Origin of the sequence: Campylobacter sp. RM5063 (genome assembly GCF_024723655.1) — a bacterium.
Taxonomy (GTDB): domain Bacteria; phylum Campylobacterota; class Campylobacteria; order Campylobacterales; family Campylobacteraceae; genus Campylobacter_D; species Campylobacter_D lari_D.
In genome coordinates this window covers 1-57,671 of the sequence record NZ_JANQDA010000009.1, presented here as the reverse complement: position 1 = coordinate 57,671, position 57,671 = coordinate 1, and the positions used below count along the sequence as shown (strand labels likewise).

Below are 57,671 nucleotides of genomic sequence, written 5' to 3'. Positions count from 1 at the left end.
ATGTTTAACTTTGCACTTACAAAGACATCATACCTCATCATCACCGCCTAAAAGAGCGTTAAACTCAGCTTCATTGATGCACTTAACCCCTAAGTTTTGAGCCTTTTCAAGCTTTGAGCCTGCTTCACTTCCATATAATACAAAGTCAGTTTTCTTAGACACACTTGAACTTACCTTTGCTCCAAAGTTTTCAATTAGTTCTTTAAAATGATCGCGTGATTTGCTTAAAGTGCCTGTGATAACAAAGGTTTTATTAGAAATATTATCATTTATAATAAGCTCTTTTTTCTCATCTTCTAAATGTAAAATTTCATAAAAATGCTTAATGCGATTTGCATTGACATGGGTAAATTCTTCTAAGCTTTTAGCCATTTGCTCGCCAAAGCCTTCTAAATTTGCATAAGCTTCATAGCTTTGCATAAACCATTCAAAGCCAAAAGATTGAGCTAATTTTTTAGCTGCTACTTCACCAATATGCTCTATACCCAAAGCAGTGATAAACCTTGATAAGGGGCATTTTTTTGCATTCTCAATAGCACTTAGAAGATTGTTGATTTTTTTCTCTTTAAAGCCTTCTAAGCCTTCAAAATCACTATATTTTAAGAAAAATATACTTTCTATGTTAGTGATTTTTCCTTCTTTAAACAAAAGCTCGACGATATTTTCTCCAAGGCCGTCTATATTCAAACACTTTTTAGATACAAAATGTATGATAGAATTTACAAGTCTTGCTTTACAATCTAAGTTTTGACATTTTAAAAAAGCACCCTCATCTAAAAGTTCACTTAAACACTCAGGACAAAGAGTTGGTTTAGTGATCTTACTTTCTAAACCATCACGCCTTTGAGTAAAAACTTTAGTGATTTTAGGTATAACATCTCCACTTCTTATCACACTTACGCTATCGCCTATCATCACTCCAAGTCTAGCTATCTCATCAAAATTATGTAAGGTTGCAGACTTTACGATAACCCCATCTAAATTTACAGGCTCTAAAACCGCCACAGGGGTAATCACCCCACTTCTTCCAACTTGTAAATTAACCCCAAGTAATGTTGTAGTTTTTTCCAAAGCAGGAAATTTAAACGCAGCTATAAATTTTGGAAATTTCACGGTATAACCCAAAAGCTTACAATGAGCTAAATCATCTACCCTTACAACCATACCATCCATCATCATAGGCTTTTGATCTCTTTTTTCTAAAAGCTCGTGATATTTTTCTAAAACCTCATCTAAAGTCTTAACACAAAAAACAAAATCATCTTTTAAAAAACCAAGACTTCTTACAAACTCCATTACTTCAGAGTGCTTGCTAAATTCTAAAGAATTCTCCCCCACTCCCCAAGGATAAAATTTTAAATTTCTTTCTTTTGTAATGCTTGTATCAAGCTGTCTTAAAGAGCCACTTGCTGCGTTGCGTGGGTTTGCAAATAAGCTCAAGCCATCTTTAGCTCTTTTTTCATTGATTTTTTCAAAATCTTCTTTTAAAATCACCACTTCGCCACGAATTTCTATCTTGTCTTTATAAGGAATTTTTTGAGGTATGTTTGATATTTCTTTTACATTTAAAGTAATATCCTCGCCTACTTCTCCATCACCCCTTGTAGCACCGCTGATTAAAATACCATTTTCATAAGTAAGATTTAAACTCGCTCCATCAAATTTAGGTTCTATGAAAAAATCAAACTCACATTTAGCTCTTTTTGCCCAAGCTCTAAGCTCAGCTTCATCAAAAACATCTTCCATAGACCACATTTTTGCACTATGTGCAAGTTTGTGAAATTCACTTTGTATAATAGGAGCGATATTTTGCGTAGGAGAATCTTTAGAAATCTTTTCTTGATGAAGTGTTTCAAATGCTTTTAACTCTCTTATAAGTTTATCATATTCTTCATCGCTTGCTAAAGGCTCATCATCTTCATAATAAGCCCTCATCCATTCTTTTGCTAATTTTACCTTTTCTAAATACTCTTGATAAGTCATCACTACTCCAAAGAAAGTTCATCCATAGCTTTTGCAAGTTCAAACATTTGCTTATGCTCATACACATCATGTGCTCTTATAATGCTTGCACCATTTTTAAAAGCCTCTAAATGCAAATAAAGCGTACCCGCTAGTCTTTGCTTAACACTTGAGTTAAAATAAGCATTTATCATACTTTTCCTACTAGCTCCAATCAAAAGTTCTTTTTCAAAGCGTAAAAAATGCTCTAAGTGTTTGATTAACATCATATTATGCCAAGGACTTTTACCAAAACCAATACCAACATCTAAAATCACATCTTCTAAACCAAGCTCACTTAGTCTTTCTAGCTTTTGTGTAAAAAAATCATCAAGCTCGGCTAACACATCTTCATAATGTGGGTTATCTTGCATATTTTGTGGGGTATTTTGTATATGCATGAGTGTATAAGTGGCTTTGTATTTTAAAGCTAGTTTGGCTAAATTTTCATTTTTAAAACCGGTGATATCATTAATAAGCTTAAAGCCTTTATTTAAAGCATATTCTAAACAATACTCATCAAAACTATCTAAACTAAAAATACATTTTTCATAAAGTTTTTCTTTATAGATTAAATCTAAGGTATTTTTTAAACGCTTAAACTCTTCTTCTTTCCCACAATACACACTACCAGGTCTTGAAGAAACCCCGCCTATATCTATATAATCAGCCCCTTGAGAAATCATAAGTTCTATTTTTTCTAAAACTTCATTTTCTTTAACCCTACTTTGAGCGTTAAAACTATCTTCATTAATATTAATCACACCCATAATTTTTGCATATTTTGGTTTAGCGAAATTAGACTTTAAAAATAGTGCTAAATTTTTAAGCTTAAAATCTTGTAGTTTTTCTTTTTCTATAAGCTTTTTAGCTTGATCTTGTGTTACCATAAGTAAGGCATTAGTATGTTCTTTACCTAGTATAACTTCTTTATGTGTTACAAGTTCAGCTCCAACCCTTAGCGCATCTTGTTTAAGTATATTTGCAGCAGGTGCTCTTAGTTCTTTGATAAGAAAAAAATGAATTTGAGTTTTTTCACTCATAATTTTCTCACCTGCTTTATGTGGCTTTATATATTTAGAAATTTGCTCAAAGTCTGTGTTAGGATTGATTTTAATGATTTTCATTTTTTCTCTCGTGTAAAATTAAAGCTATGGTGCTTAGTAAAATAGTTGGCTTTGCATTTAATTTAGCAAGCTCATAAGCTTTATAAAAAAATTCAATTTCTTCATCGTTTAATTTTATATCTTGTTTAAAACACTCATAGCTTAAAGCACTAATTAAATCCAAACACTCATGCTTGTCTATATTTTCATATTGTTTTAATAATGAAGCAATTTGAGCTAGATCCATTTTTTTAAGATCTAAATTTAAAGACATCTTTTCTTTTTGAATTTTATGCTTTTCTATGACAAATCTTGAAAGTATAGTAGGTAAAAAAACATTTTTTGAAGGAGCTACGATAATAAAATATACATTTTTTGGTGGCTCTTCAAAAAGCTTTAATAAAAAATTTTGTGCTTCTTCACGAAAAGACTTAGCTAGTATAACAATAATTTTAGCTTGTGCTTCAGCCATATAACTTTCTTTCATAATAGCCCTTGCCGTTGCTTGAGCGTTTTTGTCATAAGTTAAGTCATTTAATCTTAATTCTAAATCAGGGTTTTTAGGTATGAAAAATCTAAGATTTTTTGTTCCATATTCTTCTGTGAGCTTTTCTTGCATTAGTTCAAAATCATTATGGATAATGATTTTATTTCTTAGATTCAAATTTCTACCTTAGAAAAAAGCACAGCCTCTAAGCTTTGCTCAAATACTTTATATAAAGAAATAAGTTTATAGTCTAATTCCTTATCGCGTGAGGAAAGATAAAAGCTATTTTGCAATTGCTCATCAAAAAGCCAAAGCATACTTTCTGCTTTAGAATTGGCGATTTTAAATTTAAATCCTGTATTAGTTCCTATATAAAAAAAAGCATAACCATTAGGAAAAGAAATACTTAAAAGATCATTTAGCAAATCTATATCTTCTTGGGTATTGCAAGCCTTATTATAAATTCCTTTTAAAGACACAAAAGGCACTAAAGGTCTTGTGGTGTTAGCATTGATTTGGCTTAAAAAATACTCTTCAAACCAAGCTCTTTGCTCATCAGTAATCACAATAAAAGTATAACCTTGTAAAAGCAAAGCTAATTTAGAAGCTATCAAAGGCGACCATTCAAGACGCCTTTCTTCTAACCAACTTGTATAAGTGCCATTTTCTCGGATTTGCTCTAGGGTAAATTTTAAAAAACTATTGCTCATTTATACATCTAGTTTATAAACTTCATGCAATACTCTTACAGCTAATTCGCCATATTTTTCATGCACGATGACTGAAATTTTAATTTCGCTTGTAGAAATCATTTGTATGTTAATATTTTCATTTGCCAATGCTTTAAAAGCTGCTGAAGCTACTCCAGAATGTGATTTCATACCCACACCCACAACTGAAACTTTTACCACTGCACTATCTGTTTCTATATTAGCATTAGCACCTAAAACTTTTTTCATAGCATTAGTTGCTAAATCAAGCTCGTTTTCAGGCACAGTAAAGCCCAAATTTGTAGCTCCATCTACACCTACATTTTGGATAATCATATCTACATTGATATTTTCATTTGCCAAAGTTCCAAAAATTTCAGCAGCAATTCCTGGCTTATCATCAATATTTCTTAAAGTAACCCTTGCTTGGTTTTTATCTAGTGCTATACCACTAACCAAAGCTTGTTCCATATTTTCCTCCTTAGTAATGATCGTCCCTTCATTTTCATTAAAGCTACTTCTAGTAACTAATTTTACATTTAATTTTTTAGCAAGCTCTACAGAGCGATTTTGTAAAACTTTAGCTCCCAAACTTGCAAGCTCTAGCATTTCTTCATAAGAAATTTTATCTAGCTTTTTAGCCTTTGGCTCAATTCTAGGATCGGTAGTATATACCCCATCTACATCAGTATAAATTTCACACAAATCAGCATTTAAAGCTCCTGCTAATGCAACTGCACTTAAGTCACTTCCACCACGACCCAAAGTAGTAACATTACCCATTTTGTCGATACCTTGAAAGCCAGCAACTACTACAATATACCCCTCATCTAAAGCTTTATTGATATTTGTAGTATCAATGTGTTCAATTCTTGCTTTAGTATAAACATCATCTGTAATAATCCCTGCATTGCGTCCGGAAAATGCAGTAGCTTTTAAACCCATTTCATTTAATGCAATAGCAAGTAAAGATGAAGTTACACGCTCACCACTACTTAAAAGCATATCCATCTCACGACCTGAAGGATTTTTACTAAAATGATGTGCAAAATCAATAAGCTCATTAGTAACTCCACTCATTGCAGAAACTACTACAACTAATTTATCGCAAGTTTTTTTACTTTTTGCCACTCTTTTAGCAACTTCATCAATACGCTCAAGCGTTCCTACACTCGTTCCCCCATATTTTTGTACGACCAGCATTAAATATACCCCCTTTCTTTAAAATATTTTAAAACCCTAATATATATAGGCTTTTTAAAATGATTAATCATATCATACACATCTTCTAATGAAGCAAATTTATAAGCATCAAATTCAGGATTTTTAGTATTTAGATTAACAATAGCTTTGTTTTTTAATCTAACTAAAAAATATTTTTGATTTTGACCATCATAAGGATACATTTTTTGTGCAACCTTAGGTGGAAAATCATAACTAATCCATTCAGGATGTTCGGCTAAAATTTCAATCTCATCTGTACCTATTTCTTCTTTTAATTCTCTAAATAACGCACTTTTAGCATCCTCTCCCTCATCTATTCCACCTTGAGGAAACTGCCATATATTTTCCATATCATTGCGTTTAGCGAGTAAAATTTTACATTCAAAAGGATAAGCTGATGATAGCACTATTGCGGCTACATTTGGCCTATATTTTTTTTCTTTTTCCATGATTTTCTTATCCTTGACTTTTTAATAATATAATTCTAACAAAAAAATACGAATTTATAATCACATTTTAAAGAAGTTTTATGCATTTATATATACATATACCATTTTGCGAAAGTAAATGTTTTTATTGTTCTTTTACTTCACTTAAAAAAAAAGATTTTGAAAAAGATTATCTAAACGCATTAATGCAAGATATAAAATATCAATTAGATTTTTTCAAGCTTGATAAAAATTCCATAAAAACTATTTTTATAGGTGGTGGTACTCCTAGTTTAATGGGTGTTAATTTTTATGAAAAAATTTTTATTTTTTTGCAAAGTTATTTACAAAAAAATAATGAAATAAGCATAGAAGCAAATCCTAACTCAAGCAATTTTTCTTGGCTTAAAGAGATAAAAAATTTAGGTTTTAACCGCATTTCTTTTGGGGTGCAAAGTTTTCATGAAAAAAAATTACAATTCCTTGGGCGTATTCATGATCAAAAAAGCATTTTTACAAGTATAGAAAATGCAAAAAAAGCAGGATTTAATAATATAAATTTAGACTTAATTTATGATACAAAACTCGATGATAGTAAAATGCTTGATTATGAAATTTCTAAACTCGCTTTAATTGATATTAATCATGTGAGTGCTTATAATTTAACTATAGAAGAAAAGACAAGATTTGCTAAAAAATTTCATTATAAAAAAAACGCTCCACGCCTTGCAAAACATTTTATCAAAGCAATTGAAAATCTTGGTTATAAACAATATGAAATCAGTAATTTTGGACAAATTTGCAAACATAATCTTGCTTATTGGCAAGGAAAAGACTATATAGGATGTGGTTTAAGTGCGGTAGGATTTTCAAAAAATCAAAGATTTTATACTAAAAAAAGTTTAAAAGATTATATAGCAAATCCTTGTTTTAGAGAGGTTGAAAATTTAAATTTACAAGATTTGTGTTTAGAGCATATTTTTCTAGGACTTAGAAGTATTATAGGAGTAGATGAAACAAAGCTAGAACCTTTAGAAAAAGAAAAGGCAATGTTTCTTAGCAAAAAAGGGAAATTAGTATATAAAAATGGAATTTTTTATAATACTAATTATCTTTTAAGCGATGAACTAGCTTTGTATATTAGCACTTAAGCTTTGCATTCACAAGAAATTCTTTTAAATTCAGGAAGCTTTATAGAAAGTTCATTGATATTTTTTAATATATCGCTGCAAAAATTATTTAAATTTTCTTTTACTCCATAATACGCCCAAACACCCTGTCTATCTACTTCTAAAAAATTAGCTTCTTTTAAAATTTTTAAATGTCTTGAAAGCCTTGATTGACTCATATTTAAAGAGCTTTGCAAATCACACACACAAAGTTTTCCATATTTTTGTAAAAAAGCTAGGATTAAAATCCTGCTTTCATCGTTAATTGCACTTGTTATTTTTAAAAATTCTTGCATAAAATTCCTTATATAAAAAACATTAAAAGTCCAAAACTAATTGCAATAAAAACAATCATACCTGCAAATAAAAACAAAAAGCTTGTTTTAAAAATTCTTTTAAGCAAAATAAGCTCAGGTAAAGAACACCCTGCTCCTGCTATTAAAAAACTCATCATTATACCAAGCGGAATTCCACTGGTAGTTAAAGCTAGTGCTACAGGAATCATAGCAGTGCAATTCATATAAAGCAAAACCCCTATAAATGCTGCTACAAATACACCCAATACCCCATAATCTTTCATATAATTTTGAAAAAAATCTTGTGGAAAAAAGCCGTGTATAAAAGCCCCGATACCCATACCAATAATAATATATGGCAGAATTTTTTTATATTCATTAAAGCTTTGCATAAATAATATTTTGATTTTATTTTCTTTTGTTTTAGTCTTAAATTTTAAAATTTTACTGCTAATTTTAGAATTTTTAACAAAAATAGAACTAGGTTTTTCACAGCATAAACTTTTAGAAGTATCATTAGAACAACACTTTGAAGTTTGCTCTAAATCATTTTTTAAAAAGTCTTCATTAAAAAATCTTTGAGTGTTTATTTTTGAAACACAAAAAGCAATAAATAAAATCACGCTAAATAAAAATCCCACATAAAGTAAAGAGATTTTTAAGCCAAAACTTACTACAAACATCACTACTATAATAGGATTAATTAAAGGCGAAGTTATCAAATAAGCTATACATACTCCAAGTGGTACTTTAGCTTTTAAAAATGCATTTAAAAGTGGTATGCTTGAACATGAACAAAAGGGAGTTAAGCTACCCAAAAGAATAGCCTTTATATAACTTACAAAAGAATCTTTCTTTAAATGTTCATTGAAAAATTTAGCATAACGCTCATTAAGATAAGCAATGAGCATACTAACTAATATAAATAAAATAGAAATTTCAACAAATAAAATCAAAAAATCTTTAAAAATAAAAAATAGCTTTTCCATAATCTTTCACTCCATTTCATTTTAAAATAAGCATAACAAAAATATATTAATATATCAATATATCTTTATATATTAATATTATAAAAGTAATAGTATTTTTAAGTATTTTTATGTAAAATGCAAACTATATATTTAAGCGAAAGAAGATAAAATAATGAGTTTTGGAGAAATTTTAGTTATTTTAGTTATAGCTATTTTAGTTCTTGGGCCTGAAAAACTACCTTCAACTATAGTTGAAATTGCAAAAATTTTAAAAGCCATTAAAAGTAATATTGATGAAGCAAAAGCAAGTATCAATAAAGAATTAAAAATAGCAGAGTTAAAAGATGAAGCACAAAAATACAAAGATGAATTTTCACAAACTAACGAAAATATCAGAAAAAAACTGAGTTTTGAAGAATTTGATCAACTCAAAGAAGATATTTTAAATAACACCAAAGAGTTAAAAAGTGAAATTAATGATTTAGAAAAAGATATACAAGAACTTTCGCGTGTAGAAGAAAAAACTCAAAAAGATGAAAAAAATACTCAAAAAATGGAAAGCTAAGAATGTTTGAAGAATTAAAACCACATTTAGTAGAACTTAGAAAAAGATTATTTATAAGCGTAGCTTGTGTTGTTGTAATGTTTTTTGTATGCTTTAGTTTTAATAGTTATATCATAGATATACTAAAAGCACCCGTTGAAGCAGCTTTACCTGAAATTTCAAAACAAATGACTTTCGTTGAATTACAAGAGCCTTTATTTACTGCAATGAAAGTTTCATTTTTTACAGCTTTTTTGATTTCTTTACCGGTTATTTTTTGGCAGTTTTGGAAATTCGTAGCACCAGGACTTTATGATAATGAAAAAAGATTAGTAGTGCCTTTTGTAAGCTTTGCTAGCATTATGTTTGCGCTTGGAGCTTTATTTTGTTATTATATAGTCATACCTTTGGCTTTTAAATTTTTAATTGATTTTGGGGTGCAAACTCAAGATTTTAAACCTTTAATCAGCATAGGCTTGTATGTGGGATTTTTTACTAAACTTGTAGTTGCCTTTGGCTTAGCGTTTGAAATGCCTGTGATAACCTTTTTCTTTGCCAAACTTGGACTTATTGATGATGCATTTTTAAAAAAACACTTTAGGGTTTCAGTTTTAGTGATTTTTGTTTTTTCAGCTATGATGACACCACCTGATATAATCTCACAATTTTTAATGGCCGTTCCTTTGTGCGGACTTTATGGAATTTCTATTTACATAGCCAAAAAAGTTAATCCTAGTCAAAAAGAAAATGATGAAAACGATTGATAAAGATCTTTTGCTTTCTAGTTATGATTATGATTTACCTAATGAACTTATAGCAAATTTTCCTATCTTACCCAAGGAGAATGCTAAACTTTTAGTTTATGAAAGATGTAAAGATCAAATTTTACATTTACATTTTAAGGACTTAGCTAAAATTTTACCACCTTGTGAAATTATCTTTAATGACACTAAAGTAATAAAAGCAAGAATTTATGGATTTAAAGAAAGTGGTAGCAAAATAGAACTTTTCATTAATCACCCTTTAAAAAATAATGATTTTTTAGTTCAAATTCGTGGCAAGGTTAAAGAAGGACAAATTTTATATTTTGAAAATTCTTTAAAAGCTAAAATCAAAAAATTACACGATGATGGCACAAGAGAAGTAGAATTTTTTAATGATGAAAAAAAATTCAATCATCATGAAGTTTTTGAAATTTTAGAAAAAATAGGCCATATACCTTTACCACCATATATTAAAAGAGCAGATGAAGCACAAGATAACATTAACTATCAAAGCATTTTTGCCAAAAATCAAGGTGCGGTTGCTGCACCCACTGCAAGCTTGCACTTTAACGAAGCAATGATAAAAGAACTTAAAAAAAATCATAATATCCATACTATCACACTTCATGTTGGTGCGGGAACTTTTAAAGGTGTAGAATGCGAAGATATACGCGAGCATAAAATGCATTCAGAATTTTTCTATGTTGATGATGAAACTTGTGCTTTGATTAATTCTTCTAAAAAAATACTTGGTGTAGGCACCACAGTTACTCGTTGTATAGAGTATTATCATAGAAAAAAATTAAAAGAAGGTTTTTGTGATTTGTTTTTACACCCACAAAATACCCCACAAAGACTTGATTTTTTACTCACTAATTTTCACTTACCAAAATCAACTCTTATTATGCTTGTGGCCTCTTTTATAGGTAGAGAAAAAACTTTAGAACTTTACCATGAAGCTATAAAAAACAAATATCGTTTTTATTCTTATGGCGATGGAATGCTAATCATTTAGCTTTTTTCTTAATATATTTTTTATCAATATAACCCAAATCTATAAGTTTTTGATAAATTTTAGCAAGTACAGGTCCGCCTGCGCTACTACCACTTTTTCCATGTTCGATTAAAACTACTACTACATATTGAGGTTTTTCATAAGGCGCATAAGAAGTAATCCAAGCATGAGATCTTAAAAAATACTCTAAATCCTCTTCTTTAATACGCTTTTTTTCACTTTGGGAAATTCCAACTACTTGAGCTGTTCCTGTCTTGGCTGCTATAGTAATAGGAGAATTTCTTAAAAATCTTGCTGTAGTTCCACCATCAACATTGGCCACCTCATACATCGCACGCCTTAAAAGTGGAAGTTTTGATAATTCAAAAGTCGTAAAAACACTTTCATTATTGTCAAAATTTACCTTAGTAACATTATCATCAATGCTATGTAAAAAATGCGGTGTGATATTTTTAGCCGTAGCAATCATAGCTGTAAATTTAGCCACTTGCATAGGAGTAGCAAGAAAATCACCTTGACCTATGCTTGTATTTAAAGTTTCACCTTGATACCAAGATTGATTGTATTTTTCTTTTTTCCAAATTCTATTAGGAACCGTTCCTATAAATTCATTAGGTAAATCCACTCCTGTTTTTGCACCAAAACCTATTCTTTCAAAAACAGAACTAATAATGTCAATACCAACCTCCAAAGCTCCTTTATAAAAATATACATCACAGCTTTCTCTAATAGCATCTGTCATATCTACATAACCATGACCTATAGCCTTCCAACATCTAAATTTTCTACCACCAAGTTCAAAGTTAGAATCACACAAATATTTATGATTTTCATTCACTTTTCCACTATCTAAAAATGCTAAAGCTGTTCCCATTTTTATAACTGAACCTGGAGGATAAAGACCATTAATGAGTTTATTAGTAAAAGGATGGTTTAAATCATTAGAAAGTTTATCCCATTCTTCTTGACTAATACCGGTAACAAAAGGATTGAGATTATATTCAGGAAAACTACCCGCTGCTAAAATAGCTCCACTTTTTACATCCATTACTATAGCAGCGCCTGCTAAATTTTCAAAAATACTAGCCAAGTATTCTTGCAAATCAAGATCAATGCTTAAAGTGATATTACTTGAAGTAGGTTTTTTATAAGAAAGTTCTTCTATTTCTTTATTTAACGCATTTACTTTGCTAACCTTTTCACCCTTTTGACCTTGCAAAATTTCATTATAAGAACGCTCTATACCGCTACGCCCTACATAGCTAGTTAATCTTGCAATTTCATTTTCATTCATATCGTTTAAATTTGCTTTTCCAACATAACCTATAACATGGCTAGCTAAAGCATCATAAGGATAAAATCTTTGAGTAGTAGATTTAACTTGCATATTTTCACGCAAATTAAGCTTAGTAAAATGCTTAATCATAGCATCATATTCTATAAATGGAACCACTTCTATATAATCTTGATTATAATAAGAATCTGCTTTTATATAATTTCGTTTTAATTTAGTTATGTTTAAATCAGGAAAAGCATCTACTATAACTTGCAATTCCTGCTCTAAAAGATTTCTGTTTTTCTTTTTTATATACAAATATGGCTTTATAGAGATTGAAAAACCTAATTTATTTACTGCTAAGGGCCTACCTTTAACATCTAAAATTTGCCCTCTTACAGGTGCTAAAAATTGCGTTTTAATGGCATTTTGTTTAGCTATTTCTTCATAATAAACATTAGATTTAATGCTTATATAATACACTCTAGCAAGTAAAAGTATAAAAAAACAAGCTATAAATCCCATCACCAAACGCATACGCATATTAGATTTTCCCTTTAAAAATAACAAAAGAAATCAAAGCTTCAACGACAAAAAACCACAGATATTCAATACCAAATTTTAAAATTTGACTATTATCTAAATACGCCAAAAATACATCAAAAAGATAGATAAAAATATAAGCACAAAAGGTAAATATAACGAGCAAATAATGGCCTAGTTTTAATTTACTTTTAAACCAATCAACAAAAAGATGATAAAAAACAAAAAAAGCTATCCAAGAACTAAAAAGATAAAATCCATGGATAATATCAATTAATAAAAGATAAAACAAAGAAAAATACCATCTAAAATCAAGCTTATTAAGAGTTCTTTCTTTTTCTTTTAAAAGCACTATCATATAACAAAAAAACACGCCAAACAAAGGAGGCATCCAATAATAAACAGAGCTTAGCACTTGATAAAAAATCAAAGATAAATAAAAAAATAAATAAGAAAAATCAAATCTATTTTTTACTAAATTTCTACTCCTCATTAAAACCTAAGCTCTCTAAAATAATTTTTTGTTCTAATTTATCAATACCACTTTTTTTCAAATTTGAAACTAAAATGGCATTTTTATTTACATTTAAAATTTTTGCTTTTTGACTTTGATTGAGCTTATCTGCTTTTGTATAAACTATTATTTTTTTTTGATCAGCTCTAATAAAAGAATCTAAATACAAATCCAAATTTGCATCAATATCTAAATTTTCATGTCTTGAATCTATTAGATGAATAAAAAGTTTGATAGAACTACGCTCTTTTAAAAACTCATCTAAATTTTTATTCCAAATAGCCTTAGTTTTTTTGCTCACTTTAGCATAGCCAAAACCAGGTAAATCAATAAACATCAATTTAAATTTATCCTCATCTTTTTTACAATCAACTTCAAAAAAATTAATGAGTTGGGTTTTGCCCGGAGTTGAAGAACTTTTTGCTAAATTTTTATTCTTACAAAGAGTATTAATCAAAGAACTTTTTCCTACATTAGAGCGGCCTAAAAATGCAATTTCAGTATATATAGGCTGTGGAGCTTCATTTATTTTAGAAGCAGAAGTTAAAAATTTAGCATTTAATATCATTCTTTTACTTCAAATACAAATTTAGCAGGTTTTTTATCTTTACTAACTACTCTATAAGTCATATTTTTTCTATCTACTATAATTTTATCACCTATAAGCTCTTTTTTTGACTGCACTTCTATAATTTTTGCATTACCATTAATTTCATATGTATCTTTAGCTACATTATAAACAAACTCATCACCACTTCCATGATAAATCTTATCTTTCATCATAATTTTAAATTTAGCATCTTTAGTAGCTATATACTTAATGGGTTGTTTATTTTTCATATAAATGACTAATTTTTGCGAATTTAAAATATCTTTACCTTTTTTTACTTCCACATCACCGGTTAATATGCTCGTTTCATTTTTCTCATCCAAATAAAAATCTTTAGCATAAACTTCTATTTTTTGAGCACTAAATGCAAATAAATTTAACAAACACAAAAAAATTATTGCTCTAAAAACCATGCTTTTATTCCTTGAATTTTTAATTCTTTTTGACTCACATCATATAAAAAATTATCCCCAAAAACCTCATTTAACCCTATATATGCCTTAAATTTTTCATTGGAAAATAAAATTTTATTTTTCATATCATAAATTGCTTTTTGAGTAAAAATAGAAGTTTGATTTTGATCAAAATAACTTACATTACCTTCTAAAATGGATTTTTCATCATTTCTTACTAATAAATCCGAACTTAAATTATAATCAAGTGCTTGCACTTTAAAATCATCAAAAATATCTTTATCTTGGTATTTTACCCAACGACTTGCTTGATAGCTAGCTTTTGTAACAGATGTATTAAGCTCATAATCAAGCACATCAAAAGCTTGCATATTTGCCACATCTACCTTTTGCGGTTTTATTGCAAACAAATAAGGATCTTGAGTACTTAAAATCACCATAACAAAGGCAAATAAACTCATTAATATAGCAAAAATTTTTATCGCCAAAGTTTATCCCATTGAGCTTGCATATTATTATGTTCAATTAAAATTTCTATCATCTCACTCACTGCTCCATTACCACCTTTTCTATTTAAAACCTTATCAGTTTTTAAAGCCTTATGCGCATCTTTTGGCTTAAAACTATAAGCAACTGCTTCAAGTAAACTCATATCATTATAATAATCCCCAATAGCAGCACATTGAGAAAAGTCTAAATTTAATTTTTCTAAAATTTCTTTAGCGCAAGTTAATTTATCACTAATACCTTGATATACTAGATCAATTTTTAAATCTCTAGCTCTAAAATACACGCACTCGCTAGTCCTGCCTGTAATAATAGCAACTTTTTTGCCAAGCTTTTGCCAAGCCTCAATTGCTGCACCATCTTTTACATTAAACTCTTTAATTTCACCATAATTTTGTGTGTAGATGATTTTACCATCTGTTAGACAACCATCTACATCTAAAAAAATAAGCTCTATCATAATTTTACTCTCTTACTATAAACGCACCGGGAAAAGAACCACCATCAACAAAATCCCTTGCTTCTTGCTCGCTTCTAAAGCCTTTTAAAAATACTCTATGTAAACCATCTTTAGCACTTGTTTGTATTGTTGAAGTATAAGAATTATAATTTTTATATCTACTTGCTATTAACTCTGCGCCACTTTTATTTCTAAATGCCCCAATTTGCACCATAAAAGCTCCACCTTGGAAAATATGGCCACTATCAGCAATCTCCCCACTGCTACCTAAATTAGAATTAGTATGCACTGAACCTGAATTTGCACTTGTTCCAAAACCAATTACTTCAAGTCTTACAGGAGCTGTTCCTGCTTGAATCATATCAATATCTCTTGCGGCCATATTAGATAAATCTATAATCCTACCTGCTACAAAAGGTCCTCTATCATTTATTCTTACGGTAGTTTGACGATGATTTTTTAAATTAGTTACCTTTACTATAGTATTCATAGGTAAAGTTTTATGAGCTGCTGTATAAGCATGTTGATCATAAGTTTCACCATTGGAAGTTTTTTTACCATGAAAGCCCGGTCCATACCAACTAGCTATACCATCAGCAGTCTCACCTACCTCTACTACGGTTGGATAATATGTTTTACCATTAATAGTATAAGGTTTCATAGTGCCTTTTAAGCCTGTATTATTATGCTTTATACTTTTAAAATCTCTTTCTGGATAATACACAGTAGGTGTGCTAATAGGCACCATACTACAAGCACTAAATAAAACCCCTACACAACTAACGACTAACGACTTTTGTATGAGAGTTTTTTGGTAATTTTTGAGTAGTTTTGATTTTTGCATTGTTATTCTCCTTAATTTTTAACACAAGTTTTTGATTAATATTAATCAAGTTTCCTTTGATTTTATTATATTCTTTAATGCTTTCAACACTAATTTTATGTTTTTTTGCAATAGTATAAAGGCTATCACCCTTTTTTACTATATAAATTTTTGTATGTGGGATAGTTGTATCCACTTTAGCTAGCTTTACATTCTCTAATGCATTTTCTACAGCCACACTTTTGCTTAAAGGAATATACATATAATAATCTTTTTTATCAGGCGGAGTAAAGTCATAATTAAAATGTGGATTATAACGCTTAAATTCATTATAAGACATCTTAGCCACTTTAGCAAGCTCTCTTAAAGAAACACTTGGCGGAACAGGTATTTTTTTAACTTCACTCGATAGAGCATAATTAAGCAAAGCACTATCTTGTGAAATCAAAAAATCATTATTATTAGCCAAAAATGCCATAGTAAGAATTTTTCTAATAAAAATTCTAGTTTCCAATGGTAAATATTTTTTATCAGGATCAAGCAAGATTCTTAAATCATCACTTTTTGCTTTTTTTATAGCTTGGCGTAATTTACCATCACCACAATTATAAGCTAAAATTGCTAAATACCATTTTCCAAACTGCTCTTTTAATTGCTTTAAATAAGCAATGGCTGCATAAGTTGATTTGACTAAATCTCTTCTCTCATCAACATAAGGATCTATTCTTAAACCTAAAGTTTGTGCTGTTGGCTTCATAAACTGCCAAACACCTACTGCTTTAGTTCTAGAAACACTATGAATTTTTAAACCAGATTCTACAATTGCCAAATATAAAAATTCTTGAGGAATATTTTCTTTTTCTAAAATTTTACGGATAATTGGAGTGATTTTATAAAATTCTCTCATAGTATCAACTAAAGTTTTAGAATGCATATTTAAAGAAGATTCTTTAAATTCTAAAAATAACATATCACTAAGATAGCTTGCTTCTATGTCTAAATTTCTTAGAATTTGAGCTTGCTGAGTATAATATTCAGGAGTTACCTGCAAGGCTTTAGCATTTAAGCATAATAATACTAATATAAAAAATATAAAGTTTTTTTTCATTATAAACCTTGAAAAAACAAACGATTAGCATTTAAATTCGTAAGTTTTACTACTTCAACTTTAGATAATTTTAAAAGATCAGATATTTTTTGTGCTACAAAATGCGTTAAAATAGGATCATTTACTTTACCACGATGTGGTTCTGGAGTTAAATAAGGCCCATCTGTTTCCAAAACAAGTTTATCTTTTGGAATTTTAGGTAAAATTTCCACTAATTTTTTTGCATTTTTAAAAGTTAAAACCCCGCCTATACCAAAATAAAATCCTTCATCTGCTAGTTGAAGTAAAAGCTCGCTTGCATTAAAGCAATGCAAAACACCGCCTTGCAATTCTTTTGAGTATGTTTTTAGAATATTAAAGCTGTCTTCATTAGCTTCACGCACATGCACAATCAATGGCTTTTTATATTCAATGGCTAGTTGTATTTGAGCTATAAAAACTTCTTTTTGTCTTGTTTTAATAGTATCATCATTAGTATTTAAACGATAATAATCAAGTCCACACTCACCCACTGCGATACATTTTTTATCATCTATAAATTCTTTTAAAACTTCTAAATCAAAATCATCTATATCATAAGGATGCGCCCCACAAGAAAAATACACATTATCATAAGTATGTGCTATCTCTCTTGCTCTTGGTAGATCTTTTATATCTGCACCTGGTATAATGATTTTATCTACACCATTTTCAAATGCATGCGTTAACATCTCATCTAAATATCCAAAATAAGCTTGGCTATCTAGATGACAATGAGTATCTATGATTTTTTCACTAAAATCACAATCTAAAAACATACCTCTACCCTATTTTTTCCATTAGCCTTAGCTAAATCTAATGCCTTTTGTGCGTTATTGAACAAATCTTGCATTTGGCTTCCTTTACTACCAAAAGCAACCCCCACAGAGATGCTATAATCAACCTCGTCTAAAGCTATCAAAACGCTTTCTTTGGAAATATTAACTCTTATATTTGAAAAAGCTTTTAAAGCCTCTTTATTGCTTATATTTTTTAAAGCAATGTAGAATTTACCATCTTCAATTCTAGTAGCTAAATCCATACCACGAATTTGATCTTTAATCTTTTCGGCTGTATATTTTATCACTCCATCACCGCAATCATAACTTAATTCATAATTAATTGTTGCAAGATTATCAATATCAATCAAAGCCAACGCCATTTCTTCATTTTCTTGTATATCTTCTAAATAATCTAAAAATCTTTTTTCAAAAGTAGCATAATCATCAAGTCCTGTTAATAAATCTTTACCTAAACTATACTCATCTAGCAAAACACATTTTTGCATATAATCTAAACAATTATTTACTCTACAATTAAGTGATTCTTTTTGGAAAGGTCTAATCACATAATCATTCACACCTTTTCTAAAAGCTCTTGCTTCTAATGCATCATCTTTATCCCCAACCATAATCACACCAAGTTCTATTTTAGAATATTTTGAGCGAATTTCTACAAGTAAATCTTCCCCATTAATTACCGGCATAGTAGCATCGCAAATTACTAATTTTGTATCAGGATGATCACTTAAATAACTTAGTGCCTCTTCTCCATGAGCTGCTGCTAAAACATTAAAAAGCTGATTGTTTAAGTTTTTCTTCATTTCTGCGCGTAAAGTTACATTTGCAATTGCTAAAATTATCTTAGTTTTATTATTTTTTTGAAGCATTCTAATAGAATTTAACATTTCATTAATACAATCTTCACTTTCTTTTTGAATATAATTAATAATATCTTTTTCCATAAATTTTTTACGAGTTTGTCCGTCATTACTTCCTGTAAGAACAATAGCGGGGATATTTTTTTCTAAAACTACATCAACCACTTCACCATTAGGAGCATCTGGTAAACAAAGATCTACAAAAGCCATAAAATAATCATTTTTCAATAAATCTTTTGCACTATTCATATCAAAAGCAACATCTACCTTTAATCCTAAAGTATTTTCTACTTTTTTTGCTAAAAGTTTAGTTAGCATTTTATTATCATCAATGATTAAAATTTTTTCTTCCATGGTAAAACACTCTCTTTAAATAATTTTAAAAAACTAATTATATCATATTGAAATTTACTTTTTGTTTTTAAAGCAAAGTTCTAGTAAATTCTAAAGCTTCTTGGGTAATATTTTCCCCGCTTACCATTCTAGCAAGTTCTTTTACTCTTTCTTCTTTTTCTATCTTTCTTACCCTACTTTCATTTCCTATTTTTTCTACTAGGAAGTGATTGCTTGCTTTTGATGAAAGCTGTGGTAAGTGTGAAATTGCAAAAATTTGATAAAACTTAGCAAGCTCTTTTAAAACTTCAGCTATACTCATTGCTTCTTTACCACTTAAATTTGCATCAATTTCATCTAAAAATATTATCCCACTAGCTTTATTAGTAACATTACATTCAGTTGCGATAAAAGAAAGTCTTAAACGATTTATCTCACCTGAGCTTAAATTTTTCAAACTAGCTTCATTTATATTTAAATTCACTTCATCTTTACCTAAAATACTCAAAGCACAATCTTTAAGCTCTAATTTAATCTCTTTCATATAAAGTTTTTCAAGATAAAAATTAAGTAATTTTTCAAGCTCTTTTAATCTTTTTTTGCGCAAAGTGCTTAATTTTTGGCTTTTCTCATCTAAAAGTATTTTAGCATTTTGCACTTTCTCTTCTAATTCTTTTTTTTCAAAACTTAAATTTTCATAATGAGCTAATTCTGCTTTTTTCTTCTCTAAAGCTTCTAAGGCTTCTTCTATACTTCCATATTTTGAAATCAAAGAAGAAAGTTTTTCTATCCTATCAAGCACTTCTTCTATATTAAAATCAAAATCATCAAAACTTTGATTTTCCCACACCACCCTTAGTTCATTTAAACACTCTGAAAAAAATGAACTATCAACATCACTAATTTGCAAAGCTTCAATCACTGCTGATTCTAATTCAAAAATTTTGCTTGCCCTGTTCCAAGCTGCATCGATTTTGTCTTTTTTAGAAAGCCTTTTTTTTAAACTCATCAACTCATCAAATTCGCCTATTTTTGGGTTAATACTTTGGATTTTTTGTATTTCAAAGTTTGTAAATTCTTTTAATTCTTCTACCTTTTTTTCTTCTTCTTGAATTTTTTCTAATTTAATTTTATTTTCTATATATTCTTTATAAACATTTTTATATTCATTTAAAAAATCTTTAAATTTCTTATCTTCTTTTGATTGCATAAAATCAAGTAAGTTTAAAAATCTTTCATTTGAAAACTCATTATTTTCCTTAGCTGAAAGATATTTTACAAATTTCTTAGAAAGTAAGGCTAAATTCTTTTTTGAAATAAGTTGATTATTGACAAAATAACGCGAGCTTTTATCTTTTAAAAGTTTAAATACATTTAATTCTTCATTTTCAATGCCAAACTCATCTAATTCAAGCTCATCATTTAACAAAACTTCCACCATTTTAGCTTCGCTCTCACTTAAAGCAAAAGCTGCCAAAATGGCCTTAAAAAGCACAGACTTTCCAGCACCACTTAAACCAGTAAAGACAGTAAGTCCCGCTTCTAAGTCTAATTTTGCTTGTTTAAAACCTAAATTTTCGTTGATTAAAATACTTTCTATCATCACTTACCCCAATTTAACTTTTCTTTTAAAACTTGGAAATAATCTCTATCTTTTTTATGTATAAAACTAAGTTCTTTCTTGCTAAGCCCTATAAGAATTCTATCATATTCTTTAGGATTAATCACTTCTTGCCCATCTAAATACAGCAAACAATGCTCAACTTTTAGCTCAAGCTCAAAACCATAAGGTAAAACTATAGGCCTTTGAGTTAAAGAATGAGAACAAACCGGAGTTAGAACAAAAATTTCACTCCAAGGATGTACTATAGGTCCACCTGCGCTAATATTATAAGCAGTTGAACCACTTGAACTAGCTATAATCAAACCATCTCCATAATAAGCATTAAAAAGTTTATTTTCAAAGAAAACTTCCACATTTGCCATTAAAGCATTATCACGAGAAAAAACTGCGTCATTAAAAGCAAATTTTTTAATAATCTTATTTTTTTTACAAAGCATTATTTGAAGCATTTTGGCTTTTTCTATTTTAAAATTACTTTTAAAAAAATCTTTTAAAAAACTTTCTACCTCACTAAAAGAAAAAGCAGTTAAAAAACCTAAATTTCCTGCATTTATACCCAAAATAGGCTTTTTTGCTTGATAAGCTTGCCTACATAAAGACAAAAGCGTGCCGTCCCCACCTAGAGAAATTAAAAAATCTAATTTCTGTAAATCTTTAAGATTATTTTTTTTCTGATCTAATAGCACAAGCTCTATATTTTTTTGCAAAAAAATTGTTTTTAAAAAAGCAATTTGCTCATTTAAATTTGTATTTAACCTGCAAAATAAGCCTACTTTTTGAATTTTTTCTATATTGATACATTTTTTCATAAAAAAATTATAACAAAACTTAGCTAAGCAAAAGAATAAAATACTATAATAACAAAATTGAACAAAATTAAGCTAAGGAAAAATTTTGAGAACTCATTATAATACAGAGCTTAACATACAAAATGTTGGCGAGGAAGTAACATTATGTGGTTGGGTAAATTCTTACCGTGATCATGGAGGTGTAATTTTTATCGATCTTAGAGATCGTAGCGGACTTATACAATTAGTATGCGATCCAGCAGATAATCAAGAAGCACATAATATAGCTTCATCAGTAAGAAATGAATATGTTTTAATAGCACAAGGAAAAATTCGCCCACGCGGTGAAGGACTTGTAAATCCAAAATTAAAAACCGGAGAAATAGAAGTTGTTATAAATAAACTTACTATTGAAAATGAAAGTGCTGTAGTACCTTTTGCTATAGGCGATGAAAGTGTAAATGAAGAATTAAGATTAAAATATAGATTTTTAGATTTAAGAAGCAAAAAACTTTATGATAATTTTGCTCTAAGATCAACTGCTTGTATAGCAACAAGAAATTCTTTAGCAAAAATGGGATTTTTAGAGGTTGAAACCCCTATTTTAACCAAAGCTACTCCAGAAGGCGCAAGGGATTATTTAGTACCATCACGCGTACATCAAGGTGAATTTTATGCCCTACCTCAAAGCCCTCAACTTTTCAAACAACTTTTAATGTGCTCAGGATTTGATAGATATTTTCAAATTGCAAAATGTTTTAGAGATGAGGATTTAAGAGCAGATCGCCAACCTGAATTTACTCAAATAGACATAGAAATGAGTTTTTGTGAACAAAAAGATATCATAGCTATGGCAGAAAATTTACTTAAAGATATTTTCAAAGCTTGCGGAAAAGAAATTAGCATACCTTTTAGGCAAATGAGTTACAAAGAAGCTATGGAAAATTATGGCTCTGATAAGCCTGATTTAAGATTTGATATGAAATTTATTGATGTGATTGATATTTTTGCAAAATCAAATAATGAAATTTTTGCAAATATCGCAAAAGACACGAAGAAAAATCGTATTAAAGCTTTAAGAGTTCCAAAAGGCGATACGATTTTTTCTAAACGCCAAATGCAAAGATTTGAAGAATTTGTGCGTAAATTTGGAGCAGCAGGGCTTGCATTTATACAAATGAAAGAAGATGGTCCTAAAGGCCCACTTTGTAAATTCTTTAGCGAAGAGGACTTAAATGCTTTAATCCAAAGATGTGAATTAGAAGTTGGTGATGTAGTATTTTTTGGCGCAGGGATTAAAAAAACTGTGCTTGATTATATGGGCAGATTTAGATTATTCCTTGCCGATGAAATGAAAATTATCGATGAGGATAAATTAGAATTCTTATGGGTTATTGATTTTCCTATGTTTGAACAAAATGATGATGGAAGCTATTCTGCAATGCACCATCCATTTACTATGCCAAAAAATATTGATGAGCAAGACTTAGAAGAAATTAATTCTATTGCACATGATGTGGTGTTAAATGGTGTAGAATTAGGTGGTGGTAGTATAAGAATTCACAAAAGTCCTATCCAACAAAAAGTATTTAAGCTTTTAAATATTGATGAAGAAGAACAAAGAAAGAAATTTGGCTTCTTACTTGATGCATTAAGTTTTGGAGCACCACCACATGGTGGTATAGCAATAGGTCTTGATAGACTTATTATGCTTTTAACAAAATCTTCAAGTATTAGAGAAGTTATAGCATTTCCTAAAACACAAAGAGCGCAATGTCTTATGACTCAAGCTCCAAGCGAAGTAAGCAATGAACAAATGAGAGAACTAGGTATAAGATTAAGGGAGAATACTAAATGAAACAATTATTTTTAATCATAGGTGCACCAGGTAGTGGTAAAACAACCGATGCAAGCATCATAGCTGCAGATGATGCAAGCATTACTCATTATTCTACAGGTGATTTGCTAAGAGCAGAAGTGGCTAGTGGAAGCGAACTTGGAAAGACTATTGATAGTTTTATTTCTAAAGGAAATTTGGTTCCTTTGGAAGTGGTAGTTAATACTATCATCACTGCTTTAAAAAATGCACCAACTAATACTATATTAATAGATGGTTATCCAAGAAGTGTTGAACAAATGCTTGAGTTTGATAAGGTATTAAAAAATCAAAGTGAAGTAATTTTAAAAGGTGTGATAGAAGTTAAAGTTAGCGAAGAAGTTGCTAGAGAAAGAGTTTTAGGGCGTGCTAGAGGTGCTGATGATAACGAAGAAGTTTTTAATAATAGAATGAAAGTTTATTTAGAACCTTTAGAAGAAATAACAAATTTTTATACTAAAGAAAATATCCACCATGTAATCAATGGTGAAAGAAGTATTGAAGCTATCGTAGCCGATATGAAAAATTTAATCAATGATTTATTAAAATAAAGGATAAAAAATGGATATTAGCAAAATCAAAGTTGGAGAAGTACCAAATAAACTTAATGCAGTTATTGAAATTCCTTATGGATCAAACATTAAATACGAACTTGACAAAGAAAGCGGAGCCATCATGGTTGATCGCGTGATGTATTCAGCTATGTTTTATCCAGCAAACTATGGTTTTATACCAAATACTCTTGCAGATGATGGCGATCCTATTGATATTTTAGTATTAAATGAATACCCTATCCAAGCAGGAGCTGTGATTCCTTGTCGTTTAATAGGGGTATTATTAATGGAAGATGAAAGCGGTATGGATGAAAAATTACTTGCTGTTCCTGTAAGTAAAATAGATCCAAGATATGATAATATTAAATGTTTAGATGATTTACCAAAAGCAAGCCTAGATAAAATCAAAAATTTCTTTGAAACATATAAAATGCTTGAGCCAAACAAATGGGTAAAAGTAAAAGAATTTGCAGGTATTGAAAAAGCAAGTGAAATTTTAGAAAATTCTATTAAAAATTATAAATAATCAAAGTCCTTTTGAGGACTTCACAAAGGATAAAAAATGAAAAGTATTATTGCTTTTAGTATAGCTTTTGTGGTGCTAATAGGCGCTAGTATTGGTTTTTATATGTGGTATTTTGAAGATGATTCAAATACTTATGTATATGATTATAAAAAAAGTAGTTCTTATCAAAGCTACACTCCGCCAAGTACTCAATACAATCAAGAAAGAAATAATATAAGTGATAATACTTATTATCCATCACAACAAATAAATCCGGAGTCTTTAAAAGAAGAAATTCCAGTACAAAATAATCCTATCATAGATGAAAATACAAGCACTCAAGAAGTCGCGCCAACAACCCAAACAAATATAGCTGAAGTTTCTAAAAATGAAACTATTACTCCTAAAGTAGCCCAAGAAGAACAAAAAGTTCTCGTTGAAAACAACAAACAAACAAGCATAAAAAAAGAAAAAACAACAAAATATAAAAATACTATGCAAGAATACATTACAAAAGGTAAAACTAGCAGATATGAACCAAGATTAAGTAATGATTTTGTTAAAGTTTATGTATTGGATGGAAAAAGTTTAAGTGATTATAGGGTTGATATGTTAAAAGAAATGATTAATCCTGTTAAAATTAATTCTCAAGATTACAATTTAACTATTTTTATCGATATGCTTTCAAATGACAATATGAAACTAAGCATATATAATAAAGATATTGTTTTTGCTAAAAATAAGAAAAAATACAATTATGTAGATGTTAAAATTTCTGATTTGAAATTTTTATTTGAAAGAAATGGATATAGTGAATACAGCAATGAAAATCTACTTGAAAAAATCAATCAAAATCTAGCAAGAGAAGATATACTCAAAAGAGTTAAAATTCAAGGTTATGCAGACGATAGAGGTAGTACTTTTGCAAACTATATGATAGGATTAAATAGAGCAATGAATGTGGCTAAACATTTCTTTAGTTTTACTGAGGTTATAGAAATAGAATCTTTGGGAAAAGACACCTATCCTACTAAAGATAAGTCTGATTCTCAAAGACAAAATAATCGTAAAGTAGAAATTAGTTTTTATAACTAATTTCTAAATTTCAAAACTTCTTTAACAATTTTAAGCTAACATAACAATTTATTTTCATTCTCAAGGTAGCAATTATGTATGATAAATCACTAGAAAAAGAATATTATAAAATTTGCGAAGAACGCGGATATTTTGAAATCAATGGTAATGAAAAAATTCAAGAAAAAGGTAAAAACTTTTGTATTATGATGCCACCACCTAATGTAACAGGTGTTTTGCATATAGGTCATGCTCTAACTTGTACTCTACAAGATATCACAACGCGTTATAAAAGAATGGATGGTTACAAAACTCTTTATCAGCCAGGACTTGATCATGCAGGGATTGCAACACAAAATGTTGTAGAAAAACAACTTTTAGCTCAAGGCATTAAAAAAGAAGAACTCGGTAGAGAAGAATTTGTAAAAAAGGTATGGGAATGGAAAGAGCAAAGCGGTGGTACCATAGTTAAGCAAATGCGAATTTTGGGTATCACTCCCGCTTGGAGTCGTTTGCGTTTTACTATGGATGAGGGTTTGGTAAATGCAGTAAAAAAAGCTTTTGTAGATCTTTATGATAAAAAGCTTATCGTGCGTGGAAATTACATGGTAAATTGGTGCACTCATGATGGAGCATTAAGCGATATAGAAGTAGAACACAAAGAAAATAAAGGAAAATTATATTATTTAAAATATTTCTTAGAAAATTCTCAAGAATATATCGTAGTAGCCACCACAAGACCAGAAACTTATTTTGGTGATAGCGCTGTGATGGTTAATCCAAGCGATGAAAGATTTAAGCATTTAATAGGCAAAAATGTCATTTTACCTTTAATAGATAAAAAAATTCCTATTATTGCTGATGAGCATGTAGATATGGAATTTGGTACAGGTTTTGTAAAAGTGACCCCAGCACATGATCATAATGATTATGAAGTAGGCTTAAGACATAAACTTGAATTTATTACCATCTTTGATGAAAAAGGTATTTTAAATGAACATTGCTTGCATTTTAAAGGCTTAGAAAGATTAGATGCAAGAGATATTATTATAAAAGAATTACAAGAAAAAGGTTTTGTTGAAAAAATAGAAGATTATACTAATCAAGTAGGATATTGCTATCGTTGTAAAAATGTGGTTGAGCCATATATTTCTAAACAATGGTTTGTAAAAAATGAAATCGCAAAAGAAAGTATAGAAAAAGTTAATCTTGGTGGAAGCAAATTCTACCCTGCACATTGGATTAATAGTTTTAATGCTTGGATGAGAGATTTAAAAGATTGGTGTATTTCAAGACAACTTTGGTGGGGTCATCAAATTCCTGTGTATTACTGTGAATGCTCTCATGAATGGGCAAGCGAAGAAACTCCAAGCCAATGCCCAAAATGCCAAAGCACTAATTTCAAACAAGATCCTGATGTTTTAGATACTTGGTTTTCTTCAGGTCTTTGGGCTATGAGTACTTTAGGTTGGGGTAATAAAGACTGGGGTAAAAATACACTTTGGCATAAAGATGATTTAAAAGATTTTTATCCAAATTCTTTATTAATCACTGGTTTTGATATTTTATTTTTCTGGGTTGCTAGAATGATGTTTCAAAGCACTAATGCCTTAGGTGAACTTCCTTTTAAAGATATATATTTGCATGCTTTAGTTAAAGATGAGCAAGGTAGAAAAATGAGTAAGTCTTTAGGTAATGTCATTGATCCTGTGCAAAGCGTGGATGAATACAGTGCTGATATCTTGCGTTTTACCCTTGCTCTTTTAGCTATCCAAGGTAGAGATATAAAATTAAGCAATGACAAACTCATACAAGTTAGAAATTTTACGAATAAGCTTTATAATGCAAGCAAATTTTTACTTTTAAATGAAGAAAAATTTGAAGATTTAGATAAAAGCAAAATTCAAACTAACTTGGCAAAATACATGCTGTCTCGTTTTGAAGTATGCGTAAAAGAAACAAGAGAAAATTTAGATAATTACCGCTTTAATGATGCGGCAAATACTTTGTATAGATTTTTCTGGGATGAATTTTGTGATTGGGGAATCGAACTTAGTAAGGCTGAAAAATCAAGCATAAAAGAGCTTGGAAGTATTTTTAAAGAAGCATTAAAGCTTTTAAATCCTTTTATGCCATTTATTAGCGAGCATTTATACCATGAGTTAAGTAAAACTTCTATCCAAACTCATGAATCTATAATGATTTCAAAATATCCTAAATTTAATTCTAGAGATGAAAAAATCGAAAAATTATTTAATATCATTATAGAAAGCATAGTGAGTTTACGCCGTGCAAAAACCTTAGTAGAACTTGCAAATGCAAAAATTCAAAAAGCTTGTATAAAATTAAACGATGAGAGTTTAATGGCTGAGTTAAAAAATTACACTAATTTCATCTCAACACTTGCAAAATGTGAAAACATCGAGTTTATCAATACAAATTTGGAAAAATCCATTAGAGATGTAAGCGAGAATTTAGAAGTATTTATACCAACTCAAGATCTTGATTTAAGCGGTGTTTTAAATAGACTTAATAGTCAAAAAACAAAACTTGAAAAAGAATTTAACAAGCTAGATGCTATGATGAAAAATGAAAAATTTATTTCTAATGCACCGGCTGCGGTTGTTGAGCAAAATAAAACTCAACTTGAAAGCATTAAAACTCAACTTGAAAAAATCAATGATGAAATTTCTAATTTAGAAGGCTAATAAGTGATAAAAATACAAAATCTTAAAAAATATTATGGCAAAGAATTAGTTATAAATGATGTTTCTTTAGAAGTTAAAGAAGGAGAAATTTATGCTCTTGTTGGACACAGCGGGGCAGGAAAATCAACTTTGCTAAGATGTATTAATGGTTTAGAAAATTATCAAAGCGGTAGTGTGGAAGTTTTTGGTAAAGAAATAGCTACTTTAAAAGAAAAAGAGTTAAGAGTATTTAGAAAAGATATAGGGATGATTTTTCAGCATTTTGCACTTATGAGTAGAAAAAATGTATTTGAAAATGTAGCTATGCCTTTAGAAATTCATAATTTTGACAAAAGCACAATTCAAAAAAGAGTTAATGAACTTTTAGATCTTGTGGGACTTTTAGCTAAAAGCAAAGCTTATCCAAATGAGCTAAGTGGTGGGCAAAAACAAAGAGTAGCCATAGCTAGAGCCCTTGCTTTAAATCCTAAAATTTTACTAAGTGATGAAGCTACTTCTGCGCTTGATCCAAATACTACAAATAATATTTTAGAACTTATTGCCAAAATCAATCAAGAATTTAACATCAGTGTAGTATTAGTAACTCATGAAATGGAGGCAGTAAAACAAATAGCACAAAAGGCTGTATTGCTAGAGCATGGACAAATCATAGGTCAAGGGAAAATCGAAGATTTATTCTTAAAACCAAGTGAAAAAATGCGTGAATTTCTAGGGGAAAGTGATTTTTTACCACTAAATGGAGTTAATGTGCGCTTATACTTTTGCAAAGAAAAAGCAAACCAAAGCATTATCACTCATATGGCTAGAAGTTTAAATATTGATTTTAATATAGTTTGGGGTAAGATAGAAAAATTAAACAACAATGCTTTAGGAAATTTGGTGATCAATATAGAAGCTAAAGATCAAGAAAGAGTTTTAAATTATTTACAAGAAAATGGCGTTATTTGGGAGCTTGTGTAATGAACTTAGAAACAATTTTAAGAAATTTTGAAAATATACTTTATCCGGCATTACTAGAAACTCTTTATATGAGTTTTACAGCCACTTTTTTAGCCTTTTTAATCGCGCTTATCCCTGCAATTGTGCTTACTGTTACTGATAAAGGTGGCTTATGGGAAAATAAAAGCATTTACAGTGTGCTTAATTTTATTATCAATATTTTAAGATCTTTTCCATTTTTAGTACTTATTGTAGTTTTAAGTCCTTTTACAAAATATCTCATTGGTATTAGCATAGGAACAACTGCTACCATAGTACCACTTACCATAGGAATTGCACCTTATTTAGCCAAAATGATAGAAAGTGCTTTTAAAGAAATTGATCCTGCTATCATTGAAGCAGCAAGATCTTATGGAGCTAGTAAAGCACAAATTATCTTTAAAGTTATGTTTAGCGAGGCTTTACCAAGTATTATTAATGGTATTACTTTAATTTTGATTATTATTATTGGTTTTTCTGCTATGGCAGGAACTGTTGGTGGTGGTGGTTTAGGTGATGTGGCCATTCGCTATGGTTATGAGCGCTTTAGAACTGATATTATGATTCAAACTGTTGTGATTTTAATTATACTAGTGCAAATCATACAATTTATAGGAAATATTCTTTATAAAATCACCAAAAGATAAACAATGAAGCATAAACTTGGTATTTTACTAGCAGCGACTAAAAATTCAAGCTTTACCATAGGAACCTTGCTCATTAATATCATGGATGTTATGGGTGAAAAGGTAGATGTGTTTTACATTTTACATGATGGTTTTAGCTTGAATGATCAAAATATCATGCAAAAAATTGTTAAAAATAAAACAATTAAATTTATTCTTTTTACTCAAGAAGATTTTTTAACCACTCTTAGTAAAAATCAAAATGATATTAATAATTTATTTTTCTTAAGAAGATGGACGCATATGGCTTTTGCAAGATTTGAAGCTTTTAAGTTTTTAGATGAATGCGAAAGTATTATCTATCTTGATTTTGATGTTTTACTTTTAAAAAGTATAGATGAACTTAGTAAATTAAGAGCTAGAAAATATCATTTTGGTGCAAGATTAGGTAAAACATTAATTCACACAGCACTGCCTTTAGAAAAAAAATATCTTAATAAGCGTGTATATCAAACAGGAATTTTAGTCTTTAACGATCTTATACCAAATCCTTTACAGTGTTATCAATTCATTTATAACTATCTTTCACAAAATACTAAAAATTGGCAAGATCAAGGAATTTTTTCCTTAATGGTTTATGAAAATCACTTTAAAGTCAAAAATTTAAAAGACAAATACACGGGAAGTACTCATTATCTTACAAATCTTACACAAAATGCTTCTATAGTTCATGCTTGTGGCACCAACAGTCGTTTTTGGAATAGTAAATTTTGCAATCAAACATGGCCTAAATGGCAAGAATATTATGAAAAATGGTTAAAACTTGGAGGAAGTAAATATATAGGCTCTTTTCACAAAGACAACAAGCAATCCATCCAACGCACAAGATATCATTTATCATACAAACTAGGTTATGCCTTTATAGAGTGCACTAAGAATAAGAAAAAAATTCCTTTTTTACCTTTTACTCTACTAAAGATTTATTACAAACACACAAAACTAGCTAAACAATACCAAAAAGATTTGAAAACAAAACCTTACCTTAAACTTCCACCTTTATCAAGCTATGATGATTACAAAAGCGAGGGTATTAAAAATCAAAATACTTATTCTTATAAAATTGGAAAAGCCCTTATTAATGCTCAAAAAAGTTGGTATAAAGGTGGTTATATAAAATTTATAAAAGAACTTAAATGCTTTTCTAAAGAATATAAAAACAAACAAAAATAAAACTTTTCTCATCTTATTAATATTTTTACAATATAATCAAACATTTTAAAAAACTATAAAAAAGGAGTTAATATGAAATTGTTAAAATTGCTCGCTGCAAGCACAATTTTAGGTGCAAGTTTATTTGCTAATGAAGTTATCACTGTAGGTGCAACACCTGTGCCTCATGCTGAAATTTTAGAACAAACTAAAGATTTATTAAAAAAAGAAGGTTACACATTAGAAATTAAAGAATTTAATGACTATGTTTTACCAAATCTTAGTACAGATAGTAAAGAACTTGATGCGAATTTCTTCCAACACCAACCTTATTTGGATGAGTTTAATGCCAATAAAGGCACAAAATTAATTAGCGTTGCAAAAGTTCACATCGAACCAATGGCTGTTTATTCTAAAAAATATAAAAATATCCAAGATCTTCCACAAAATGCTACTATAGCTGTACCAAATGATCCGACAAATGAAAGCAGAGCTTTAGATATTATCGCTAGTACTAAACTAGTTAGTTTTAAAAATATCGCATTAAAAACTCCACTTGATATTAAAGATAATCCAAAAAATATCAAATTTAAAGAGTTAAAAGCAGCACAACTTCCAAGAGCTTTAGATGATGTTGATTTTGCAGTGATTAATTCAAACTATGCTTTATCAGCAAATTTAAATCCTGTAAAAGATTCTATTTTAATAGAAAGTAAAGAAAGTCCTTATGCAAATATCTTAGTAACTACACAAGATAATAAAGATAATCCTAAAATCAAAGCTTTAATAAAGGCTTTGCAAAGTCAAAAAGTAAAAGATTTTATCAATGAAAAATACCAAGGTGCTGTAGTTCCTGCATTTTAAAACAAACCTTGAGTTTAAAACTCAAGGTTATTTATTTTTTAATAAGTTCTGTGGTAATTTTAGCTATTTCTAATTCTTCTTCTGTTGGAACAATTAAAATTTTAATTTTAGAGTCTTTTTTACTAATCTCACCATTTCTAAGTTGTGTATTTTTATCTAAATCTATATCAAATCCCAAATGTGCTAGTCTTTGACAAACTTTTGCTCTAACAATATTATCATTTTCTCCAATACCAGCTGTAAAAATCAACGCATCGACTCTAGGTAAAATCGCAAAATATGAGCCAATATATTTACTCAAACGATAACAAAACATATCAAGAGCAAGTCTTGCTTTTTCGTTATTTTCTTCAATTTGCGCTTCAATATCTCTAAAATCATTAAACCCGCAAATTCCATAAACACCACTTTTTTTATTCATTATAGTATCTAAATCAGATGGATTTAAATTTAATTCTTTTGCTAAAAATGGCAATACAGCAGGATCAATATCACCACATCTAGTTCCCATAATCAAACCTTCTAGTGGAGTAAAGCCCATAGAAGTATCTACGCATTTTCCATTTTCTATAGCACAAACACTCGCACCATTTCCAAGGTGAGCACTAATTGCATTAAATTCATTAATATTTTTACCAAGTATATGTGCAGCTTGTTTACTTACATAAGAATGTGAAGTACCATGAAAGCCGTATTTTCTAACTTGGTGTTTTTCATAAAACTCATAAGGCAAAGCATACATATAAGCATAATCAGGCATGCTTTGATGAAAAGCTGTGTCAAAAACTGTCACATTGGGAACTTTTGGAGCTGCTTTTATCATAGTTTTAATACCTATTAAATGTGCAGGATTATGTAAAGGTGCTATATGAGAAACTCTATCAATTTCTTTTAAAATTTCATCATCTACTAAACAATGTTTAGTTAAATTTGGACCTCCATGAACTATCCTATGTCCACACCCATCAAGCTCATTTAAATCATGTAAAATTCCACTTTGAGCAAATAATTCATTTACCAATTCAATACCTTGCTCATGATCTTTAATTGCTAATTCTTTTTGGTATTTTTGACCACTTTTTAGATCTTTTAGTTCTATTTTAGAGCTTTGCTCGCCTATTTTTTCTACTAAACCAGATGCTAGGGCTTCATCTTTTTCAAAAAGCTTAAATTTAATTGAAGATGAACCTGAATTTAAAACTAATATTTTCATTTTTCTCCTTATTCTTGTGCTTGAATAGCACTTAAAATCACAGTATTAACAATATCTTCCACCAAGCAACCTCTACTTAAATCATTAATTGGTTTTTTAAGACCTTGTAAAATCGGGCCAATAGCTAAAGAATTTGCTGTTCTTTGTACTGCTTTATAGCAAATATTTGCCGCATTTAAATCAGGAAACACATATACATTTGCCTTTCCTGCTACTTTAGAATTTGGCATTTTACTTTTTGCTGTTAGCATATCATATGCTGCATCAAATTGTATAGGACCTTCTAGCTCAAGTTGAGGATATTTTTCTTTAGCTATTTTAGTAGCTTCTTTAATTGCATCCACGCTAGCTCCACTCCCACTATCTCCACTAGAATATGAAAGTAAAGCCACTTTAGGTTCAAGTCCAAAAGCTTTAGCACTATTTGCACTCACATAAGCAATTTCAGCAAGTTGTTCAGGGGTTGGATTTGGCATAACAGCGCAATCAGCAAAAACCAAAACCTTATCTTCTAAAGACATAAAAAACATACCAGAAACCAAACTCACATCAGGTTTTGTTTTGATAATTTGCAAAGCAGGACGAATAGTTTCAGCAGTAGTTGTACTTGCACCACTTACCATAGCATGGGCTTTTTGAGTATGCACAAGTAAAGTCGCAAAATAAGTTTTATCTTGCACGAGTTTTTTAGCTTCTTCTTTACTCATGCCTTTGCTTTTTCTAGCTTCATATAAAAGCTCTTCAAATTCTTCATTATATTGAGAATTTTTAGGATTTATAATACGCACACCATCGATATTGATATTTAAACTATTGGCTTTCGCACAAATTTCATTGCTATCACCTAGCAAAATCAAATCAACAATTTCATTTTGTATCAAAAATTCACTAGCTTTTAATACTCTTTCATCAAAACTTTCAGGTAAAACTACTATTTTTTTATCCGCTTTTGCTTTTTCAAAAAGCTCATAAGAAAATCTTGCCTGAGTTTTATAAGTATATTCTTGTAATAAATCTTGAGTAAAATCTTCATTTTCTTTTAACAAAACAAAGTCGCTAAGCTTTTGGCTTAGTAAAAAATTTAACATAGTATGATTTTCATCTTGACTTTTTGCATACAATGGAGTGTTTAGCTCTTTAGCTAAGGCTATATTCAAATTTAAATCCCCCATCAAGCCAAAATCATCTACTCCAACTACTATAGTAAAATCATTTTCTTTTTTTGTTTTCTCAAAATCTTCAATAATTTTTTTAAAAAAATCATTTAAATTTTGAGTGAATTTACCTTGATACTCATTTTTTTTAAAACTACTAAAAAAATCTATTTTAAGATTTCTTTTTGTGCAAAATGAAGTAATTTTTTCTTTATTTTTTTCACAAAAAACAGGAAAGTAAAAAGCTATTTTACCTCGTACCTTTTCTAAACACTGCTGCAAAAATTTTTCATCAATGCAGTTTAATAAAAACATAGATTTCATTTTTTCCTCTTTATTTAACAAAATAATTGTTTTTTATAATATAATTATTTTAAAATTCATCATAATAATATAAGGTTATAAAGCTATGAAATTTAAAAATGTTAATTTTTACTTGTTACCTTTTGTAATGTTTGGCTGTAGTGCCACAGTTGATCCACATATTAATATGAAACCACCTACTTATGTAGAAGAACTAGCTCCTAAGCAAAATCATAATACTCAAAGCAATCCTGGATCGCTGTTTGGTAAAGGAGATAACCCTTTATTTTCTGATAAAAAAGCAATGAATGTAAATGACTTGGTAACCGTAGTCATTAGAGAAAATGCTACACAAAATTCACAAGGCTCTAAATCTACAAGCAAAAACAACAATGTAAATTTAGGCGGTGGACAAATAACTACAGGTGCTGGACTTAGCAAAGTTAGAGATTTTGTTAATGACTATACAAATATAGGCTATACCACAGCAAGTACTTCACAATATCAAGGCACAGGAAGTCAAACTAGAAGTGAAAATTTCCAAACTACAATTTCTGCTAGAGTAATTAAGGTTTTATCTAATGGAAATTATTTTATAGAAGGAAGTCGTGAGCTTTTAATCAATGGAGAAAAACAAATCATTCAACTAAGTGGGGTTATAAGACCTTATGATATTTCTCAAGATAATATGATAGATAGTAAATATATAGCTGATGCAAAAATTCTTTATAAAACTGAAGGCGATATAGACAAATCTACACGCAAGCCTTGGGGAACAAAATTTATGGAGACCATCTGGCCTTTTTAAGCTAAATGGTTTTACATAAAACTTGGCGCATCATTGGAAAATAAAATCAGATCCCCATTTTGAGTTAATCTTGATAAAGTTTGCACAAGTTGAGATTTTTCTTTTAATACATAAAAATCTAATGTGATATGTTTTTGTAAAATCACGCTATTAGTCTCTGAAGTAATAATCACAAAATCAAAACATTCATTAATAATTTTACATAATTTTATATTTTCTTCTTCATTAACTTCAACTATACCAGGAGTTACTAAAACTCTTCTTCCTTGATAGCTTTTACAAAGCTCATAGCTTTGACTCATACCCTTAAAATTTCCATTAAAACCATCATCTATGATAAATTTAGGCTCTTTAGAAATCACTTGCAAGCGATGTTCTACTGCCTTTAAATTCGATACGCTTTTTGTAATATTTTCTATTTTAATTCCTAAATAATGTGCAAGCAAAATACACACACTAATATTATAAGCATTAAAAGCACCTAGTAAATTTGCATGAAAGTCATAAATACTATCATCTAATCTTATTTTAAAATCCAATCCTTCCAAACTTGCCCTAACATCACTTAAATACTCATCATAAAATTCATTTTCATATAAGGTGCTTGAGTGTAAAAAGTATTTTTCTAAACGCTTGGATTTTAAAGCTTGCAACTTAGCTTTGCGGATATTATCTTGAGTTTTAAAATATTCCAAATGTGCCAAACCAATCTCACCTACTATGCAAATTTGAGGATTTAAAAACTCTGTAATTTCTAAAATATCATTTTGCTCTCTTGCACCAGCTTCTACGATATAAATTTCAGTATTATTTTCCAAATTTTCATTGATATCTTTTACTATACCCATAAAAGTATTAACACTTCTTGGAGTCTTATAGCACTTAAACTCATCTTTTAAAAGTTCGTATAAAAAATTTTTTATACTTGTTTTTCCAAAACTTGCAGTTATTAGAATAATTTTTAAATTTGGATTATCACAAATCTTTTTACTTGCTTTTTTTATAAAACTTTTCTGATTAATTTTTTCCACAAAAAAGCTTAATAAAAATGTAACTACTAAAGCTTCTAAACCTATCCAAAAAAATGGCATAAATATCAAGCTAAAAAGTAACAAAAATAAAAAATAACGCTTAATCCTAGCAGTAAAAACTAGCTTTTTATCTAAATTTTTATATAAATATCCACCATATAGTAAAGATAGAGCAAAAACTATAAAATATAAATAAAAATTTCCACTATACAAAGAAAACACAAAAGCAAAATAAGGAATTATTAAAAAATACAAATGCCATAAGGGTTTGGAAAAGTGTAAAAATATGCGTGAAAATTTATAAGAATACCATTGTAAGGCTAAAATCAGATAAAATCCAAGTAAAAAATTCAAACTTAAAAAAGCTATCATACTAATCATTTTTTAAAAATTCCTCATGTATTTTTTCATTTATAAAATCAGCATGTTTTAAAAAGAAAAAATGATCCCCATCTAATGCAAAAAATTTCCCTTTTTGTGCTAAAGAATGGATAATTGCTCCGCTTTTTAAAGGTGTAGCCTTATCTTCATTACCCCAAAAAATCAAAATAGGATTTTTAAGCTTTTGAAATTCATTTTCTAAATTTTCATTAACAACCTTTTTAAAGGTTTCATACATCACTTCATTCATGCCTTGAGCGTCTTTACTAATAAAAAATTTCCTCCAAAAATCCCCATAAGGGAGATTTTTCAAAATTTTAAACAAGGCTATTTTAAACTTCACTTTAAAACTTTTTGGTAAAACCACGCCTGCACTAGAAAGCAAAATCAAACCTTGAAAATTAGCATTTTGGCACATAATAGTCGCAACTTTTCCGCCAAAAGAATGCCCCATTAAATAATCTGCTTTTTGCTCTATCGTAGTTAAAAAGTCTTCTACAACCTTTGCATAAGCATAAGAATCCATAGGTGCATCTATACTTGAATTTCCAAAACCAGGTAAATCTAAATAAATTTGCTTAAAATCACTCAAAGGCTTTTCAAAAGCTTGTTTCATAAGCTCTTTATTAGCACCCCAACCATGTAAAATAAGAATTGTTTTTTTGCATTTTGGATTGATGATTTCATAACTTAAATTATAAAAATATCCATTAGAATACACTCTAGTTTTTGCCATTTCTAGCCTTTTTTATCTTTGTAAATCTTTTCTAAAAGCATCACAGCTTCATTTAAACGCTCATATTCTTCAAAGTTCAAAAGTACAGCTTCAAATTTATTGTTTTTTACAATCACCACTCTACCATTTTCACTTTTTTTTGTTTTTTCAAGCATAGTACTGAAATTTCTTACCACTTCAGTTGCAGTATAAATTTCATCTTTGCTAAAAGTAGCCATGATTATAGCTTACCTTTTTGTCCATTAATACTATGAATAAAAGCATAATCAATCTTAATTTGCTTTTCAAATTCTATATTTTTAGCTAGACTATTAATTACATTAGTAAAATCTTCAAATAAATAATTTGCTAAAGATCCTGGATTTGGATTGATCTCATTTAAATAAACCTCATCATCTATCACAAAAAAATCACAGCGAATCAAAGCTCCTTTAAATAAAGGATTATAAATTCTAATAAAATTATCCCTTAATTTTTGTTTTAATTCTTCACTAATATTTGCTTCACTTACTTTAGAACTTTCTGAAAAACCTAAATATTTTTGTTCAAAATCTAAAATTTCATTTTTTCTAGGCTCTTCAATAATAGAAAATTCCATTTTTTCATCTATCATACAACCTGCTAAGTTATATTCTTTAATATTACTTACAAATTGTTCTATCACAATATCCTCATCAAATTCAAAAGCAACATCTTTGGCATACTTAAGCTCGCTTTCATCTTTAACTATGCTTATACCTATACTACTACCTAATCTTGCAGGCTTTAAAATACAAGGAAAGTCCAAAGATACATTTTGCTCTTTATGCAAATTTAAAACCTTATAATCAAGTGTTTTCACCCCTACGCTTTGTGCATAAAGTTTAGTTAAAACCTTATTAAAAGATAAAACACTAGCTTCTATGCGTGGACCTATGTATTTTATACCATAAAAATCAAGCAAAGCAGCTATTTTGCCATCTTCACCATCTTTTCCATGTATGATATTTATCGCTATATCAATGTCAAGTTTTTTCTCACCTAACATAGTTTTTATGAAAAACCCACCCTGCTTTAACACCAAGGCTTTTTCTTTTTTATAAGCACCGCTGCTAAAAGTTTTTGCATTCATTTTTTCTTCATCTATAAGAAAAAATTCCTTATTTTTATCACAAAATATAAATTTTTTTTGTGCTTTGAGTACTTTTTTTAATACCACAGCACTTACAATGCTAATTTCATGCTCATAAGAATTTGCACCAAAAATTACACCATATATCATTATATTTTTCCTTTTATTATGCTAATTTTTTCAAAGCCTCTTTAATAAGCTCACTAGTATTTTTACTCTCACAAGTTTTTAAAACCTTTAAAATATTTTCTTGTTTAAAACCAAGTGAAAGTAAAGCTGCCAAAGCTTGTGCTTGGTCTTGATTAGAATTTTCTATATTGATTTTTGTATCACTTAACTCAGCTATAATTCTTTTTGCACTCTTTGGACCAATACCAGGAACTTTTTTAAATACACTCTCATCGCCACTTTGCAAAGCTGCATAAAAAGTATTAGTATCTAAGCTTGAGCAAAGTGCCATAGCAGTAGTTGCTCCTATACCACTAATTTTGATTAATAATTCAAACATTCTTTGCTCATTTATATCTAAAAATCCATATAATTTATGAGAGTCTTCTTTGATAATTTGAGTGATTAAAAACTCAACCTTTTGATCTTTTTCAAAATTACTTGAGCAAAAAAGCGAAACAAAAACACCATAACTTACCCCACTTGAAGTTTTCAAAACTACAAAAGTAGGTTCTTTTTTACTCACTATTCCTTCAATTGCCACTATCATTTAGTTTCTTCCTTGTAATTGTTAATAGCACGAATTTCAAAAAGTTCCATCTCATTTTCTGTATTAATTTTTTGAAGCTCAAAACATTGAATTTTTTCTTCATCATGAGGATAATAGCTTAATTCTTTTCTAGGATTTAACAAAATGAATTTAATTTCATTTAAATCCATCCATTTTCCACTTTTATTAATAATCTTAGATTTTAAAAGTTTTTCTTGAATTTTCTTAAGCTTTTCCATATTTGCTTTTTCTTCTTCTTTTAAAGATTCTATTTTATTGGCAAAAATACTTAGATTTTCAATCTTTTGATTAAAATCTTTAATAGTAGCTTTATAAGCTTGCGGTATAGCTCTTTTTGCACTCATTAATTCTTTTACTTTTTGCTGTAAAATTCGTATGGAGTCTTTACTTATATTGATTGTGTGTTTAGTCTCTTCTATTTCTTTAGCTAAATTTTCTTGTTCTTTTTTCAATCCATCAACATGTATTAGTATCTCTTCTCCGCTTTTTTCTTCTCCAAAAGCTTTAAGATCTTGAATTATAAATTTATTTCCACTGCCTTGAATTTTTTCAACATGGATTAAACTTTTAGCACTACATAAACAATTTCCGCCGAGTTCTTGTATGTAAATTTCATCAGCAATAATCTCTCCACCCATAGCCTTTTTAATATTTACTTTTTTAGCCTTGATAGAGCCATTTTCCAAAGTTTCAGCAAAAACCTCCTCAGCCTCACAATATCCTCTTAAGATATTAACCTCAACCTTTTGTCCTATAATAGTGCTTTTATGATGCATATTGCCTTTAAGAATTATCTTTTTACCTCTTAAAACAGAATCTTGAGCCATATTACCAGTAACTTCTAATTCCTGAGCCTCAACAGTAATTCTAGGACCTATTGCATCTTCTAGAGTGTTTGTATTTTTAATCACAATAATAACTTGCTTATCAAAACCCGCCCAAATAGAACCTGTACTTTTAAAATCAACCTTACTAAATTCTAAATAATTTTCTATCTCATAAATGGATTTTCTTTGTATAATAAAACCATCTTTTTTAGCAATATATTTTATACTCTCATCATCTTCTTTAACTTCAAATTTATCAGAACAAATAACTTTTTCTTTATTTATTTTTGGTGGAAGTGCTTTTAAAATTTTAAATCTTAAATCCTTGCCATCGCTACCCTCTTTTGGCTTAATTCTCTCAATAGCCACCTCGTCTTTTCCTATAGGTGCTACATAGTTTCTATTCATCACATCATTATACTTTTTTAGATTTTCTAAATAATGATATTTTATTTCTTCATTTGTAGGCTCTTGCGGATTAATTCCTTTACATACTTCAAATTCAACTTCAAAATCAAATTTTTGCTTCTCTTTAACCTTAGCATTAAAATCAATAATTTGCTTTTTAAAATCAAAAATTCTAAACCCAAGCAAATATTTTTCTTTTATCATCGCTTTATAAATAGCCTCTAAAAGCTCTAGAGCTAATTTGTCATGAAAAGCAATAGTTTCACTAGCTCTAATGCTGGCTTTTAATAAAGTACAAAGCTCATTAGTATATAAACTAACTTCAAAAGTTGAAATGCGTGCAAATTTTTTAAAATAAATTTCTATTTTATATTCTTGTTCTATATTTAATTCATGATTTAAAAATTTCTCATCTTCTTCAAAAATTTTCAATTCTTTTTCATTAACTTTTATCCATTCTTGATTATCATAAGTATAAGAAGTACTAAAACTTAACAACCTAAAATCAAGTTCATCAACTTCACATTTATTTTCAGAAGCAAATATTAAAAGCTCTCTATAAGGGTCTTTAGTGTATAAAATTTTCTTTTCTTCCATAGCTTAAGCTTCCTTATTATATATAAAATTTTGATTTTAGCAAAAATAAAATCAAAATTTAGTTAAAATTAGCTCTATTAAAAATTTTATAATACTCAAACTAATGTTTAAAGAATGAAAACTAATGAGAAAAAATATTGTTTTTAAAAATTTCATCATCAATGCCTTAGGAATTTTATTTTCTAGGATTATGGGCGTTTTAAGAGATATTGTTTTAGCTTTGTACTTAGGAGCTGGAATTTATAGCGATATTTTCTTTGTGGCTTTAAAAATGCCTGCTTTTTTTAGAAGAATTTTTGCAGAAGGGGCCTTTGGACAAGCTTTTTTACCAAGTTTTTTAAAAGCAAGTAAAAAAGGTGCTTTTTGTATAAATGTTTTATTGCAATTTAGTATTATAGTGTTTTTAACCTGTATTTTAGTGAGTTTTTTTGCTGAATTTTTTACAAAGATTTTTGCTTTTGGCTTTAATAAAGAAACAATTATCTTGGCTGCGCCTTTGGTTTCTATTAATTTTTGGTATTTGTTTTTTATTTTTTTGGTAACTTTTTTAGGCTCTTTATTAAATTATAAACAAAATTTTTTCATCACTTCTTTTTCTGCTTCATTTTTTAATCTTTTTGTTGTGATTGCAGGTTTTTTTGTCAATCAAGATGAGCCTTTAGAGGCCTTGTATTATTTTTCATATGCGACTGTCTTAAGTGGTTTAGCTCAACTTATATGGCATATTTTTGCTTTAAAAAATACTAGAATTTTAAAAAGCATGTATTTAAGCATAAAACTTAAAAAAACAAAGACCAATTTAGATAAATTCCACTCTACTTTTACCCATGGACTTTTAGGCTCTTCGGCAAATCAAATTAGTTCATTATTAGATACTACTATAGCTAGTTTTTTAATGGCTGGAAGTATTTCGTATTTGTATTATTCTAACAGAGTTTTTCAGCTTCCTTTAGCTCTTTTTGCAATCGCTCTAAGTCAAGTAAGCTTTCCAAAAATACTAAGACATTTAAAAGCAAATGAAGAACAAAAAGCCTTAGCTTTTATGCAAAAAGCTTTTGAATATTTAAGCGTGCTTTTGATTTTAGCTAGCATAGTAGGGATTATTTTAGCTAAAGAAATTGTAGAGTTTTTATTTCAAAGAGGAAATTTTAATCAAGAAGATACAAAAATCACTGCATTTTTATTACAAGCTTATCTTTTAGGACTTTTACCTTTTGGTTTGCAAAAACTTTTTTCTTTATGGCTTTATGCTAAATTTAAACAAAAAATAGCCGCTATAATAGCCTTTAAAACACTTTTTATATCAGCATTTTTTAGTATAGTGATTATTTTACTTATCAAAGAAGAAGCCTATAAGAGCTTAGGCATTGCATTAGCTTCATCTATTAGTGCTTTTTATTTATTATATGCTAATATTAAAGAATTTGGCTTTAAAAATCTTTGGGGTATTTTTAGGGTTAAATTTTGGCTTATTAGTATAGTATTTTTAAGTTTATTTGCTCTAGGCTTATTTGAAATTAAAGATATTTTAATACAATTTTTAATTGGAATTTATCATTTTTTTAAAGGTTTATTTTAATGGTTTTTTTTGATAGTGTTTTAAAGAAAAAATGCGAATTTATCCCAAATGAGGCAAAAAAAGCAAACATTTATCTATGCGGACCTACTGTATATGATGATGCACATTTAGGACATGCAAGAAGTAGTGTTTGTTTTGATTTTTTAAGAAGAGTTTTACTAGCAAGTGATTATGAAGTGGTTTTTGCTAGAAATTACACTGATATTGATGATAAAATTTTAAAAAAAATACAAGAAAGTGGTAAAAGTTTAGAAGAAATTACAAATTTTTATATTAAAAGATATGAAGAAGATATGCAAGCGCTTAATATCTTAGAACCTGATTTTAAACCAAAGGCTACAGCTTATATTGAGCAAATGATTATATATATAGAAAAACTTTTAGAATTAAACCTAGCTTATAAACTTGAAGATGGAATTTATTTTGATACCAGCAAAGATGATAAATACTTTTATATCTCTAAAAGAAATTTAGAAGATAATCAATCACGCCTAGAAGAAAGCGTGGCTAAAAAAAATGATAGCGATTTTGTTTTATGGAAATTTGATGAAAAATTTTATCCTGCAAGTTTTGGCAAAGGAAGACCAGGCTGGCACACAGAATGCGTTGTGATGATAGAAAGTATTTTTAAAGATAAACTTGATATTCATGCAGGAGGCATAGATTTACTTTTTCCTCATCATGAAAATGAAGCTTGTCAGTGTCGTTGTAAAAACAATCATGAGCTGGCTAATTTTTGGCTGCATAATGGCTTTGTGCAAATTAATGGTGAAAAAATGAGCAAAAGCTTAGGAAACAGCTTTTTTCTAAAAGATTCTTTAAAACTTTTTAGCGGAGAGGTTTTGAGATTTTATCTTTTAAGTGTGCATTATAGAGCGCATTTTAACTACGCTTTAGAAGACTTACAAGCTGCTAAAAAAAGACTTGATAAATTTTATCGCTTAAAAAAACGCTTAAATTTAAATGCTTTTATAGATGAAAAAACTACCATAGAAAGCGAAGTAGCTAAAAATATCTTAGAAGTTTTAAATGATGATTTAAATGCCTCTAAAGCCTTGGCTTTACTTGATGAGTTTATCAATGAAAGTAATATTTACTTAGATCAAAACCTAAAAGACAAAGCTTATAAAATACAAGTAGAAAAAAACTTAAAAGAACTTGCTTTTATTTTTGGTATAGGTTTTATGGATACTATAAAATATTTTCAATTTGGCATTAGTCAAGAAAAATGTCAAGAAATAGAAGAAAAAATCACTCTACGCAACAAGGCAAAGCAAGAAAAAAACTATGCCTTAGCAGATCAAATCCGTGATGATTTAGCTAAAGAGAATATTCTTTTAATGGATACACCAAATGGTGTGGTATGGGAGAAAAATGGATAAAAATTACAAAGAAATGAAGCTTAAAGAGGTATTTACTCGCTTTAAGCCTTATTATAAAGATTATTGGTTTTATTTTGTTTTAGCTATTATTGGCATGCTTTTAACTAGTGGTGGCACAGCTGCTAGTGCATACATCATAGAGCCTATTTTAAATAAAATTTTTATAGAAAAAAATGTTGATTTGCTTTATTATATGCCTTTACTTGTTGTTTTAATTTATGTTTTAAAAAATCTTGGTGCTTATATGCAAGTTTATTATATATCTTATGTTGGGATAGATATTTTAAGAAGATTAAGAGAATTAGTTCTTGGCAATCTTTTACGCTTAGATATGAGCTTTTTTCATAAATACAGAAGCGGAGAATTAATCAGCCGGTGTACTTCTGATATTGGAGCTTTACAAAATATAGTTTCTACTATAATACCTGAAATTTTAAGAGAAAGTTTAACCGCGATTGGACTTTTAAGTGTGGTAATTTATCAAAGTCCAAAACTTGCTTTTTTTGCTTTAGTTATTTTACCTTTAGCAATTTACCCTCTTGCTATTTTTGCTAAAAAAATCAAAAAAATAGGACGCAATACTCAAGAAAAAAATTCTGATCTTACTTCAAGATTAAGTGAAATCTTTTCTAATATAGAACTTATTAAAGCTTCTAATGCAGGTAAAAGTGAAATGCAAAAATTCAGCCAAACTAATAGCGAAGTTTGCAAACTTTCCTTAAAAGGCATTAGAATTGAAGCTTTAAGTAGCCCTTTAATGGAATCTATGGGTTCAATTGGCTTTGCAATAGTAATTATAATAGGTGGTAAAGAAGTAATTGATGGAAGTTTAAGCATAGGTTCTTTTTTTAGCTTTACTACAGCTTTATTTATGGCTTATACTCCTATTAAAAGACTTTCTTCACTTTATACAAGATTGCAAAATGCAGTAGCAGCTAGTGAGAGAACTTTTTATCTAACTGATTTAGAACCACAAATTAAAGGTGGCGATGAAAAACTTACAGAAAATATCCAAAATATTCATTTTAAAAATGTCTCTTTAAGCTATCAAAAAGATAAAATGGTATTAAAAGATGTAAATTTTTCTTTTAACAAAGGAGAAATTCTAGCCTTAGTTGGATCAAGTGGTGGAGGAAAATCTTCTATTATCAATCTTTTGATGTATTTTTTTGAAAAAGATAGTGGTGAGATTTTAATCAATCAAAAAGACATTAGCTCTTTTGATATTATTAGTTTAAGAGAAAATATTTCTTTGGTAACTCAAAATATTTATATATTTAATGACACTATAGCTCAAAATATTGCTTATGCTAAAGAATATAACGAAACACGCGTGATAGAGGTTTTAAAACAAGCTAATGCTTATGATTTTGTTCAAGAGCTTGGTGGCATACATACTGAATTAAAAGAGCATGGAAAAAATCTCTCAGGTGGACAAAAACAACGCATTGCCATAGCAAGGGCTTTATATAAAAATCCTCAAATTTTAATTTTTGATGAAGCAACTTCAGCACTTGATAATGAAAGTGAAAAAGCCATAGTAAGAACTATAGAAAGCTTAAAAAAAGATCGCTTAATACTCATCATCGCTCATAGGCTTAGCACTATAGAAAATGCTGACAAAATTGCTGTGCTTGATAAAGGAAAAATAGCTTCTATAGGAAATGATGCTTATTTAATGCAACATTGTGAAATTTATCAAAAATTAAAACAAAAAGTACAAAAAACTGATAAAGTTAAAGAAAATGAAAACTAAGAATTATCATTTTTTTAGTAAAATATGCTATTTTGTAAAAAAGGAAAAATATGACTTATGAAAGTTTAAAACCTTTAATATATAAATTAGATCCAGAAAATGCCCATGCTTTAGCTGAATTTAGTATGCGAACGCTAGATTGTATATTTCCTGGAGGGCTTAGTTTTTTTGCAAAAGATTGTATAATAAATGATGAAATTTTAAATCAAGAAATTTTTAATTTAAATTTTTACAATCCTGTGGGCTTAGCAGGTGGCTTTGATAAAAATGCAACTATGATAAGACCGCTAAGTGCTTTAGGTTTTGGTTTTTTAGAATATGGAACTTTCACCCCAAAACCTCAAAATGGTAACGAAAAACCTAGACTTTTTAGACTTGTTGAACAAGAAAGTATTCAAAATGCTATGGGTTTTAATAATAAAGGTAAAGATGCTATCGCAAAAGAAGTAAAAAAAGTCTATCCTTTTAGCATACCTTTAGTAGCAAATATAGGCAAAAATAAAATCACTCCAAATGAAGAAGCTATTAATGATTATATTATTTTATTAAAAGAATTTAAAGATTTGTGCGATTTGTTTGTGATTAATATATCCTCTCCAAATACCAAAAATTTAAGAGATTTACAAAGTGAGGAATTTGTAAACACCCTATTTAATCAAGCAAAAGAAATCACAAAAAAACCTGTGATTTTAAAAATTGCTCCAGATATGAGTATAGATAGTGCAATTTCACTTTGCAAAAGTGCTATTAGTGCAAAAGCTGATGGTATTATCATGGCAAATACTAGTATAGATTATTCTTTAATTGATAATACAAGAACCTTTGGTGGAATTAGTGGTAGATTAATCACTCAAAAAAGTGCGACATTTTTTAAAGAAGTAGCTAAAGAAATTTATCAAGATACTATTTTAATAGCAAGCGGTGGTATAGATAGTGCTGAACTTGCTTATGAACGCATTAAAAATGGGGCTAGTTTGGTTCAAATTTATACAGCTATGATTTTCAAAGGACCAAGCATTGTTAAAAATATCAATCAAGGATTAATTGAACTTTTAAAACAAGATGGTTTTAATCATATTAGTCAAGCTATAGGAGTTAATTTTAAATGATTAATTATAAAAAAATCACCCTTGAAAATGAACTTGAAATTTACACTTTACCTGTAAATAAAAAAAGCGGGGTTATAAGTGTAGATATTTTTTATAAAGTTGGCTCAAGAAATGAAAAAATGGGAAAAAGCGGCATAGCTCACATGCTTGAACATTTAAATTTTAAAAGTACAAAAAATTTAAAAGCAGGCGAATTTGATGAGATAGTCAAGGGTTTTGGTGGAGTGGATAATGCAAGTACTGGTTTTGACTATACGCATTATTTTATAAAATGCTCTAGTGAAAATTTAGACAAATCTTTGTGGCTTTTTGCTGAATTAATGCGTAATTTAAATTTAAAAGATGATGAGTTTCAACCCGAAAGAAATGTAGTTTTAGAAGAAAGGCGTTGGAGAACTGATAATAATCCTTTAGGATATTTATATTTTAGATTATACAATCATGCCTTTTTACATCATCCATATCATTGGACTCCAATAGGCTTTTTTAAAGATATACAAAATTGGAAAATAGAAGATATACAAGATTTTCATCAAACTTTTTATCAACCCAAAAATGCTATTTTGCTTGTGAGTGGCGATATTAATGAAGATGAAGTTTTCAATCTTGCTAAAAAACATTTTCAAGATATAAAAAACACCAAAGAAATCCCTATAGTTCATGAAAAAGAACCTGAACAAGATGGTGCTAAACGCGTGATCTTGCACAAAGAAAGCGATACGCAACTACTAGCACTTGCATACAAAATTCCTGCATTTAATCATGAAGATATGCCAAAACTTTGCGCATTGAGTGAGCTTTTAGGAAATGGAAAAAGCTCATTAATAAGTGAAATTTTAATTGATAAATTAGAACTAATCAATGAATTTTATGCCTATGCAAGTGAAAATATAGATGAGAATTTATTTATATTTATTTGTGTTTGTAATGAAGGTATAAAAGCAGAAGATGTTGAAAAAGAGCTTTTGAAAATTCTTGAAGATGTAAAAAATGCCAAATTTGATGATGCTATCATGGAAAAAATCAAAAATACCGTAAAAAGTGATTTTATTTTTTCACTAAGCAATGCAAGTAGCGTTGCAAATATTTATGGATCTTATCTTGCAAAGGGTGATTTAAAACCTTTGCTTGATTATAAAAAAAATATAGAAAATCTAAGCAAAGATGATTTAATTCATTGTGCTAGAAAATACTTCAATGAAGACAAATCTACAACAATAATCTTAAAAAGGGGTGAAAATGGACAATAACATCATCATAGGAGCAATGACAGCTTTAATAACTCCGTTTAAAAATGGAAAATTAGATGAGCAAACTTACCATAAACTCATCAAAAGACAAATCGCAAATGGAATTGATGTAGTAGTGCCTGTTGGAACAACCGGAGAAAGTGCCACCTTAACCCATGAAGAACATAGAATTTGTATAGAAATAGCACTAGATGCATGCAAAGGAAGTTCTTGTAAGGTTTTAGCAGGAGCAGGAAGCAATGCCACACATGAAGCTGTAAGTTTGGCTAAGTTTGCACAAGAGCATGGAGCTGATGGAATTTTAAGCGTTACTCCATATTATAACAAACCCACACAAGAAGGTTTATATCTTCATTATAAAGAAATAGCAAAAAGTATAGATATACCTGTACTTTTATATAATGTCCCAGGAAGAACAGGGTGTGAGCTTCAAACAGAAACTATTATAAGATTATTTAGAGATTGTGAAAATATTTACGGAGTAAAAGAAGCTAGTGGAAGCATTGATAAGTGCGTTGATTTGCTAGCGCATGAACCTAGAATGATACTTTTAAGCGGGGAAGATGCGATTAATTATCCTATACTTTCAAATGGCGGTAAGGGTGTGATTTCAGTTACTTCAAATTTACTTCCTGATATGATTTCAAAATTAACTCATCTAGCTTTAAAAGAAAAATACATTGAAGCTAAAAAAATCAATGATGAGTTATATAATATTAATAAAATTTTATTTTGTGAAAGCAATCCTATACCTATTAAAGCGGCAATGTATATAGCAGGTTTAACCCCTACTTTAGAATATCGTTTGCCACTTTGCAAACCTAGTGATTGCAATTTAACAAAAATAGAAGCGATTATGAAAAACTATAATATAAAAGGATTTTAATGGATACTTTTTTTCAAAATAAAACTTTAGTAATTAGCGGTGGAACAAGAGGGATTGGTAAAGCTATTGTATATGAGTTTGCAAAAGCAGGAGCTAATGTAGCTTTTACTTATAATTCTAATGCAGATTTAGCTCAAGAAATTGTGAAAGATTTAGAAAATAATTATAAAATCAAAGCAAAAGCTTATGAATTTAACATACTTGAACCAGAAACATATAAAGAGTTGTTTGAAAAAATTGATCAAGATTTTGATAGAATAGATTTTTTCATCTCTAATGCTATCATTTCAGGTCGTGCTGTTGTAGGTGGATATACTAAATTTATGAAATTAAAGCCAAAAGGTATTAATAATATTTTCACAGCAACTGTAAATGCTTTTGTTGTTGGAGCGCAAGAAGCGGCAAAAAGAATGGAAAAAGTTGATGGGGGTAGTATATTATCTATTTCTTCAACAGGAAATTTAGTTCATATTGAAAATTATGCTGGTCATGGTACAGCTAAAGCAGCGGTTGAAGCTATGGCAAGATATGCTGCAACCGAGCTTGGTTCTAAAAATATCCGTGTAAATGTAGTTAGCGGTGGACCAATTGATACTGACGCGCTTAAAGCATTTACAAATTATGAAGAGGTAAAAAATGCAACTATCAATCTTAGTCCGCTAAACCGCATTGGACAGCCACAAGATCTAGCTGGCGCATGTTTATTTTTATGCTCTGATAAGGCAAATTGGATCACAGGCCATACTTTGATCGTAGATGGTGGTACCACCTTTAAGTAATATTACCTTAAGGGTGCTTTATAAAGGATTTTAAAAATATGAATTTACCCAATATCTTAGCTTTTATAAGGATATTATTAGCTCCACTTTTGTTTTTTTTACTTATTAATGATTTTGAAAATATCCATCCTAGTTGGGTAAATTATTTTGCTTGTGTTATTTTTAGCATAGCTGCTTTAACTGATTTTTTCGATGGCTATATTGCAAGAACTTGGAATCAAACTACTAAACTTGGAGCTATTATAGATCCTTTAGCAGATAAAATGCTTATTCTAGCTGCATTTTTAGGGTTATTACTTACACAAAAAGCTGATCCATGGATGGTTTACATTATCTTAGTAAGAGAATTTTTCATCACCGGCTTTAGAGTGGTTATGGTAAGTGAAAAAATTGATGTAAGTGCTTCTTTTGCAGGTAAAATAAAAACAACTTTTCAAATGATAGCTATTATATTTTTAATCATGCAATGGCCTTTTGCCAATACATTGTTATTTATTGCTTTAGTGCTTACACTTTATTCAGCTTTTGAATACATACTAGCTTATGTAAAACATTTAAAAAAGGTATAAATTGAAATCATATTTATTTTTATTTATTATCTTAGCTATTGGCTTTAAATTTTATTCTTTTAGTTTTTTAATAACACTTTTAGTGATATCTTTTTTAATTTTTTTTCACGAATTAGGACATTTTTTAGCTGCAAAACATATGAGGGTTGATGTAGAAATTTTTAGCATAGGTTTTGGAAAAGCTATTTTTAAAAAAACTTACAAAAATACAGAATATCGCTTATCCGCCCTACCATTTGGCGGTTATGTTAAACTTAAAGGACAAGATGATTTAAATCCTAGTGAAAAAAATTATGAGCCAAATAGCTATAACACTTTAAGTCCTTTAGCTAGAATTTATATACTTTTTGCGGGACCATTTTTTAACTTTTTTCTAGCATTTTTACTTTATATAGCCATAGGTTTTTTAGGTGTGCAAAAACTTGCACCTGTTATTGGCAATATAGCACCAAATTCAGCTGCACAAAAAGCAAATTTACAAATTGGTGATAAAATCCTAGCTATAGATGGAGTTCAAATTCAAAGTTTTGAAGAAATTGGCAAACTTGTTCACGCAAAACCAACCCTGCTTGACATAGAACGCGATAATAAATTTATCAATATCACTTTAACACCGCAAATTGACCAAGGTTATAATGAGTTTTATCAAAAAGTTCAAAAACCTCTTATTGGTATAGCACCTAAGGGTGAGTTTGTTACTATTTATCACTCAGGAATTAGCAGTTTGAAATATGCTTATGAAGAAAGCATAAATGCTTCTTTGCTTATTTTCAAAGGTCTTGCTAAAATCATCAGTGGGGAATTAGATGCTAAAAATATGGGTGGAATCATCACTATGGTGGATATAACCTCCAAAGCAGCAAATACTAGTATAGTAGTTTTATTTTTAATCACAGCTTTAATTTCCATCAATCTTGGAGTACTAAATTTACTTCCGATACCAGCACTAGATGGAGGACATATACTTTTTAATCTTTATGAATTAATTTTTAAAAAAGAAGTACCAAAAGTATGTTTTGAATATCTTAGTTATTTTGGCATGGCTTTACTTTTAAGCTTAATGGTATTTGTAACTTACAACGACATTACTCGTTTTATGAGCAATTAATAAGTCCTAGTAGCAAAATCATAGCGATTAAACTCAGCTATACTATTTTTACGATAAAAGCTATTATAAAATTGCTTACTTAAACTTTGCTCATAATTTAGTCTAAACTTAACCCACATTGCTGTTTGATCTTTTGCGCTTGTTTTTTCATCTTGATAATTAAGCGATAAATCCAAAATAGAAATTGGAGAATAAGTAATGTTATACTGATTTTGTGTTTCTTTCATGTTAGAATTTACATTTAAAACATTTAAATAAGGTAAATCAAATATAACCCCAAACTCTGTACTATCATCACTATTATTTTCTTTTATATCATAATGATTAGCATATGCTTTAAAATATTGACTAAATTGCAATTCAGCGCCAAAACTATTTTTTGCATAAGCTTGTTTATATTGATCATTGAAATAATTAAAACCAAAATTGATTTCATCAAATTCATAACGATTAATAATTCCCAAAGAATAAGCTTGCTCTAACTGCCCTATTCTTGCTTGTTTTTCTAAAAGTAAAGTAGCATTATCATAATCTAAAATTGAGTTGATATTTTTAATATTTACATTTAAAGCGTTATAATCTAAACTAGCTTCTGTTTTGTCCTTTGAGCTTAAATTTAAAACCTGTGCTAAAGAATTACTAGCAAAAGTACCAAAATCGACATTTTGACCTTGATACTCCTGCGGTTTTTGAAAAAATACTTGTTTAGAAATTGCATTTGTTTTTTGTTCTTTAGTTATATTAACATCACCCTCACTTAAGCTTTCTTCTAAATTAGAAGCAAGCGCATTTAAACATATACAACTTAAAAAAATGTATTTTTTCATTTAACCTCTTATTAAATATGTTTTTTATGCTCTATTTCGCTTATCATTTTTTCATTTATATCTTGAATTTGCTTAATATGTGCATAAATTTTTCTTTCCTCTTTGACTATTTGATTGTTTCTTATACAATCAAATAATTTTTCTATATAAGAATTTAAATTTTGATTTAAAACATAAATATTACTTGTAGAATCAAATTTGGCTAAATTTTTATCTTCTATATCTTCTATTTTGGAATTAATCACACAAGAGCAAGCTAGATATGTTTTTAAACAACACTCTAAATAAAGCAATATTTTATTAGTATCAACACTTGTCTTAGAAATCTCATCTAATAAAATTTTAGCTTTCTCATCAACACCGGTAAACACCTCTTGGAATTCTTCTAAACTTGAGTTAGATTTTTTAGCAACTTTATAAGCTTCATTAGTTATATTTTTAATATTACTCATTTGCTCTATTGATACTTTAATCATCACAGAAATTTCTTTGGCAGCCTCTTGAGTTTTTTCAGCTAAATGTCTTACCTCATCTGCAACTACCGCAAAACCTCTACCATGCTCTCCTGCACGAGCTGCCTCAATAGCTGCATTTAATGCTAAAAGATTGGTTTGCTCTGTAATATCTTCTATAATAGATATAAAAGAAGAAACATTATTAATTTGCTGTGAAAAAGTATCCATTAAAGTATGAATTTGAGTGATATTTTCACCTAAATTTTGCAAATCGACTGAAATTAATTCTGCATTTTTGGCACTTTTTGAAGAATGAGTAGAAATATCATTTGCCTGCTCATATATATCATACATAGTGCTTGCATTATCATTTAATTTCACATTAATCAAAGCTAATTCTTTTTGCAAAGAATCCGACATATCCTTAGAAACATTTTCAACGACAATACTTCTTATGGATAAATTTTGAGTTTTTTCTATTTCTAAAGTAGCTTCATTAATAATTTTAGCATTATATGCGAAAGTACCCATTAAGCCTTCTAATCTTGCTTTTCTATAAAATCTTTGTTCTTTTACAGCTAAAATAGCATTAAGAATTTCTCTGTTAAAAGCCTCCATTTGATCAGCTAAATCATTCACAACCCAACTTAATTTTCCTACTCCAGATTTTGGAACAGCTATATGAGTAATTCTTGCTTCCAAATTTCCTTTTGTAAGCTCATTTAAAACTTGAGTAATCCTTAAAACTTCTTTATTTCTATAATAAGCACTAGCAAGCCCAAATAACACCACTAAAGTTCCAATCACACAAAAAATAAAACCAAAAATATTATTTTCTACTATTTCCAAGATTGCCATCAAACAAAATAAAAATAAAGCAAAATAATTTACAGATTGATTGATATTATATTGATAAAACCAATTCTTCATAACTCATCCCTTTTGTATTTAAATAATCATCAAGTTTCTTCCTTGATGCACCTTTTCCACCTTTTTGCTCTTCAATCAAAAGCTCTTTGTATAATTTTTCTATTTTTTCAACTGCTTCTTTTTTGGGTTTTAAACGCATAGAATAATACCCAACAACTTCTCCTTTGGAATCAAACGAAGGACTGATAAAAGCCAAAACCCAATAAAATGATCCATCTTTTGATAGATTCTTAACATAAGCTATAATCTCTTTTTTACTCTTAAGTCTTTCCCAAAGTAATTCAAAAACAACTTTTGGCATATCCGGATGACGCACTATATTATGAGGTTTTCCCAATAATTCTTCCTCACTATAGCCCGAAAGAGAAATAAAGATTCTATTGCAATATATGATTTTTCCTGTAGTATCTGTTTTGGAAATAATCATTTGTCCGTCATTGAAAAATTTTTGATTATTATTTGGCAAAATTTTTCTTTTCATATACCCTCCTTAAAATATTAATTTTAATATACCAATATATAAAATTAATAAATCAAAGATTAAATAAGTCCTTTTTTAAGCTTTCTAATTAAGAATCTTGCAGGATGTAAGGCATATAAAAATTCTTTTTTTATTCTTGGCTCATCAAAAATCAATGAGCTCATCACTCTAGCACAAACAATAGCACTAGCAAAAGCTCTAGATCCATGAGCAATAGAAAAATACAAAGGAATAAAATCATTTGGTATGACTTGATTTTTATTTTTATGCCATAAAAGTGCTTTATAATTTTGCATATAAAAATTTTCATCATAGGCTTGACCTGCTATGGCAAATCTATCACTAGAATATGATCTAAATCCTACTTTACCGCCCATTATCTCTAAATTTTCATCGTGCAAAAACTCTTTTACATTTTCAATATTTTGCAAATCATCATTTTTTAAAAGCGTTGTATCTTGATTAAGCCTATCATAACTTGCGCCAATAAGTTGTAAATTAAGCTCCTCATTAATAGGACAAATATATCCTTTAGAAGATAAGGCATGCGGGTTTTTTAAAAATGGTTTTAAATGAGTACATTGACCTCTTACACTACTTAATTTCATATATTTATACTCTAAAAAATTCTTAACATCAGCACCTTGAGCATAGATTAACACATCATAATCTTTTAAAATTTTTTGATTATTAAAATTTAAAAAAAACTTTTCATTTTTATAAGAATAATCTTTAAATTCATACTCAAAAAATACCCTAGCCTTGCTTTTTTGCAAAAGTGTCTTCACAAGCTCTTGAGGTTTTATACAAAATCCATCTTTTAAAAAGGCTTGATTATTAATAATTTCAAATAAAACATTATCTTTTTGACTATCAAAACGCTCTTGCATAAGCTCATTATGAGCAAATTCATAAACCCCTTGTGGAATTAAATTTAAAATTTGTCTATAAAATCTACTTGCTTCTAAAAAAGCATATTGTGAAAACTCGCCCAATAAAACATCGGGTTTTAAAATCAAAGAGCTTAAAATTCCATTGATATTTCCAGAAGCGCCTTTTCCTAATGAATTTTCTTTTTCAAAAACATCTACTTGAACATTTCTTAAAGAAAGCTCATAAGCCATGCTTGCTCCGGCTATACCTGCTCCAATAATAGCTATTTTTTGAATCTCTTTTTTTAAAGATGGGGTATTAAAATATGCAAATTTATCTTCAAATTCTAAACCATTAAAAATGGCTTGTATCATTTCTCTTTTTCTAAAACCTTTTATCTTTTGCACTTGAAAATTGTTGTTAATTAAAGCCTTTTTTAAAACACTAGCAGAAGAAAAAGTTAAAATCTTAGCATTTATTTTTGAGTTTTTAGCAACATCGTTTATAATATTATCATCAAACATATCTTGATTTTTAGAAGGTGAAAAACCATCTAAATACCAAATATTTGCCTTAAAGTCTAAATTTTGTAGATTTTCTTTAGCATCACCAAACACCAAATCTAAAAAACAATCTTGAAAATAAAACCTATAAACTCCATCCTTACATGGAGGATAAAAATTTAAAAATTGCTCTAAAACTTCTTTAAATTCCTCATAAAAACCAAGTTTTTTATAAATTTCTCTTAATTTATCTTTTTCTATATAAAAATTTTCAAAGCTAAGATAAAAAAGTCTTTGATTGTGTTTTTTTTCTTTTAAAAAACGCTTTAATGTAAGAAAGAAATTTAAGCCTATACCAAAACCAAGTTCTGCTACAATAGTTTGTTTGTTTTCAAAGTCAAAAGCATTTGTATATATAAATTTGCTTTCACTTAAACCATCACTAGAATTAAAATAATAATCATCAAAATCCAAAGAAAAAGGCGCATTATTTTTTATAATAATATTTGCTTTTTTCATTGATTCTTATAAAAATAACTTTCAATTCCATTGGCAATACCAATGGCTAATAATTCTTGGAAATTTTTATTTGTCAATCTATTTCTTTCACTAGGATGACTAATATAACCTGTTTCAATCAAAATCGCTGGCATTTGTGCTCCTACTAAAACCCAAAACGGAGCCTCTCTAACCCCGCCATCAACAACTTTATATTTTTTTCTTACATTGCTCAAAATTTTTTTCTGCACATCGATAGCTAATTTATTTGAAGCAACTATTTTTTCACGATTTAAAAAATTTAAAAATGTTTGCTTGGAAAAATAATTCATTTCTTCAAAATCTGATTGATTTTCTGCTTCAGCAGCTTTTTTACTTCTTTCGCTTCTTGCAGGAGATAAAAAGAAAGTTTCAATTCCTTGTAAAGTCTTAGCTCTTTGTTTATTTGGTGCTGCATTTGCATGGATAGAAATAAACAAATCTGCCATTTTCTCATTAGCCATGGAAGTTCTATCTCTAAGGTTTATAAATTTATCAGTACTTCTTGTGTAATAAATTTTATATCCTCTTTTTTTTAGCTCATTTCCAAGTTTTAAAGCCACACTTAAAACTACATCCTTTTCTCTAACACCCTTATCTCCTAAAGTTCCTGGATCCTTACCTCCATGACCTGGGTCAATTACTATAATTTTGCCTGATTTTTTGATAGTAGCTTTTGCTGCTTTTGAAGTATTTTTTACTGGCGTTTTTTTAATCTTTTTCTCAAATCCTACAAATAGCTCATCATCATCCAAATCAAGACTAGTCTTAAAATCACTAGTAGAATTTAAAACAATTCTTACTGTAGTTTTATTAAACTGCACTATTGTGATAGATTGATTTTTATTAATATCAATTTTTTTTCTATCACCTTCTAGAATGGCTTCAAAACTCACAATAGAACGATACATTTTACCATCTTTAAAAGAGTTGATTTTAATATCTTCAATATCAATATCATTATTTAATTTTAAATTAACACCACTTTTATCTTTACTTGATTTTAAAATATATAAAGGTTCATTTCTAACAACTTCTTTTTTAACTTCTGTTTTTTTAATCTCGCTTTGTTTTTTAACTATAGGTTTAGGTTCTTCTTTTTTTTCTATTTTTTCAAGTCCCATAAAAAGACTTTGATCTTTAAGCTCTATTTTTACTTTTAACTCTTTTTTAGAACTCAAAACTAAACGCATGCTAGTTGGATTAAATTGTGATACAATAATATCAAAATCTTTAAATTCAAAATTTCTCTTTGGCCCTTTTAAAATTCCATCAAAATCTGCAACATAACGAAAATTATCACCTTTTAAAGTAAAATTTTTTATATCTTTTTGGCTAATTTTTTCACTCAAATCAAGCAAAACACCATTATCTAATTTTTTAACATCAAGAATAAAAAGCTCTTTTTGTGCCGAAGTTTTTTTATCTTCTTTTTTATCTTCTTTTTTATCTTCTTTTTTATCTTCTTTTTTATCTTCTTTTTTATCTTCTTTTTTATCTTCTTTTTTATCTTCTTTTTTATCTTCTTTTTTATCTTCTTTTTTATCTTCTTT

Annotated in this window: 55 protein-coding genes and 2 pseudogenes (1 of these 57 running past the window's edge); 23 read left to right on the top strand and 34 right to left on the bottom strand. The window is 28.9% G+C overall.

The window, feature by feature from the left end:
• The 7 genes in view from tlyA to CAMP5063_RS04620 are tightly spaced (at most 41 nt apart) and all read right to left on the bottom strand, a layout consistent with a single transcriptional unit that may run on beyond the window.
• On the bottom strand, positions 1-38 hold the 5' portion of the coding sequence (tlyA, locus tag CAMP5063_RS04650; RefSeq protein ID WP_133319339.1) for a 23S rRNA (cytidine-2'-O)-methyltransferase TlyA. 685 nt of this gene lie to the left of the window's left edge; the window shows 38 of its 723 coding nt (coding positions 1-38); its start codon is at positions 36-38; its stop codon lies off the left edge, out of view.
• Positions 28-1,983, bottom strand: a complete 1,956-nt coding sequence (gene ligA / locus CAMP5063_RS04645) for an NAD-dependent DNA ligase LigA (protein WP_133319194.1) — start codon at positions 1,981-1,983, stop codon at positions 28-30. The genes tlyA and ligA overlap by 11 nt, the downstream gene beginning before the upstream one ends.
• A gap of 2 nt (positions 1,984-1,985) precedes the next feature.
• A complete protein-coding gene (folP, locus tag CAMP5063_RS04640; RefSeq protein ID WP_337194892.1) occupies positions 1,986-3,128 on the bottom strand; it encodes a dihydropteroate synthase in 1,143 nt (380 codons plus the stop codon).
• Entirely contained in the window at positions 3,115-3,726 is a 612-nt protein-coding gene (locus tag CAMP5063_RS04635) for a DNA polymerase III subunit delta' (RefSeq protein ID WP_318529734.1), read from the bottom strand. Before CAMP5063_RS04635 ends, folP begins: the two co-directional genes overlap by 14 nt.
• A gap of 41 nt (positions 3,727-3,767) precedes the next feature.
• Positions 3,768-4,304: a HobA family DNA replication regulator gene (locus tag CAMP5063_RS04630; protein WP_133319197.1), complete on the bottom strand. Its 537-nt coding sequence runs from the start codon at positions 4,302-4,304 to the stop codon at positions 3,768-3,770.
• Positions 4,305-5,507: an aspartate kinase gene (locus CAMP5063_RS04625; RefSeq protein WP_133319198.1), complete on the bottom strand. Its 1,203-nt coding sequence runs from the start codon at positions 5,505-5,507 to the stop codon at positions 4,305-4,307.
• On the bottom strand, positions 5,507-5,977 hold the full coding sequence (locus CAMP5063_RS04620; RefSeq protein WP_133319199.1) for an RNA pyrophosphohydrolase: 471 nt from the start codon (positions 5,975-5,977) through the stop codon (positions 5,507-5,509). The genes CAMP5063_RS04625 and CAMP5063_RS04620 overlap by 1 nt, the downstream gene beginning before the upstream one ends.
• Positions 5,978-6,057: 80 nt before the next feature.
• Between CAMP5063_RS04620 and hemW the strand changes: the two genes are divergently transcribed.
• Positions 6,058-7,107, top strand: coding sequence for a radical SAM family heme chaperone HemW (gene hemW, locus CAMP5063_RS04615; RefSeq protein WP_337194891.1), 1,050 nt, complete (start codon positions 6,058-6,060; stop codon positions 7,105-7,107).
• On the opposite strand, the gene CAMP5063_RS04610 is transcribed toward hemW, so the two are convergent.
• Complete coding sequence (locus tag CAMP5063_RS04610; protein WP_133319201.1) at positions 7,104-7,421, bottom strand: ArsR/SmtB family transcription factor; 318 nt, start codon at positions 7,419-7,421, stop codon at positions 7,104-7,106. The genes hemW and CAMP5063_RS04610 overlap by 4 nt on opposite strands.
• Before the next feature lie 8 nt (positions 7,422-7,429).
• Positions 7,430-8,410: a permease gene (locus CAMP5063_RS04605; protein ID WP_337194890.1), complete on the bottom strand. Its 981-nt coding sequence runs from the start codon at positions 8,408-8,410 to the stop codon at positions 7,430-7,432.
• Between the two features lie 154 nt (positions 8,411-8,564).
• Between CAMP5063_RS04605 and tatB the strand changes: the two genes are divergently transcribed.
• Genes tatB through queA form a run of 3 tightly spaced genes read left to right on the top strand, consistent with a single transcriptional unit; the run spans position 8,565 to position 10,715 of the window.
• Positions 8,565-8,957 carry a Sec-independent protein translocase protein TatB gene (gene tatB / locus CAMP5063_RS04600; protein WP_133319203.1) on the top strand — a complete coding sequence of 131 codons (393 nt, stop codon included), beginning with the start codon at positions 8,565-8,567 and terminating at the stop codon, positions 8,955-8,957.
• Positions 8,958-8,959: 2 nt separating this feature from the next.
• The gene (gene tatC, locus CAMP5063_RS04595) at positions 8,960-9,700 is read left to right on the top strand and encodes a twin-arginine translocase subunit TatC (RefSeq protein ID WP_133319204.1); all 741 of its coding nucleotides are present in this window, start codon (positions 8,960-8,962) and stop codon (positions 9,698-9,700) included.
• On the top strand, positions 9,687-10,715 hold the full coding sequence (queA, locus tag CAMP5063_RS04590; protein ID WP_263661309.1) for a tRNA preQ1(34) S-adenosylmethionine ribosyltransferase-isomerase QueA: 1,029 nt from the start codon (positions 9,687-9,689) through the stop codon (positions 10,713-10,715). Before tatC ends, queA begins: the two co-directional genes overlap by 14 nt.
• On the opposite strand, the gene mrdA is transcribed toward queA, so the two are convergent.
• The 12 genes from mrdA to CAMP5063_RS04530 form a co-directional block, all read right to left on the bottom strand.
• Complete coding sequence (gene mrdA / locus CAMP5063_RS04585) at positions 10,708-12,534, bottom strand: penicillin-binding protein 2 (protein WP_263737719.1); 1,827 nt, start codon at positions 12,532-12,534, stop codon at positions 10,708-10,710. The two genes, queA and mrdA, sit on opposite strands and share 8 nt — an antisense overlap.
• A gap of 1 nt (position 12,535) precedes the next feature.
• Entirely contained in the window at positions 12,536-13,027 is a 492-nt protein-coding gene (locus CAMP5063_RS04580) for a hypothetical protein (RefSeq protein WP_133319207.1), read from the bottom strand.
• Positions 13,017-13,616, bottom strand: a complete 600-nt coding sequence (yihA, locus tag CAMP5063_RS04575; protein ID WP_133319208.1) for a ribosome biogenesis GTP-binding protein YihA/YsxC — start codon at positions 13,614-13,616, stop codon at positions 13,017-13,019. Before yihA ends, CAMP5063_RS04580 begins: the two co-directional genes overlap by 11 nt.
• The gene (lptA, locus tag CAMP5063_RS04570) at positions 13,613-14,071 is read right to left on the bottom strand and encodes a lipopolysaccharide transport periplasmic protein LptA (protein WP_133319209.1); all 459 of its coding nucleotides are present in this window, start codon (positions 14,069-14,071) and stop codon (positions 13,613-13,615) included. The genes yihA and lptA overlap by 4 nt, the downstream gene beginning before the upstream one ends.
• Positions 14,053-14,532: a hypothetical protein gene (locus CAMP5063_RS04565; protein ID WP_337194889.1), complete on the bottom strand. Its 480-nt coding sequence runs from the start codon at positions 14,530-14,532 to the stop codon at positions 14,053-14,055. The genes lptA and CAMP5063_RS04565 overlap by 19 nt, the downstream gene beginning before the upstream one ends.
• A gap of 17 nt (positions 14,533-14,549) precedes the next feature.
• Positions 14,550-15,038 carry an HAD hydrolase family protein gene (locus CAMP5063_RS04560; protein WP_133319211.1) on the bottom strand — a complete coding sequence of 163 codons (489 nt, stop codon included), beginning with the start codon at positions 15,036-15,038 and terminating at the stop codon, positions 14,550-14,552.
• Positions 15,039-15,042: 4 nt separating this feature from the next.
• A complete protein-coding gene (locus CAMP5063_RS04555) occupies positions 15,043-15,882 on the bottom strand; it encodes a septal ring lytic transglycosylase RlpA family protein (protein WP_133319212.1) in 840 nt (279 codons plus the stop codon).
• Entirely contained in the window at positions 15,818-16,969 is a 1,152-nt protein-coding gene (locus CAMP5063_RS04550; protein WP_133319213.1) for a lytic transglycosylase domain-containing protein, read from the bottom strand. The genes CAMP5063_RS04555 and CAMP5063_RS04550 overlap by 65 nt, the downstream gene beginning before the upstream one ends.
• The gene (locus CAMP5063_RS04545) at positions 16,969-17,766 is read right to left on the bottom strand and encodes a TatD family hydrolase (protein ID WP_263673161.1); all 798 of its coding nucleotides are present in this window, start codon (positions 17,764-17,766) and stop codon (positions 16,969-16,971) included. Before CAMP5063_RS04545 ends, CAMP5063_RS04550 begins: the two co-directional genes overlap by 1 nt.
• Positions 17,757-19,001, bottom strand: a complete 1,245-nt coding sequence (gene cbrR / locus CAMP5063_RS04540) for a bile resistance response regulator CbrR (protein WP_263737720.1) — start codon at positions 18,999-19,001, stop codon at positions 17,757-17,759. The genes CAMP5063_RS04545 and cbrR overlap by 10 nt, the downstream gene beginning before the upstream one ends.
• 67 nt (positions 19,002-19,068) lie before the next feature.
• Positions 19,069-20,583 (bottom strand): AAA family ATPase, encoded by a 1,515-nt coding sequence (locus tag CAMP5063_RS04535; RefSeq protein ID WP_337194888.1) that lies wholly within the window; start codon positions 20,581-20,583, stop codon positions 19,069-19,071.
• Positions 20,583-21,413 carry an NAD(+)/NADH kinase gene (locus tag CAMP5063_RS04530; protein WP_263737722.1) on the bottom strand — a complete coding sequence of 277 codons (831 nt, stop codon included), beginning with the start codon at positions 21,411-21,413 and terminating at the stop codon, positions 20,583-20,585. The genes CAMP5063_RS04535 and CAMP5063_RS04530 overlap by 1 nt, the downstream gene beginning before the upstream one ends.
• 85 nt (positions 21,414-21,498) lie before the next feature.
• Here CAMP5063_RS04530 and aspS point away from each other — a divergent pair, with 85 nt between their 5' ends.
• The 9 genes and pseudogenes from aspS (at position 21,499) to CAMP5063_RS04485 (ending at position 31,786) form a co-directional block, all read left to right on the top strand.
• On the top strand, positions 21,499-23,250 hold the full coding sequence (gene aspS, locus CAMP5063_RS04525; protein ID WP_133319218.1) for an aspartate--tRNA ligase: 1,752 nt from the start codon (positions 21,499-21,501) through the stop codon (positions 23,248-23,250).
• Positions 23,247-23,819 carry an adenylate kinase gene (locus CAMP5063_RS04520; RefSeq protein ID WP_263737723.1) on the top strand — a complete coding sequence of 191 codons (573 nt, stop codon included), beginning with the start codon at positions 23,247-23,249 and terminating at the stop codon, positions 23,817-23,819. The genes aspS and CAMP5063_RS04520 overlap by 4 nt, the downstream gene beginning before the upstream one ends.
• A 10-nt stretch (positions 23,820-23,829) precedes the next feature.
• Complete coding sequence (gene ppa / locus CAMP5063_RS04515; RefSeq protein WP_220566652.1) at positions 23,830-24,348, top strand: inorganic diphosphatase; 519 nt, start codon at positions 23,830-23,832, stop codon at positions 24,346-24,348.
• 36 nt (positions 24,349-24,384) lie between these two features.
• On the top strand, positions 24,385-25,422 hold the full coding sequence (locus tag CAMP5063_RS04510; protein ID WP_263666776.1) for a hypothetical protein: 1,038 nt from the start codon (positions 24,385-24,387) through the stop codon (positions 25,420-25,422).
• 74 nt (positions 25,423-25,496) lie between these two features.
• Positions 25,497-28,109, top strand: a complete 2,613-nt coding sequence (locus tag CAMP5063_RS04505; protein ID WP_263737724.1) for a valine--tRNA ligase — start codon at positions 25,497-25,499, stop codon at positions 28,107-28,109.
• A gap of 3 nt (positions 28,110-28,112) precedes the next feature.
• On the top strand, positions 28,113-29,069 hold the full coding sequence (locus CAMP5063_RS04500; RefSeq protein ID WP_263661301.1) for a methionine ABC transporter ATP-binding protein: 957 nt from the start codon (positions 28,113-28,115) through the stop codon (positions 29,067-29,069).
• Between the two features lie 2 nt (positions 29,070-29,071).
• Positions 29,072-29,728, top strand: a pseudogene (locus CAMP5063_RS04495) (methionine ABC transporter permease); the annotation flags it as partial.
• Positions 29,729-29,737: 9 nt separating this feature from the next.
• Positions 29,738-30,943 carry a glycosyltransferase gene (locus tag CAMP5063_RS04490; RefSeq protein ID WP_337194887.1) on the top strand — a complete coding sequence of 402 codons (1,206 nt, stop codon included), beginning with the start codon at positions 29,738-29,740 and terminating at the stop codon, positions 30,941-30,943.
• A 72-nt stretch (positions 30,944-31,015) separates the two neighbouring features.
• The gene (locus tag CAMP5063_RS04485) at positions 31,016-31,786 is read left to right on the top strand and encodes a MetQ/NlpA family ABC transporter substrate-binding protein (RefSeq protein WP_263671580.1); all 771 of its coding nucleotides are present in this window, start codon (positions 31,016-31,018) and stop codon (positions 31,784-31,786) included.
• A 31-nt stretch (positions 31,787-31,817) separates the two neighbouring features.
• Here the strand turns inward: CAMP5063_RS04485 and CAMP5063_RS04480 are convergent, their stop codons facing one another.
• Together CAMP5063_RS04480 and pta are read right to left on the bottom strand one after the other, a co-directional pair.
• Complete coding sequence (locus CAMP5063_RS04480) at positions 31,818-32,999, bottom strand: acetate kinase (protein WP_263671581.1); 1,182 nt, start codon at positions 32,997-32,999, stop codon at positions 31,818-31,820.
• 8 nt (positions 33,000-33,007) lie between these two features.
• The gene (gene pta, locus CAMP5063_RS04475; protein WP_318529733.1) at positions 33,008-34,477 is read right to left on the bottom strand and encodes a phosphate acetyltransferase; all 1,470 of its coding nucleotides are present in this window, start codon (positions 34,475-34,477) and stop codon (positions 33,008-33,010) included.
• A gap of 85 nt (positions 34,478-34,562) precedes the next feature.
• Between pta and flgH the strand changes: the two genes are divergently transcribed.
• Complete coding sequence (gene flgH / locus CAMP5063_RS04470; RefSeq protein ID WP_133319229.1) at positions 34,563-35,264, top strand: flagellar basal body L-ring protein FlgH; 702 nt, start codon at positions 34,563-34,565, stop codon at positions 35,262-35,264.
• An 11-nt stretch (positions 35,265-35,275) separates the two neighbouring features.
• On the opposite strand, the gene CAMP5063_RS04465 is transcribed toward flgH, so the two are convergent.
• Genes CAMP5063_RS04465 through CAMP5063_RS04440 form a run of 6 tightly spaced genes read right to left on the bottom strand, consistent with a single transcriptional unit; the run spans position 35,276 to position 41,094 of the window.
• Complete coding sequence (locus CAMP5063_RS04465) at positions 35,276-36,676, bottom strand: Mur ligase family protein (RefSeq protein WP_263737726.1); 1,401 nt, start codon at positions 36,674-36,676, stop codon at positions 35,276-35,278.
• Positions 36,669-37,412 (bottom strand): alpha/beta fold hydrolase, encoded by a 744-nt coding sequence (locus CAMP5063_RS04460; RefSeq protein ID WP_263737727.1) that lies wholly within the window; start codon positions 37,410-37,412, stop codon positions 36,669-36,671. The genes CAMP5063_RS04465 and CAMP5063_RS04460 overlap by 8 nt, the downstream gene beginning before the upstream one ends.
• 2 nt (positions 37,413-37,414) lie before the next feature.
• Positions 37,415-37,630: a type II toxin-antitoxin system Phd/YefM family antitoxin gene (locus tag CAMP5063_RS04455; protein WP_087699049.1), complete on the bottom strand. Its 216-nt coding sequence runs from the start codon at positions 37,628-37,630 to the stop codon at positions 37,415-37,417.
• Positions 37,631-37,632: 2 nt separating this feature from the next.
• Positions 37,633-38,673 (bottom strand): D-alanine--D-alanine ligase, encoded by a 1,041-nt coding sequence (locus CAMP5063_RS04450; RefSeq protein ID WP_337194886.1) that lies wholly within the window; start codon positions 38,671-38,673, stop codon positions 37,633-37,635.
• A gap of 16 nt (positions 38,674-38,689) precedes the next feature.
• Positions 38,690-39,241 carry a Holliday junction branch migration protein RuvA gene (ruvA, locus tag CAMP5063_RS04445; protein ID WP_263676122.1) on the bottom strand — a complete coding sequence of 184 codons (552 nt, stop codon included), beginning with the start codon at positions 39,239-39,241 and terminating at the stop codon, positions 38,690-38,692.
• On the bottom strand, positions 39,238-41,094 hold the full coding sequence (locus tag CAMP5063_RS04440; RefSeq protein ID WP_337194885.1) for a flagellar assembly protein A: 1,857 nt from the start codon (positions 41,092-41,094) through the stop codon (positions 39,238-39,240). Before CAMP5063_RS04440 ends, ruvA begins: the two co-directional genes overlap by 4 nt.
• A 124-nt stretch (positions 41,095-41,218) precedes the next feature.
• Between CAMP5063_RS04440 and murJ the strand changes: the two genes are divergently transcribed.
• Genes murJ through rseP form a run of 9 tightly spaced genes read left to right on the top strand, consistent with a single transcriptional unit; the run spans position 41,219 to position 51,512 of the window.
• A complete protein-coding gene (gene murJ, locus CAMP5063_RS04435) occupies positions 41,219-42,673 on the top strand; it encodes a murein biosynthesis integral membrane protein MurJ (protein ID WP_263737730.1) in 1,455 nt (484 codons plus the stop codon).
• Entirely contained in the window at positions 42,673-44,055 is a 1,383-nt protein-coding gene (gene cysS, locus CAMP5063_RS04430; protein ID WP_263737731.1) for a cysteine--tRNA ligase, read from the top strand. The genes murJ and cysS overlap by 1 nt, the downstream gene beginning before the upstream one ends.
• Positions 44,048-45,811, top strand: coding sequence for an ABC transporter ATP-binding protein (locus tag CAMP5063_RS04425; protein ID WP_263737739.1), 1,764 nt, complete (start codon positions 44,048-44,050; stop codon positions 45,809-45,811). Before cysS ends, CAMP5063_RS04425 begins: the two co-directional genes overlap by 8 nt.
• Before the next feature lie 50 nt (positions 45,812-45,861).
• Complete coding sequence (locus CAMP5063_RS04420; RefSeq protein ID WP_133319237.1) at positions 45,862-46,920, top strand: quinone-dependent dihydroorotate dehydrogenase; 1,059 nt, start codon at positions 45,862-45,864, stop codon at positions 46,918-46,920.
• Complete coding sequence (locus tag CAMP5063_RS04415) at positions 46,917-48,170, top strand: M16 family metallopeptidase (RefSeq protein ID WP_263737732.1); 1,254 nt, start codon at positions 46,917-46,919, stop codon at positions 48,168-48,170. Before CAMP5063_RS04420 ends, CAMP5063_RS04415 begins: the two co-directional genes overlap by 4 nt.
• Positions 48,160-49,056: a 4-hydroxy-tetrahydrodipicolinate synthase gene (gene dapA, locus CAMP5063_RS04410; protein ID WP_133319239.1), complete on the top strand. Its 897-nt coding sequence runs from the start codon at positions 48,160-48,162 to the stop codon at positions 49,054-49,056. The genes CAMP5063_RS04415 and dapA overlap by 11 nt, the downstream gene beginning before the upstream one ends.
• Positions 49,056-49,835 (top strand): enoyl-ACP reductase, encoded by a 780-nt coding sequence (locus CAMP5063_RS04405; protein ID WP_263659588.1) that lies wholly within the window; start codon positions 49,056-49,058, stop codon positions 49,833-49,835. The genes dapA and CAMP5063_RS04405 overlap by 1 nt, the downstream gene beginning before the upstream one ends.
• A gap of 38 nt (positions 49,836-49,873) precedes the next feature.
• Positions 49,874-50,404 (top strand): CDP-diacylglycerol--glycerol-3-phosphate 3-phosphatidyltransferase, encoded by a 531-nt coding sequence (pgsA, locus tag CAMP5063_RS04400; RefSeq protein WP_263659587.1) that lies wholly within the window; start codon positions 49,874-49,876, stop codon positions 50,402-50,404.
• Between the two features lies 1 nt (position 50,405).
• Positions 50,406-51,512, top strand: a complete 1,107-nt coding sequence (rseP, locus tag CAMP5063_RS04395; RefSeq protein ID WP_263661290.1) for an RIP metalloprotease RseP — start codon at positions 50,406-50,408, stop codon at positions 51,510-51,512.
• Here the strand turns inward: rseP and CAMP5063_RS04390 are convergent.
• From CAMP5063_RS04390 to CAMP5063_RS04370, 5 genes and pseudogenes are all read right to left on the bottom strand, one after another.
• Positions 51,509-52,339, bottom strand: coding sequence for a hypothetical protein (locus tag CAMP5063_RS04390; protein WP_263661289.1), 831 nt, complete (start codon positions 52,337-52,339; stop codon positions 51,509-51,511). The two genes, rseP and CAMP5063_RS04390, sit on opposite strands and share 4 nt — an antisense overlap.
• 11 nt (positions 52,340-52,350) lie before the next feature.
• A pseudogene (locus tag CAMP5063_RS08520) lies at positions 52,351-53,016 on the bottom strand (methyl-accepting chemotaxis protein); the annotation flags it as partial.
• Positions 53,017-53,698: 682 nt separating this feature from the next.
• Positions 53,699-54,205 carry a PAS domain-containing protein gene (locus tag CAMP5063_RS04380; protein WP_133319244.1) on the bottom strand — a complete coding sequence of 169 codons (507 nt, stop codon included), beginning with the start codon at positions 54,203-54,205 and terminating at the stop codon, positions 53,699-53,701.
• A 59-nt stretch (positions 54,206-54,264) separates the two neighbouring features.
• Positions 54,265-56,100, bottom strand: coding sequence for a bifunctional tRNA (5-methylaminomethyl-2-thiouridine)(34)-methyltransferase MnmD/FAD-dependent 5-carboxymethylaminomethyl-2-thiouridine(34) oxidoreductase MnmC (mnmC, locus tag CAMP5063_RS04375; protein ID WP_337194883.1), 1,836 nt, complete (start codon positions 56,098-56,100; stop codon positions 54,265-54,267).
• The coding region (locus CAMP5063_RS04370; RefSeq protein WP_337194882.1) for an N-acetylmuramoyl-L-alanine amidase at positions 56,097-57,671 on the bottom strand (1,575 nt) is incomplete at its 5' end. The genes CAMP5063_RS04370 and mnmC, both read right to left, overlap by 4 nt.

Bases quoted from the DNA above. Each gene is read 5' to 3' on its own strand.
- CAMP5063_RS04610 (WP_133319201.1), bottom strand. From the start codon at position 7,421: ATGCAAGAATTTTTAAAAATAACAAGTGCAATTAACGATGAAAGCAGG.
- pgsA (WP_263659587.1), top strand. From the start codon at position 49,874: ATGAATTTACCCAATATCTTAGCTTTTATAAGGATATTATTAGCTCCA.
- CAMP5063_RS04465 (WP_263737726.1), bottom strand. From the start codon at position 36,676: ATGATTAGTATGATAGCTTTTTTAAGTTTGAATTTTTTACTTGGATTT.
- CAMP5063_RS04490 (WP_337194887.1), top strand. From the start codon at position 29,738: ATGAAGCATAAACTTGGTATTTTACTAGCAGCGACTAAAAATTCAAGC.
- pta (WP_318529733.1), bottom strand. From the start codon at position 34,477: ATGAAATCTATGTTTTTATTAAACTGCATTGATGAAAAATTTTTGCAG.
- CAMP5063_RS04505 (WP_263737724.1), top strand. From the start codon at position 25,497: ATGTATGATAAATCACTAGAAAAAGAATATTATAAAATTTGCGAAGAA.
- mnmC (WP_337194883.1), bottom strand. From the start codon at position 56,100: ATGAAAAAAGCAAATATTATTATAAAAAATAATGCGCCTTTTTCTTTG.
- CAMP5063_RS04480 (WP_263671581.1), bottom strand. From the start codon at position 32,999: ATGAAAATATTAGTTTTAAATTCAGGTTCATCTTCAATTAAATTTAAG.
- CAMP5063_RS04605 (WP_337194890.1), bottom strand. From the start codon at position 8,410: ATGGAAAAGCTATTTTTTATTTTTAAAGATTTTTTGATTTTATTTGTT.
- CAMP5063_RS04550 (WP_133319213.1), bottom strand. From the start codon at position 16,969: ATGAAAAAAAACTTTATATTTTTTATATTAGTATTATTATGCTTAAAT.
- CAMP5063_RS04635 (WP_318529734.1), bottom strand. From the start codon at position 3,726: ATGCAAGAAAAGCTCACAGAAGAATATGGAACAAAAAATCTTAGATTT.
- CAMP5063_RS04450 (WP_337194886.1), bottom strand. From the start codon at position 38,673: ATGATATATGGTGTAATTTTTGGTGCAAATTCTTATGAGCATGAAATT.
- CAMP5063_RS04580 (WP_133319207.1), bottom strand. From the start codon at position 13,027: ATGAGGAGTAGAAATTTAGTAAAAAATAGATTTGATTTTTCTTATTTA.
- cysS (WP_263737731.1), top strand. From the start codon at position 42,673: ATGGTTTTTTTTGATAGTGTTTTAAAGAAAAAATGCGAATTTATCCCA.
- hemW (WP_337194891.1), top strand. From the start codon at position 6,058: ATGCATTTATATATACATATACCATTTTGCGAAAGTAAATGTTTTTAT.
- CAMP5063_RS04405 (WP_263659588.1), top strand. From the start codon at position 49,056: ATGGATACTTTTTTTCAAAATAAAACTTTAGTAATTAGCGGTGGAACA.
- CAMP5063_RS04535 (WP_337194888.1), bottom strand. From the start codon at position 20,583: ATGATAGAAAGTATTTTAATCAACGAAAATTTAGGTTTTAAACAAGCA.
- CAMP5063_RS04440 (WP_337194885.1), bottom strand. From the start codon at position 41,094: ATGGAAGAAAAGAAAATTTTATACACTAAAGACCCTTATAGAGAGCTT.
- CAMP5063_RS04460 (WP_263737727.1), bottom strand. From the start codon at position 37,412: ATGGCAAAAACTAGAGTGTATTCTAATGGATATTTTTATAATTTAAGT.
- queA (WP_263661309.1), top strand. From the start codon at position 9,687: ATGAAAACGATTGATAAAGATCTTTTGCTTTCTAGTTATGATTATGAT.
- CAMP5063_RS04485 (WP_263671580.1), top strand. From the start codon at position 31,016: ATGAAATTGTTAAAATTGCTCGCTGCAAGCACAATTTTAGGTGCAAGT.
- CAMP5063_RS04625 (WP_133319198.1), bottom strand. From the start codon at position 5,507: ATGCTGGTCGTACAAAAATATGGGGGAACGAGTGTAGGAACGCTTGAG.
- tatB (WP_133319203.1), top strand. From the start codon at position 8,565: ATGAGTTTTGGAGAAATTTTAGTTATTTTAGTTATAGCTATTTTAGTT.
- CAMP5063_RS04565 (WP_337194889.1), bottom strand. From the start codon at position 14,532: ATGAGTTTATTTGCCTTTGTTATGGTGATTTTAAGTACTCAAGATCCT.
- murJ (WP_263737730.1), top strand. From the start codon at position 41,219: ATGAGAAAAAATATTGTTTTTAAAAATTTCATCATCAATGCCTTAGGA.
- tatC (WP_133319204.1), top strand. From the start codon at position 8,960: ATGTTTGAAGAATTAAAACCACATTTAGTAGAACTTAGAAAAAGATTA.
- CAMP5063_RS04545 (WP_263673161.1), bottom strand. From the start codon at position 17,766: ATGTTTTTAGATTGTGATTTTAGTGAAAAAATCATAGATACTCATTGT.
- CAMP5063_RS04415 (WP_263737732.1), top strand. From the start codon at position 46,917: ATGATTAATTATAAAAAAATCACCCTTGAAAATGAACTTGAAATTTAC.
- CAMP5063_RS04390 (WP_263661289.1), bottom strand. From the start codon at position 52,339: ATGAAAAAATACATTTTTTTAAGTTGTATATGTTTAAATGCGCTTGCT.
- flgH (WP_133319229.1), top strand. From the start codon at position 34,563: ATGAAATTTAAAAATGTTAATTTTTACTTGTTACCTTTTGTAATGTTT.
- CAMP5063_RS04555 (WP_133319212.1), bottom strand. From the start codon at position 15,882: ATGCAAAAATCAAAACTACTCAAAAATTACCAAAAAACTCTCATACAA.
- CAMP5063_RS04420 (WP_133319237.1), top strand. From the start codon at position 45,862: ATGACTTATGAAAGTTTAAAACCTTTAATATATAAATTAGATCCAGAA.
- CAMP5063_RS04455 (WP_087699049.1), bottom strand. From the start codon at position 37,630: ATGGCTACTTTTAGCAAAGATGAAATTTATACTGCAACTGAAGTGGTA.
- CAMP5063_RS04560 (WP_133319211.1), bottom strand. From the start codon at position 15,038: ATGATAGAGCTTATTTTTTTAGATGTAGATGGTTGTCTAACAGATGGT.
- CAMP5063_RS04425 (WP_263737739.1), top strand. From the start codon at position 44,048: ATGGATAAAAATTACAAAGAAATGAAGCTTAAAGAGGTATTTACTCGC.
- ligA (WP_133319194.1), bottom strand. From the start codon at position 1,983: ATGACTTATCAAGAGTATTTAGAAAAGGTAAAATTAGCAAAAGAATGG.
- yihA (WP_133319208.1), bottom strand. From the start codon at position 13,616: ATGATATTAAATGCTAAATTTTTAACTTCTGCTTCTAAAATAAATGAA.
- CAMP5063_RS04620 (WP_133319199.1), bottom strand. From the start codon at position 5,977: ATGGAAAAAGAAAAAAAATATAGGCCAAATGTAGCCGCAATAGTGCTA.
- mrdA (WP_263737719.1), bottom strand. From the start codon at position 12,534: ATGCGTATGCGTTTGGTGATGGGATTTATAGCTTGTTTTTTTATACTT.
- CAMP5063_RS04530 (WP_263737722.1), bottom strand. From the start codon at position 21,413: ATGAAAAAATGTATCAATATAGAAAAAATTCAAAAAGTAGGCTTATTT.
- dapA (WP_133319239.1), top strand. From the start codon at position 48,160: ATGGACAATAACATCATCATAGGAGCAATGACAGCTTTAATAACTCCG.
- CAMP5063_RS04630 (WP_133319197.1), bottom strand. From the start codon at position 4,304: ATGAGCAATAGTTTTTTAAAATTTACCCTAGAGCAAATCCGAGAAAAT.
- lptA (WP_133319209.1), bottom strand. From the start codon at position 14,071: ATGGTTTTTAGAGCAATAATTTTTTTGTGTTTGTTAAATTTATTTGCA.
- CAMP5063_RS04510 (WP_263666776.1), top strand. From the start codon at position 24,385: ATGAAAAGTATTATTGCTTTTAGTATAGCTTTTGTGGTGCTAATAGGC.
- CAMP5063_RS04380 (WP_133319244.1), bottom strand. From the start codon at position 54,205: ATGAAAAGAAAAATTTTGCCAAATAATAATCAAAAATTTTTCAATGAC.
- folP (WP_337194892.1), bottom strand. From the start codon at position 3,128: ATGAAAATCATTAAAATCAATCCTAACACAGACTTTGAGCAAATTTCT.
- ruvA (WP_263676122.1), bottom strand. From the start codon at position 39,241: ATGATAGTGGCAATTGAAGGAATAGTGAGTAAAAAAGAACCTACTTTT.
- cbrR (WP_263737720.1), bottom strand. From the start codon at position 19,001: ATGGAAGAAAAAATTTTAATCATTGATGATAATAAAATGCTAACTAAA.
- ppa (WP_220566652.1), top strand. From the start codon at position 23,830: ATGGATATTAGCAAAATCAAAGTTGGAGAAGTACCAAATAAACTTAAT.
- CAMP5063_RS04520 (WP_263737723.1), top strand. From the start codon at position 23,247: ATGAAACAATTATTTTTAATCATAGGTGCACCAGGTAGTGGTAAAACA.